At 64.3% G+C, this 56,596-nt stretch carries 55 protein-coding genes (1 of these 55 cut by a window edge); 22 read left to right on the forward strand and 33 right to left on the reverse strand.

Features of this window, described 5'->3' with window-relative positions:
- From GDA49_01200 to GDA49_01230, 7 genes are all read left to right on the forward strand, one after another.
- A partial coding sequence (locus tag GDA49_01200; GenBank protein MBC6439037.1) for a hypothetical protein occupies positions 1-692 on the forward strand: 692 nt, incomplete at its 5' end.
- Positions 693-1,358: 666 nt separating this feature from the next.
- Positions 1,359-2,528 carry an ADP-forming succinate--CoA ligase subunit beta gene (gene sucC / locus GDA49_01205; protein ID MBC6439038.1) on the forward strand — a complete coding sequence of 390 codons (1,170 nt, stop codon included), beginning with the start codon at positions 1,359-1,361 and terminating at the stop codon, positions 2,526-2,528.
- Entirely contained in the window at positions 2,528-3,403 is an 876-nt protein-coding gene (gene sucD / locus GDA49_01210; GenBank protein ID MBC6439039.1) for a succinate--CoA ligase subunit alpha, read from the forward strand. Before sucC ends, sucD begins: the two co-directional genes overlap by 1 nt.
- Before the next feature lie 45 nt (positions 3,404-3,448).
- Positions 3,449-6,361 (forward strand): 2-oxoglutarate dehydrogenase E1 component, encoded by a 2,913-nt coding sequence (locus GDA49_01215; protein MBC6439040.1) that lies wholly within the window; start codon positions 3,449-3,451, stop codon positions 6,359-6,361.
- A 32-nt stretch (positions 6,362-6,393) separates the two neighbouring features.
- Entirely contained in the window at positions 6,394-7,638 is a 1,245-nt protein-coding gene (odhB, locus tag GDA49_01220) for a 2-oxoglutarate dehydrogenase complex dihydrolipoyllysine-residue succinyltransferase (GenBank protein MBC6439041.1), read from the forward strand.
- A 348-nt stretch (positions 7,639-7,986) separates the two neighbouring features.
- On the forward strand, positions 7,987-9,381 hold the full coding sequence (locus GDA49_01225; GenBank protein ID MBC6439042.1) for a dihydrolipoyl dehydrogenase: 1,395 nt from the start codon (positions 7,987-7,989) through the stop codon (positions 9,379-9,381).
- Positions 9,382-9,550: 169 nt separating this feature from the next.
- A complete protein-coding gene (locus GDA49_01230; protein ID MBC6439043.1) occupies positions 9,551-9,868 on the forward strand; it encodes a hypothetical protein in 318 nt (105 codons plus the stop codon).
- Here GDA49_01230 and GDA49_01235 read toward each other — a convergent pair.
- Genes GDA49_01235 through fsa form a run of 3 tightly spaced genes read right to left on the reverse strand, consistent with a single transcriptional unit; the run spans position 9,841 to position 12,141 of the window.
- Entirely contained in the window at positions 9,841-10,755 is a 915-nt protein-coding gene (locus GDA49_01235) for a tyrosine recombinase XerC (protein ID MBC6439044.1), read from the reverse strand. The two genes, GDA49_01230 and GDA49_01235, sit on opposite strands and share 28 nt — an antisense overlap.
- Entirely contained in the window at positions 10,752-11,471 is a 720-nt protein-coding gene (locus tag GDA49_01240; protein MBC6439045.1) for a DUF484 family protein, read from the reverse strand. The genes GDA49_01235 and GDA49_01240 overlap by 4 nt, the downstream gene beginning before the upstream one ends.
- Positions 11,472-11,484: 13 nt before the next feature.
- Positions 11,485-12,141 (reverse strand): fructose-6-phosphate aldolase, encoded by a 657-nt coding sequence (gene fsa, locus GDA49_01245; GenBank protein ID MBC6439046.1) that lies wholly within the window; start codon positions 12,139-12,141, stop codon positions 11,485-11,487.
- Positions 12,142-12,228: 87 nt separating this feature from the next.
- On the opposite strand from fsa, the gene GDA49_01250 reads away from it, so the two are divergent.
- The 8 genes from GDA49_01250 to GDA49_01285 all read left to right on the forward strand — a co-directional run bounded on the left by GDA49_01250 (position 12,229) and on the right by GDA49_01285 (position 21,576).
- Positions 12,229-14,430, forward strand: coding sequence for a primosomal protein N' (locus tag GDA49_01250; GenBank protein MBC6439047.1), 2,202 nt, complete (start codon positions 12,229-12,231; stop codon positions 14,428-14,430).
- Positions 14,431-14,623: 193 nt separating this feature from the next.
- Positions 14,624-14,884, forward strand: a complete 261-nt coding sequence (locus GDA49_01255) for a hypothetical protein (GenBank protein MBC6439048.1) — start codon at positions 14,624-14,626, stop codon at positions 14,882-14,884.
- A gap of 787 nt (positions 14,885-15,671) precedes the next feature.
- Positions 15,672-16,232 (forward strand): F0F1 ATP synthase subunit delta, encoded by a 561-nt coding sequence (locus GDA49_01260; protein ID MBC6439049.1) that lies wholly within the window; start codon positions 15,672-15,674, stop codon positions 16,230-16,232.
- Positions 16,232-17,764 carry a F0F1 ATP synthase subunit alpha gene (locus tag GDA49_01265; protein MBC6439050.1) on the forward strand — a complete coding sequence of 511 codons (1,533 nt, stop codon included), beginning with the start codon at positions 16,232-16,234 and terminating at the stop codon, positions 17,762-17,764. Before GDA49_01260 ends, GDA49_01265 begins: the two co-directional genes overlap by 1 nt.
- 27 nt (positions 17,765-17,791) lie before the next feature.
- Entirely contained in the window at positions 17,792-18,676 is an 885-nt protein-coding gene (locus tag GDA49_01270; protein MBC6439051.1) for a F0F1 ATP synthase subunit gamma, read from the forward strand.
- A gap of 27 nt (positions 18,677-18,703) precedes the next feature.
- The gene (gene atpD / locus GDA49_01275) at positions 18,704-20,128 is read left to right on the forward strand and encodes a F0F1 ATP synthase subunit beta (protein ID MBC6439052.1); all 1,425 of its coding nucleotides are present in this window, start codon (positions 18,704-18,706) and stop codon (positions 20,126-20,128) included.
- 23 nt (positions 20,129-20,151) lie between these two features.
- A complete protein-coding gene (locus tag GDA49_01280; protein MBC6439053.1) occupies positions 20,152-20,550 on the forward strand; it encodes a F0F1 ATP synthase subunit epsilon in 399 nt (132 codons plus the stop codon).
- 201 nt (positions 20,551-20,751) lie between these two features.
- On the forward strand, positions 20,752-21,576 hold the full coding sequence (locus GDA49_01285; protein MBC6439054.1) for a ferritin-like domain-containing protein: 825 nt from the start codon (positions 20,752-20,754) through the stop codon (positions 21,574-21,576).
- A gap of 3 nt (positions 21,577-21,579) precedes the next feature.
- Here GDA49_01285 and GDA49_01290 read toward each other — a convergent pair whose 3' ends face one another.
- The 19 genes from GDA49_01290 to GDA49_01380 form a co-directional block, all read right to left on the reverse strand.
- The gene (locus GDA49_01290; GenBank protein ID MBC6439055.1) at positions 21,580-22,038 is read right to left on the reverse strand and encodes an RNA pyrophosphohydrolase; all 459 of its coding nucleotides are present in this window, start codon (positions 22,036-22,038) and stop codon (positions 21,580-21,582) included.
- 10 nt (positions 22,039-22,048) lie between these two features.
- Positions 22,049-23,320, reverse strand: coding sequence for a S41 family peptidase (locus tag GDA49_01295; GenBank protein MBC6439056.1), 1,272 nt, complete (start codon positions 23,318-23,320; stop codon positions 22,049-22,051).
- Positions 23,317-24,510, reverse strand: coding sequence for a peptidoglycan DD-metalloendopeptidase family protein (locus GDA49_01300; protein ID MBC6439057.1), 1,194 nt, complete (start codon positions 24,508-24,510; stop codon positions 23,317-23,319). Before GDA49_01300 ends, GDA49_01295 begins: the two co-directional genes overlap by 4 nt.
- The gene (locus tag GDA49_01305) at positions 24,510-26,045 is read right to left on the reverse strand and encodes a 2,3-bisphosphoglycerate-independent phosphoglycerate mutase (protein MBC6439058.1); all 1,536 of its coding nucleotides are present in this window, start codon (positions 26,043-26,045) and stop codon (positions 24,510-24,512) included. The genes GDA49_01300 and GDA49_01305 overlap by 1 nt, the downstream gene beginning before the upstream one ends.
- Before the next feature lie 65 nt (positions 26,046-26,110).
- Complete coding sequence (gene rlmH, locus GDA49_01310; protein MBC6439059.1) at positions 26,111-26,560, reverse strand: 23S rRNA (pseudouridine(1915)-N(3))-methyltransferase RlmH; 450 nt, start codon at positions 26,558-26,560, stop codon at positions 26,111-26,113.
- 28 nt (positions 26,561-26,588) lie between these two features.
- Positions 26,589-26,963: a ribosome silencing factor gene (rsfS, locus tag GDA49_01315; protein ID MBC6439060.1), complete on the reverse strand. Its 375-nt coding sequence runs from the start codon at positions 26,961-26,963 to the stop codon at positions 26,589-26,591.
- 13 nt (positions 26,964-26,976) lie between these two features.
- On the reverse strand, positions 26,977-27,618 hold the full coding sequence (locus tag GDA49_01320) for a nicotinate-nucleotide adenylyltransferase (GenBank protein ID MBC6439061.1): 642 nt from the start codon (positions 27,616-27,618) through the stop codon (positions 26,977-26,979).
- Entirely contained in the window at positions 27,615-28,907 is a 1,293-nt protein-coding gene (locus tag GDA49_01325; GenBank protein MBC6439062.1) for a glutamate-5-semialdehyde dehydrogenase, read from the reverse strand. Before GDA49_01325 ends, GDA49_01320 begins: the two co-directional genes overlap by 4 nt.
- Entirely contained in the window at positions 28,904-30,019 is a 1,116-nt protein-coding gene (locus GDA49_01330) for a glutamate 5-kinase (protein ID MBC6439063.1), read from the reverse strand. The genes GDA49_01325 and GDA49_01330 overlap by 4 nt, the downstream gene beginning before the upstream one ends.
- Positions 30,016-31,032 carry a GTPase ObgE gene (gene obgE / locus GDA49_01335; protein ID MBC6439064.1) on the reverse strand — a complete coding sequence of 339 codons (1,017 nt, stop codon included), beginning with the start codon at positions 31,030-31,032 and terminating at the stop codon, positions 30,016-30,018. Before obgE ends, GDA49_01330 begins: the two co-directional genes overlap by 4 nt.
- The gene (locus GDA49_01340; protein ID MBC6439065.1) at positions 31,029-31,397 is read right to left on the reverse strand and encodes a VOC family protein; all 369 of its coding nucleotides are present in this window, start codon (positions 31,395-31,397) and stop codon (positions 31,029-31,031) included. Before GDA49_01340 ends, obgE begins: the two co-directional genes overlap by 4 nt.
- Before the next feature lie 76 nt (positions 31,398-31,473).
- Positions 31,474-31,743, reverse strand: a complete 270-nt coding sequence (rpmA, locus tag GDA49_01345; protein ID MBC6439066.1) for a 50S ribosomal protein L27 — start codon at positions 31,741-31,743, stop codon at positions 31,474-31,476.
- Between the two features lie 3 nt (positions 31,744-31,746).
- On the reverse strand, positions 31,747-32,142 hold the full coding sequence (gene rplU, locus GDA49_01350; GenBank protein ID MBC6439067.1) for a 50S ribosomal protein L21: 396 nt from the start codon (positions 32,140-32,142) through the stop codon (positions 31,747-31,749).
- Between the two features lie 126 nt (positions 32,143-32,268).
- On the reverse strand, positions 32,269-32,550 hold the full coding sequence (locus GDA49_01355; GenBank protein MBC6439068.1) for a DUF2160 domain-containing protein: 282 nt from the start codon (positions 32,548-32,550) through the stop codon (positions 32,269-32,271).
- Between the two features lie 12 nt (positions 32,551-32,562).
- Positions 32,563-33,360, reverse strand: a complete 798-nt coding sequence (locus GDA49_01360) for a carbohydrate ABC transporter permease (protein ID MBC6439069.1) — start codon at positions 33,358-33,360, stop codon at positions 32,563-32,565.
- 13 nt (positions 33,361-33,373) lie between these two features.
- The gene (locus GDA49_01365) at positions 33,374-34,240 is read right to left on the reverse strand and encodes a sugar ABC transporter permease (protein ID MBC6439070.1); all 867 of its coding nucleotides are present in this window, start codon (positions 34,238-34,240) and stop codon (positions 33,374-33,376) included.
- Positions 34,241-34,243: 3 nt separating this feature from the next.
- Positions 34,244-35,323 (reverse strand): ABC transporter ATP-binding protein, encoded by a 1,080-nt coding sequence (locus tag GDA49_01370; protein ID MBC6439071.1) that lies wholly within the window; start codon positions 35,321-35,323, stop codon positions 34,244-34,246.
- 9 nt (positions 35,324-35,332) lie between these two features.
- Positions 35,333-36,400 carry an ABC transporter ATP-binding protein gene (locus GDA49_01375; GenBank protein ID MBC6439072.1) on the reverse strand — a complete coding sequence of 356 codons (1,068 nt, stop codon included), beginning with the start codon at positions 36,398-36,400 and terminating at the stop codon, positions 35,333-35,335.
- Between the two features lie 130 nt (positions 36,401-36,530).
- Positions 36,531-38,276 (reverse strand): carbohydrate ABC transporter substrate-binding protein, encoded by a 1,746-nt coding sequence (locus GDA49_01380; GenBank protein MBC6439073.1) that lies wholly within the window; start codon positions 38,274-38,276, stop codon positions 36,531-36,533.
- A gap of 129 nt (positions 38,277-38,405) precedes the next feature.
- Between GDA49_01380 and GDA49_01385 the strand changes: the two genes are divergently transcribed.
- Both GDA49_01385 and glpD read left to right on the forward strand, forming a co-directional pair.
- Positions 38,406-39,209 carry a DeoR/GlpR transcriptional regulator gene (locus GDA49_01385; protein MBC6439074.1) on the forward strand — a complete coding sequence of 268 codons (804 nt, stop codon included), beginning with the start codon at positions 38,406-38,408 and terminating at the stop codon, positions 39,207-39,209.
- Complete coding sequence (gene glpD, locus GDA49_01390; GenBank protein ID MBC6439075.1) at positions 39,199-40,779, forward strand: glycerol-3-phosphate dehydrogenase; 1,581 nt, start codon at positions 39,199-39,201, stop codon at positions 40,777-40,779. The genes GDA49_01385 and glpD overlap by 11 nt, the downstream gene beginning before the upstream one ends.
- Positions 40,780-40,836: 57 nt before the next feature.
- Here glpD and GDA49_01395 read toward each other — a convergent pair whose 3' ends face one another.
- A complete protein-coding gene (locus tag GDA49_01395) occupies positions 40,837-41,262 on the reverse strand; it encodes a hypothetical protein (protein ID MBC6439076.1) in 426 nt (141 codons plus the stop codon).
- 85 nt (positions 41,263-41,347) lie between these two features.
- Positions 41,348-42,106, reverse strand: a complete 759-nt coding sequence (locus GDA49_01400) for an SDR family oxidoreductase (protein MBC6439077.1) — start codon at positions 42,104-42,106, stop codon at positions 41,348-41,350.
- Positions 42,107-42,308: 202 nt separating this feature from the next.
- Between GDA49_01400 and GDA49_01405 the strand changes: the two genes are divergently transcribed.
- On the forward strand, positions 42,309-42,683 hold the full coding sequence (locus tag GDA49_01405; GenBank protein ID MBC6439078.1) for a hypothetical protein: 375 nt from the start codon (positions 42,309-42,311) through the stop codon (positions 42,681-42,683).
- A complete protein-coding gene (locus GDA49_01410; protein ID MBC6439079.1) occupies positions 42,673-44,586 on the forward strand; it encodes an SUMF1/EgtB/PvdO family nonheme iron enzyme in 1,914 nt (637 codons plus the stop codon). Before GDA49_01405 ends, GDA49_01410 begins: the two co-directional genes overlap by 11 nt.
- Before the next feature lie 181 nt (positions 44,587-44,767).
- Here GDA49_01410 and hslU read toward each other — a convergent pair whose 3' ends face one another.
- Together hslU and hslV are read right to left on the reverse strand one after the other, a co-directional pair.
- Positions 44,768-46,078 carry an ATP-dependent protease ATPase subunit HslU gene (gene hslU, locus GDA49_01415; protein ID MBC6439080.1) on the reverse strand — a complete coding sequence of 437 codons (1,311 nt, stop codon included), beginning with the start codon at positions 46,076-46,078 and terminating at the stop codon, positions 44,768-44,770.
- A gap of 81 nt (positions 46,079-46,159) precedes the next feature.
- Positions 46,160-46,732: an ATP-dependent protease subunit HslV gene (gene hslV / locus GDA49_01420; protein ID MBC6439081.1), complete on the reverse strand. Its 573-nt coding sequence runs from the start codon at positions 46,730-46,732 to the stop codon at positions 46,160-46,162.
- 129 nt (positions 46,733-46,861) lie between these two features.
- Between hslV and GDA49_01425 the strand changes: the two genes are divergently transcribed.
- The gene (locus GDA49_01425; protein ID MBC6439082.1) at positions 46,862-47,323 is read left to right on the forward strand and encodes a DUF2628 domain-containing protein; all 462 of its coding nucleotides are present in this window, start codon (positions 46,862-46,864) and stop codon (positions 47,321-47,323) included.
- A gap of 148 nt (positions 47,324-47,471) precedes the next feature.
- The gene (locus GDA49_01430; protein ID MBC6439083.1) at positions 47,472-48,005 is read left to right on the forward strand and encodes a GNAT family N-acetyltransferase; all 534 of its coding nucleotides are present in this window, start codon (positions 47,472-47,474) and stop codon (positions 48,003-48,005) included.
- Here GDA49_01430 and GDA49_01435 read toward each other — a convergent pair.
- Positions 47,987-48,787 carry a methyltransferase domain-containing protein gene (locus GDA49_01435; protein ID MBC6439084.1) on the reverse strand — a complete coding sequence of 267 codons (801 nt, stop codon included), beginning with the start codon at positions 48,785-48,787 and terminating at the stop codon, positions 47,987-47,989. The genes GDA49_01430 and GDA49_01435 overlap by 19 nt on opposite strands.
- 90 nt (positions 48,788-48,877) lie before the next feature.
- Between GDA49_01435 and GDA49_01440 the strand changes: the two genes are divergently transcribed.
- The gene (locus tag GDA49_01440; protein MBC6439085.1) at positions 48,878-49,096 is read left to right on the forward strand and encodes a hypothetical protein; all 219 of its coding nucleotides are present in this window, start codon (positions 48,878-48,880) and stop codon (positions 49,094-49,096) included.
- Positions 49,097-49,264: 168 nt separating this feature from the next.
- On the opposite strand, the gene purH is transcribed toward GDA49_01440, so the two are convergent.
- From purH to GDA49_01470, 6 genes are all read right to left on the reverse strand, one after another.
- The gene (gene purH / locus GDA49_01445) at positions 49,265-50,821 is read right to left on the reverse strand and encodes a bifunctional phosphoribosylaminoimidazolecarboxamide formyltransferase/IMP cyclohydrolase (GenBank protein MBC6439086.1); all 1,557 of its coding nucleotides are present in this window, start codon (positions 50,819-50,821) and stop codon (positions 49,265-49,267) included.
- A gap of 196 nt (positions 50,822-51,017) precedes the next feature.
- Entirely contained in the window at positions 51,018-51,326 is a 309-nt protein-coding gene (locus tag GDA49_01450) for a carboxymuconolactone decarboxylase family protein (protein MBC6439087.1), read from the reverse strand.
- A gap of 277 nt (positions 51,327-51,603) precedes the next feature.
- Positions 51,604-52,908 carry a transcription termination factor Rho gene (gene rho, locus GDA49_01455; protein MBC6439088.1) on the reverse strand — a complete coding sequence of 435 codons (1,305 nt, stop codon included), beginning with the start codon at positions 52,906-52,908 and terminating at the stop codon, positions 51,604-51,606.
- A 726-nt stretch (positions 52,909-53,634) separates the two neighbouring features.
- A complete protein-coding gene (locus GDA49_01460; GenBank protein MBC6439089.1) occupies positions 53,635-54,003 on the reverse strand; it encodes a hypothetical protein in 369 nt (122 codons plus the stop codon).
- A gap of 281 nt (positions 54,004-54,284) precedes the next feature.
- On the reverse strand, positions 54,285-55,775 hold the full coding sequence (gene glpK, locus GDA49_01465) for a glycerol kinase GlpK (GenBank protein ID MBC6439090.1): 1,491 nt from the start codon (positions 55,773-55,775) through the stop codon (positions 54,285-54,287).
- Between the two features lie 52 nt (positions 55,776-55,827).
- Positions 55,828-56,596: the 3' portion of a TRAP transporter large permease subunit gene (locus GDA49_01470; protein MBC6439091.1), read on the reverse strand. 596 nt of this gene lie beyond the right edge of the window; the window shows 769 of its 1,365 coding nt (coding positions 597-1,365); its start codon lies off the right edge, out of view — the gene reads right to left on this strand; its stop codon occupies positions 55,828-55,830.

The following is a 56,596-nucleotide window of genomic DNA, read 5'->3' on the forward strand; positions in this document are numbered from 1 at the left end:
GGGGAGGCGTTACCGGAACCCATGATGTTGGGTGGTACCTTTCCGGTAGTATAGAAGATGGTGAGTTCTTCGCTATCCAGACTGGAAACGGAAAGCCCGTTCGGGTCGTCAGGTTTGGCACTCCGCCACCTCCTACAATTGCACTTTTAGAGGGTGGTGCTTATACTCCTTGGGACCTTGACCTTTTTAGAAGGGAAAGCGGTAACTTTGCCTTGATTGGTGCAGCGATGGATGCCGGTCATCTTGCGGCTCCCGATGCTCTCCCGGATGGGAAAGGCACCTTGACAGGATATGTCAAGCTCGACAATGTTTACAGTTATAGCGGCATAACTCGTAAGGGCGTTGGCAGTCTCACAATCGACGCCGATTTCGGTGCAGGGACGGTCACGACAACGGCAAGCCAATTTGTACGGGAATCTGACGGCGGGCGTCTTAGGGGGACTCTCAGAGGTCATGGAACGATCGATCGAACGACGATCAGCAGCACCCTGGATGGTGATCTTAATGGACCTGGTGGTGTTTACGTTTATTACGATGCCGATCTGGCAGGCAAGGTGTACGATGACGATGGTACATTGTTGGTGCATGGAGCACTGACAGGAACCGTTAAGTCAAACCACTTCAGCCTTGTAAGTCTTGTCAGTGACATTGAAGGCGGAGAGTTCTACGCCGTCCAGAACGATGTACAGTGATCCGGGACGTGCAGGCGGCACTGCCGCCTGCACGTTTCCTCCTTCTTCTTGACCGCCTCCCGAAGACCGGTCAGGTCAGGATGTTGCGGAAGAACCGAACTCCACCGAACTCCCTGAACCTCCGCGCCTGAAACACCGGTCTTCGCCGTATAGCCAACGCCCCTCTCGGTCAACGACCGCCCGGCGGGAGCTGTGGTCGCTTGCCTGCGTTGCCGCTGATCCCGGCACCGACTTCCGGGACGCAGACCTCCAAGTCTTCGCCTGCACCCCCGACGACACGATTGCGGCGCACGGCGTCTATCCCGACCTGATCGGACGTGAAGTTGCAGGCCTCAAGGACGTCGACGGGCGCCATTTCGCCCAGGAGATTCTGGAACGGGCGACGCCCTAAGGCACCTGGGTCAACGACAAACGGCTCGACCCGGAGACCGGCAACATTGAGCCGAAGTCGAGCTCGGTGGTGTGCCACGCCGGATACATCTTTGGTTGCGGTATCTGCAAACCCTGGCACCGTCCGGGCTCGAAAATCGACATGATCCATGGTCAAATCCGGGGCATGGCGGTGCCTGAGACGCTGATGTCCGGTTGTTATCCTGCGGTCGGATGTTAGACTGTCAGCTTCCGTTCCCATTATCCGTTCCGGAGCGTGGCGCTCAGGGAAAATTCATGAACCTCCACGAATATCAGGCGAAGCAGGTCCTCGCGTCACACGGCGTTGCCGTACCGCGGGGCGAGGTCGCCGGCTCGGGCGACGAAGCTGTCGCAGGGGCCAGGAAACTCGGTGGCGACCTCTGGGTCGTCAAGGCGCAGGTCCACGCCGGCGGGCGCGGCAAGGCAGGCGGCATCAAGGTGTGCCGCAGTCACGATGAGATCCGCGAGGCCGCTGACGGCATGATCGGCGTTACGCTCGTGACCCATCAGACCGGCCCCGAAGGCAAACCGATCCACAAGGTGTATGTCGAGGAAGGGTCCGACATTGCGCGCGAACTCTATCTCGCGCTTCTGGTGGACCGTGCCTCAAGCCGGATTGCCGTGATCGCCTCGACCGAGGGCGGCATGGATATCGAGGAGGTCGCGTCCAGGACACCTGAGAAGATCATCACGCTGACGGTCGATCCCGCGAGTGGCTTGCAGCCGTTCCACGGGCGCCGTCTCGCGGCCGCGCTGAAGCTCGAGGGCGATCAGGTCAGGCAGGCCGGAAAGCTTCTGGGCGCGATGTACGAGACCTTCCTCGCGTCGGACGCCAGCCTGCTGGAGATCAACCCGCTGGTCGTGACAGGCGCGAGCGATCTCACCGTGCTCGACTGCAAGTTCAACATTGATTCGAACGCTCTCTTCCGCCGCCAGTCCCTGGTCGAGATGCGCGACGAGAGCCAGGAGGATCCGACCGAGCTCGAAGCCCAGGAGGTTGGCCTCAACTACGTCAAGCTCGACGGCAACATCGGCTGCATGGTGAACGGTGCCGGTCTCGCCATGGCGACGATGGATATCTGCAAGCTCGCTGGTGGCGAGCCCGCGAACTTTCTGGACGTCGGCGGTGGCGCGACCAAGGAACAGGTCGCTTCGGCCTTCCGGATCATCGTGTCGGACCCCAACGTCCAGGCGATCCTGGTCAACATCTTCGGCGGCATCATGCGCTGCGACGTGATCGCCGAAGGCATCGTCGCCGCGGCCAGGGAGCTTGATCTTCAGGTTCCCGTGGTCGTTCGGCTCGAAGGCACCAATGTCGATCAGGGCAAGGCCATTCTCGCCGGGAGCGGGTTGGCGCTGACGCCGGCCGACGATCTGTCTGATGCCGCGGCCAAGGCCGTCGCCGCCATCAAGGGAGGCGCATGATGGCCGTTCTCGTCAACCGGGACACGAAGGTTCTGGTCCAGGGTTTCACGGGCAAGACCGGCACGTTCCATTCCGAACAGGCGATTGCCTACGGCACCCGGGTGGTCGGTGGTGTCACGCCCGGCCGCGGCGGCCAGGCCCATCTGGATCGTCCGGTGTTCGACACGGTGACAGCTTGCGTCGAGGCGACCGGTGCCAACGCGTCGGTGATCTACGTTCCGCCGCCCTTCGCCGCGGACTCGATCCTTGAAGCGATCGATGCCGGCGTGCCGCTGATCGTTGCCATCACGGAAGGCATACCGGTGCTCGACATGGTGCGTGTGAAGCGTGCGCTGCAGGGTTCCGGCTCGCGCCTGATTGGGCCGAACTGCCCCGGCGTCATCACACCCGACGAGTGCAAGATCGGTATCATGCCCGGCCACATCCACCAGCGCGGCAAGATCGGCATCGTCTCCCGCTCAGGCACGCTGACCTATGAGGGCGTGCACCAGACCACGGCCGCCAGCCTTGGACAGACCACCTGTATCGGCATCGGTGGCGACCCGGTCAATGGCACCAACTTCATCGATTGCCTGGAGATGTTCCTGGGCGACGACGAGACCGAAGGCATCATCATGATCGGTGAGATCGGTGGATCGGCCGAGGAAGAGGCCGCCGATTTCATCAGGGCCGACAGCCGTAAGAAACCGATCACCGGGTTCATTGCCGGTGTCACAGCGCCTCCGGGCCGTCGCATGGGCCATGCCGGTGCGATCATCTCGGGCGGCAAGGGCAAGGCCGAGGACAAGATCGAGGCGATGAAAAGCGCCGGATTTCATATCGCGGATTCGCCGGCGAGCCTGGGCACCACCATGCTCGCGGCGATGAAGGGTTAAAGAGGGGCACAAGGTGGAGGCCGCCGGAGACGGCGGAAAGCGTGCATGGCACAGCGGATCGACGAGCTCTCGTGCCTTTACGGTACCAACGCGAACTATATTGAGGGGCTCTACGCCCGCTACAAGACCGATCCCGGGACGGTCGACGAGTCTTGGCGTGAGGTCTTCGACGACCTCGCCGCCGACGATGCCTCTATCCTCGCCGAGCTCGAGCCGGGCCGTGCCGCCCAGCGCGTGCAGAACCTCGACGACGAGCCCGAGGGCTTCGGCTTTCTGCCTGATGGCGGCCACGGCGGCGCGCCCGCCACGGTCATGCAGGCTCCGGCCTGGGCGCCCGCGCCGGGCAGCCGGGAGTCGGTCGCCGAGTTCGCCTTGGCGCGTGACAGCATCCGCATCCTCATGATGATCCGCGCCTATCGGGTGCGCGGTCATCTCGCGGCCAATCTCGATCCCCTGGGCATCGAGGGCAGCCGTCACCATCCCGAGCTCGACCCCAAGAGCTACGGCTTCACCGAGGAAGACTACGGTCGCGAGTTCTTCGTCGACGGCGTGCTCGGGTTCCAGCGCGCGACGTTGCAACAGATCCTTGATGCCGCCCGCAAGACCTATTGCGGCACGATCGGTGTTGAGTTCATGCATATCCAGTCGCCGCAAGAGAAGTCCTGGATCCAGCGCAAGTTCGAGGGCACCCGGTCCGACGCGGAACTCGGCCCCGAAGAGAAGAAGCGCGTGCTCTCCGAGATCTATCGCTCCGAGGGTTTCGAGCGGTTCCTGTCGATCAAGTATCCGGGCTCCAAGCGGTTCTCGCTCGAGGGCGGAGAGAGCACGATTGCCGCGATGGAAACGATCATCCGCACCGCCGCCCGCCAGGGTGTCGAGGAGATCGTGCTCGGCATGCCTCATCGCGGCCGGCTGAACGTCCTGACCAACGTCATGGGCAAGTCCTACGCCCAGGTCTTCTCGGAGTTCCAGGGAGAGGTGGCCCACCCCGACGCGGTCGAGGGCTCGGGCGACGTGAAGTACCACCTCGGCACCTCGTCGGATCGTCAGGTCGCCGACGGCCGGTCGATCCACCTCTCGCTCACCGCGAACCCCTCCCATCTGGAGGCGGTCAATCCGGTGGTCGAGGGCAAGGTGCGCGCCAAGCAGACCATGCGCGACGACCAGGACCGCAAGGAGGTCATGGCAATTCTGTTGCACGGCGATGCCGCCTTCGCGGGCCAGGGGCTGGTCGCCGAAACGCTCGGTATGTCGGAACTGCGCGGCTACAGGACCGGCGGCACGATCCACATCATCGTCAACAACCAGATCGGCTTCACGACAAGCCCGCGCTTCTCGCGCTCATCGCCCTATCCCAGCGATGTGGCCAAGATGGTCTCCGCGCCGATCTTCCACGTGAACGGCGACGACCCCGAGGCCGTTGTCCACGTCTCGAAGCTCGCCATGAAGTTCCGCCAGGAGTTCGGCCGCGACGTCGTGATCGACATCTTCTGCTATCGCCGCCACGGCCACAACGAAGGCGACGAGCCGGCATTCACCCAGCCGCTGATGTACCGTACGATCGCGAAACACCCCACGACGAAGCAGCTCTATACGGAGCGCCTGATCGCCGAAGGCGTGATCACGCCCAGGGAAGCCGACCAGATGATCCAGGACTTCAACGCGCATCTCGATTCCGACCTTGAGGCCAGTCAGGGCTACAAGATCAACAAGGTCGACCGGCTCGAGGGTGTCTGGTCCGGTCTTGAGGTTGCCGATCGCGGTGGCGCCCGACGCGGCAAGACAGCCGTGCCGATGGAGGAGTTCAAGGCCGTCGGTAAGGCGATCGCGAGCTATCCGGAGACGCTCAACGTCCACAGCAAGCTCAAGCGCATTCTCGACCAGCGCCGCGAGATGATCGAAAGCGGCAAGGGCATCGACTGGGCGACGGCCGAGGCCCTGGCGTTCGGCACGCTCTGCTACGAACGGGCGAATGTGCGCCTCAGCGGTCAGGACTGCGGACGTGGCACCTTCAGTCAGCGTCATTCGGTTCTGGTTGACCAGATGACCGAAGAGCGTTTTGTTCCACTCAACAACATCAGCGCCGATCAGGGCCGCTACGAGGTGATCGACAGCATGCTGTCGGAGGCCGGCATTCTCGGCTTCGAGTACGGCTACAGTCTCGCCGACCCGTCGGCGCTGGTGCTGTGGGAGGCGCAGTTCGGCGACTTCGCCAACGGCGCGCAGGTCATCGTCGATCAGTTCCTGACGGCGGGCGAAAGCAAGTGGTTCCGCATGTCCGGTCTGGTCATGCTGCTGCCGCACGGCTTCGAGGGGCAGGGACCCGAGCACAGCTCGGGACGGCCCGAGCGCTACCTGCAGCTTGCCGCCGAAGACAACCTGCAGATCGCCAACTGCACGACGCCGTCGAGCTACTTCCACATTCTGCGCCGACAGATGAAGCGGAAGTTCCGCAAGCCGCTGATCATCTTCACGCCGAAGTCGCTGCTGCGTCACAAGCGCTGCGTCTCGAGCGCCGATGAATTCATCGGGGACACCCAGTTCCACCGTTCGCTGTGGGAGCTCGACGATGCGAGCCACGGCAAGGACATGGAGCGGGTCATCCTGTGCACCGGCAAGGTCTATTACGACCTGCTCGGAAAGCGCGACGCGCTCGGCCTGAAGAACGTGACGTTCATCCGGCTAGAGCAGATCTCGCCGTTCCCGCTCGATGCCCTGCAGGAAGCGGTGAACTACTACCCCAACGCCCAGTTCATCTGGTGCCAGGAGGAACCGCGCAACATGGGCGCGTGGAACTTCGTGCGCGACAAGATCGAGCAGGCGATGGAGTGCGGCGAGCTCAAGATGCAGCTTCCGCGTTATGTCGGCCGACCCGAGGCGGCGTCGCCCGCGACCGGTTACATCCGCGTGCACGAGCGCGAGCAGGATGCGCTCGTGACTGCCGCGCTCACCGAGTAAGCCCTGGACACCTAACAGGACGGAAGGTCGCCATGCCGGTTGAAATCACGGTCCCCCAGCTTGGAGAATCGGTGTCGGAGGCGACGGTCGCGACCTGGTTCAAGAAGAAGGGCGAAGCGGTCGTTCAGGACGAGCCGCTGGTCGAACTGGAGACCGACAAGGTCACCATGGAAGTTTTCGCGCCCGCGACGGGTGTGCTCGCCGATGTGCTCTTCGATGAGGGCTCGGATGTCGAGGTCGGCGCCGTTCTCGGACGTGTCGAAGCCAGCGATGCGCCGGCTGTGGCGCCGGCCGCCGAGGAAGCGCCCGCGCCCGCAGCGTCAGAACCCGCGCCGGCTGAGGCCCTGCCGCTCTCGCCGGCCGTACGCAAGATGGTCGAGGAGCACGGTCTCGATCCCGCGAAGATCCCGGGCACGGGCAAGGATGGTCGTCTGGTGAAGGCCGATGTTCAGGTCTATCTCGATGGCACCGCCGAGACAGGGGCGCCGCCCGCCGCACCCGCTCCTGTCCCGCAGCCGACCCCGGCACCCGCGCCGCGCGAGCGCGTGGCCATCGCACCAAGCGAGCCTGATCCCGAGGGCCGTGAGGAGCGGGTAAGGATGACCCGCCTCAGGAAGCGCATTGCCGAACGGCTCAAGGCGGCCCAGGACACGGCCGCCATGCTGACGACCTTCAACGAGGTCGACATGTCGCACGTCATGGCCACCCGCAAGGAGTATCAGGAGCGTTTCGAGAAGAAGCACGGCGTGCGCCTGGGCTTCATGTCGTTCTTCGTGAAGGCGGCGATCCAGGCGCTCAAGGACATCCCGGCGGTCAATGGCGAGATCGCGGGCGATGAGATCGTCTACAAGCACTACTACCACATCGGCGTTGCGGTCAGTTCGCCCCAGGGCCTTGTGGTGCCGGTGCTGCGTGACGCCGACCAGATGTCGTTCGCCGGGATCGAAAGGACGATCGGCGACATGGGCCGCAAGGCGCGCGACGGCAAGCTGGTGCCCAATGATCTGACCGGCGGCACATTCACGATCTCCAACGGCGGCATCTTCGGCTCGCTCATGTCGACGCCGATCCTGAACCCGCCGCAGTCGGGCATCCTCGGCATGCACAAGATCCAGCCGCGCCCGGTCGCGGTCGACGGCGAGGTCGTGGTGCGTCCGATGATGTATCTCGCGCTGTCCTACGATCACCGCATCATCGACGGTCGCGAGGCCGTGACCTTCCTGGTGCGCATCAAGGACGCCATCGAAGACCCGCAGCGCCTGCTGTTGGAGATTTAGGACGGGGCCGCCAGCCACCGCGCTGGGAGTCTCCGGTGTCTTCTTCGACCGACGTCACGTTGCACCTGCCCTGCGGCAAGATCGCGTCCGGCAAGTCGACGCTTGTGCGGCACCTGGCGAAGCATCCGGGAACGTTGCCGATCAGCGAGGATCACTGGATGTCAGCGGGGCCGATTTCGAGGAGTTCACGCGCCACTTTGTGCCTCCGACACCGGAGGAAGGTTTCAACGTTTTGCGCTGTGCAGCATGAACCGGGACGCGGGCGTATGCTGATCGCCTGATGTGGCAGGATAGAAGCCGTTGCGCGCACGGTTTATGAGGAGAATGAAGGACGCAAGGGAGGTCGCCATGGCCGAGCAGGAGTTTGATGTCATTGTGATCGGGTCGGGACCCGGCGGCTACGTCTGCGCCATCCGCTGTGCGCAGCTTGGCCTTCGCACCGCCTGTGTCGAGAAGCGCGCAACGCTCGGCGGCACCTGCCTCAACATCGGCTGCATTCCCTCGAAGGCACTGTTGCAGTCGTCCGAGCTGTTTCATCAGGCCAATGGCCATCTGGGCCTGCACGGCGTGAAGGTCTCCGGCGTCGAACTCGACCTTCCGGCCATGATGAAGCGCAAGGACAAGGTGGTCGACACGCTGACCAGGGGAATCGCCGGGCTGTTCAAGAAGAACAGGATCACCCATCTTGCGGGCACCGGACGGATTGTCGATGGCCGCACGGTCGATGTCGACGGCAGGCAGCATACCACCGCGAACATCATCGTCGCGACGGGCTCCGATGTTGCGACCCTGCCCGGCATCGAGATCGACGAGGAGCGCATCGTCAGTTCGACAGGCGCTCTGGCGCTGTCCGAGGTGCCCAGGCGTATGATCGTCATCGGCGGCGGCATCATCGGACTTGAGCTGGGTTCGGTCTGGAGCCGTCTGGGATCCGAGGTCACGGTGGTCGAGTTCCTTGATCGCATCGCGCCTGGTATCGACGCCGAGATCGCCAGCGAGCTCCGGAAGCTGCTCAAGAAGCAGGGCCTTAACTTCAAGCTCGGGTCGAAGGTGACCGACGTGAAGACGCTCAAGAAGGAGCTCAAGGTCTCGGTCGAACCTGCAGCCGGTGGAGATGCGGAGAGCATTGCCTGTGATGTCGTCCTGATGTCCGTCGGCCGCCGGCCCTGCACCGACGGTCTCTGCCTCGCCGAAGCGGGCGTCGCCATGGACGACTGGGGACGGGTTGAGATCGACGGCCACTTCGCGACGACCGTGCCCGGCATCTATGCCATTGGCGACTGCGTGAAGGGTGCCATGCTGGCGCACAAGGCCGAGGACGAGGGCATGGCGGTTGCCGAGATCATCGCGGGCCAGGCCGGCCACGTGAACTATGACACCATTCCCGGTGTCGTTTACACCGAGCCCGAAGCCGCGTCGGTCGGCAAGATGGAAGACGAACTCAAGGAGGCGGGCGTCGACTACAAGATCGGCAAATTCCCCATGCTGGCAAACAGCCGCGCGCGGACCTGCGACCAGACCGGCGGCCTGGTGAAGATCCTCGCCGATGCCAGGACCGATCGTGTTCTGGGTGTGCATATCCTCGGCAGTGGCGCGGGAGAACTGATCGCCGAAGCGGCTGTCGCCATGGAGTTCGGTGCGTCGTCCGAAGACATCGCGCGCACCTGTCACGCCCACCCGACCTTTTCCGAGGCCGTGCGTGAGGCGGCGCTCGCCGTCGACAAGCGGGCGATTCACTTCTAGTCCGTTACGGTTCCTTTCGTTCGCGCCGGCAGGCGACCGCTTGCCAGCCGCCGTTGCCGTGCTGTCATGACCGCTCGCCAAACACATCGAAAGCCGTCCCGTTCTGCTGGTCGCTCTGCTGTGCCTGACGCAGTCCCTGGCGATGACCGGTTTCTCGACATACTGGTCGATGCTGACCGTCGTGCAGCCGATCTGGGGAATGTCGAACGAGCCGGTCGGCTGGGTCTCGGGCATCATCTTCGGCGGCTATGTGCTGCTGGCGCCGCCCGGCCATCGCGGCGCCACCATGGCGGTTCATGTGGTCGTGGGTTTCAGCGGCGTCCGGTTCGGGCCGATGCTGGCCGGCATCGCGCTCGACGTCTCCGGCGGTCAAACATCGGTGCAGGCGTGGGGGCTGACGTTGACGCTGATCGGCGGCTTCGGTCTTCTGGGACTGGCCAGCTTGCTGCCGCTCGGCCGTCAGGCGCGCGGGTGCGCGTTGCGGTAGACCTCAAGCAGGCCTTCGGTGTCGACATCGGTGTAACGCTGTGTCGTCGACAGGCTCGCGTGGCCCAGCAACTCCTGGATCGTCCTGAGATCCGCGCCGCCACCCAGCAGGTGGGTTGCGAAGCTGTGGCGCATGGCGTGCGGTGTGGCGCTCGACGGCAGCCCCAGCATGGTCCTGATCTCGCGGAACCGGCGCTGGGCAACACCCGGGTTGAGACGTTTGCCTTTCACACCGATGAAGAGCGGGGCATCGCGCGGCGCGCCGTCGGGCCGGTGCGCCAGATAGGCCTCAAGCGCCTGTTTCACGCGTGGCAGCAGTGGCACCACCCGTTCCTTGCCGCCCTTACCGACGATCCGCATGGTATCGCCCGCGTCCCGAACCTGGCCGATGTCGAGCGACAGTGCCTCGCCGATCCGCAGCCCGCCGCCGTAGAGCAGCATCAGCAGCGCGAGGTCGCGCCGGGCGAGCCATGGCGGCTGGTCGGGATCGTCGGCCAGCGCGAGAACGTCGGTCGATTCGTCCGAGGTGAGCGGCCGCGGCACCTGGCGCGGCAGCTTCGGCGCCCGCACCGCCTCCATGGCCGGATTGGAAACCAGGCCCTGACGATTGAGATAACGATAGAAGCTCCTGACCGCCGAGAGCGACCGCGCGGTCGAGGTCCTGGCGAGACCGCGGCGCGTCCGGTCGGCCAGCCATGCGCGGAAGTCGGCGGGCTTCAGGCTGGCAAGCGTCTTGAGATCAGCTGCTGCCCCGCGATGTTCGGCGACGAAACCGAGGAAGCGCACGAGGTCGCGTGTATAGGCTTCGATCGTGTGTCTGGAGGCGCGCCGCTCGCTGGCGAGCTGTTCCCGCCAGGTCGTGACGGTGTCGTCGAGAGAGGCGGTCAGAGCGGCAGCCCCAGTTTCTTGCGCAGGCAACGGTCGAGAACGTTGGCCAGGAACCGATAGAGCCCGACGGGATCACCCGGCTGGAAGTGTTCGGGATGGCGCGATCCCAGAGCCAGCACCCCGGGCGGAAGGCCGTTGTTGCCGCCGAACCGCGCCAGGGTTTCGGACGTCACCAAGGTCGCTGCACCCTTGAAGAGCGTCTCGTCCGCATGGGCCGGCGAGCGGATGATGACGTCCCGGTCGTCATCCATCAGCTGGTCGACGGTGCCCTGAACGACACAGCGGACGCCGCAGGTGACACGGGCCTCACCGCCCGGGCATTCGGTCTCGACGGCAAGCGTGACGACGTCGACGCCCAGCAGGATGGCGAGGTCGGAGGTGACGATCTCGATCAGGTGGTCGAGGTCGCACCCCCCGATCATGGCGAGCGCGCCGGCATGCACACGGTTTTCCAGCGAACGCTCGCGCCGCGTGCGGGCGACCAGTTCACCCTGTTCGGCACGGATGCCCACGGCTTCTTCCCGCAGACGCTGGATCATGTGCGCCTGCAGGTCCTGGACGTTGTCGCCCATTGCGCGGCTGGGCGGCACCAAGGCATCGAGCAGTCCGCGGCGCTGATTCAGGAAGTCCGGATTGTCCCGTAGATAGGCCTCGACCGTCTCCGCAGACAGGTCCTCGCTCGCGGCGGTCTGTGCGGTATCCGGTTTGCTGGCCATAACGGATCGCGACCTAGAGGATCGCCTGACCGGTCTTCTGCCAGTCGGCAAGGAAGGCCGCGAGACCCTTGTCGGTCAGGGTATGGTTGGCGAGCTTGCGCAGCACGTCGGGCGGCAGAGTCGCGACATCGGCACCGATCATCGCCGCCTGCTTGAGATGGATCGGCGTGCGGATCGAGGCCACCAGGATCTCGGTGTCGAGCGCGGCATAGTTGTCGTAGATCGTCTTGATCTCGGCGATCAGCTTCATGCCGTCATGGCCTATGTCTTCGAGTCGGCCGACGAACGGCGAGATGAAGGTCGCGCCGGCCTTGGCTGCCAGCAGGGCCTGGCTGGCGGAGAAGCAGAGCGTCACGTTGACCCGGGTGCGGGCCGCCGAGAGTGCCTTGCAGGTCTTCAGGCCATCCCAGGTGAGCGGCACCTTGATCGTGATGTTCGGCGCCACTGCCGCGAGCTTGCGGCCTTCGGCCAGCATCGTCTCATGATCGGTGGCGGTGACCTCGGCGCTCACAGGCCCGGGTACGATGTCGCAGATCTCCTTCAGCACTTCCACGAAGTCACGCCCGGTCTTGGCAACGAGCGACGGATTGGTGGTAACGCCATCCACCATGCCGGTCGCGGCGAGGTCGCGGATCTCGTCCACATCGGCGGTATCGACAAAGAACTTCATGAAGCGGCTTCCGGTTCCCGAACGTGTTGTTGATGACTTGGCGGCGAAGCCATTGCGACCGCGCCGCTGCATGGCAAAGTGTAGCGGATGCCTCAGGATAATGCCACAGAACCGGCGCATGACGAGGGCCTGAAAACGGTGAAGGTCCTGCTGCCTTTGCCGGTTCCGGGTCCCTACGACTATGCAGTGCCCCACGATCTCGATGCGACCGAGGGCGCGATCGTCCGCGTGCCGCTCGGCATGCGCGAAGTGACCGGTGTCGTCTGGGGCGAGGGCGACGGTGAGGTCGCGATCGAGAAGTTGCGGGCCATCGTGGCAGTCAAGGACGTGCCGCCGCTGAGCGATGCAATGCGTGCCTTCATCTCATGGGTTGCGCGTTACACGATGAGCAGCGAGGCGAACGTGTTGCGCATGGTGCTGCGCGTACCTGACGCGCTTGACCCGCCGAAGCCGATCCGTGCGCTCCGAGCGACGGGGCGGGAGCCCGAGCGTGTCACACCGTCACGCCGCCGTGTGCTGGAACTGATGGCCGACGGCTACGCGCGGCTTGCCCGCGACGTAACCGTTGAAGCAGGCGTCGGCGCATCGGTGCCGAAGGGGCTGGTGTCAGCCGGCGCGCTCGAGGAGGTCACCCTTCCGCACCGCATCGCTGTCACGCCGCCCGATCCCGAAGCCGGGGGGCCCGCGCTCTCCGACGATCAGGCCCGTGCCGCGACGGTGCTTGGTGAAGCGGTCGAACGAAACGCCTTCGACACGATCGTGCTGGAGGGGGTCACAGGCTCCGGCAAGACAGAGGTTTACTTCGATACCATCGCGCGGGTCCTCGAAGCCGGCAGGCAGGCACTCGTGCTCCTGCCGGAGATTGCGCTCAGTGCCCAGTTCCTGGAACGCTTCGAGGCCCACTTCGGTGCCGAACCCGCCGTCTGGCATTCCGATGTGTCCCACAGGCTCCGTCGCGATGTCTGGCGCGGGATCGCGACCGGCGAGGTCCGCGTGGTCGTCGGTGCGCGTTCGGCGCTCTACCTGCCCTTCCGGGAACTCGGCCTGATCGTTGTCGACGAGGAACACGACGGCTCCTACAAGCAGGATGACGGCGTCTGCTACCACGCCCGCGATATGGCGGTGGTGCGTGCGTCGCTGGAAGCCCTTCCCATCGTGCTCTGTTCGGCGACGCCGTCGCTCGAGACTCTGGCCAATATCGATCGCGGCCGGTACCGCCACATCAATCTGCCGAGCCGGCACGCCGGGGCCGCCATGCCGACGGTGGAGACGGTGGACATGACCAGGGCCGGCACCGAGCGGGGCCGGTGGCTCTCGCCGCCTCTGGTCGCGGCGCTGACGGTCTGTCGGGAGACCGGCGAACAGGCCTTGCTTTATCTCAACCGGCGCGGCTATGCGCCGTTGACCCTGTGCCGGACCTGCGGACACCGGATCGCGTGTCCCAACTGTTCCGCCTGGATGGTTGAACACCGCCACCGCGGGCGCCTGCAATGCCATCACTGCGGCACCTGGACGCCGCGACCCGAGACCTGTCCGGCATGCGGCAATACGGATTCCCTCGTTGCCTGCGGGCCCGGCGTCGAGCGGCTGGCCGAGGAGGTCGCCGAACGTTTCCCCGACGCCCGGGTCGAGATCATGGCGTCGGACACGCTGATGAGGCCCGCCGACGTCGCGGCCATGGTCGCCAGGATCGAGAAGGGCGAGCTCGACATTCTGATCGGCACCCAAGTCGCCGCAAAGGGGCATCATTTCCCGATGCTCACGCTGGTCGGCGTGGTCGATGCCGATCTTGGTCTCGACGGCGGCGATCCCCGTGCCATGGAGCGCACCTGGCAGCTCTTGCACCAGGTCGCCGGCCGGGCCGGGCGTGAGGAACGGCCGGGCCGGGTGCTTCTGCAGACCTTCGAGCCGCGACATCCGGTCATGCAGGCGCTGGTCTCGGGCGATCGCGATCGGTTCCTCGAGCGGGAGAAGCGCGGCCGCGAGGAGGCCGGGATGCCGCCCTATGGGCGCCTCGCCGGGATCGTCGTATCTGGTACCGACGAGGCCGAAGTGCGGCGCCTTGCTCACGATCTTGCCCGGAACGCACCGCACGGGCCGGGTATTGACACCTTCGGTCCCGCACCTGCGCCGCTCTCGCTGCTCCGGGGCCGTTTCCGCTGGCGGCTGCTGGTCAAGGCGGGCCGCGATGTCGCACTCCAGAATGCCCTGAGAACATGGCTGGAGCCGGTCCGCCTGCGGGGCAGCATGAGGCTGCAGGTCGATGTCGATCCTCTGGGCTTTCTTTGAGCCGATCTGCGATCCCGCGCCACCTCAGACTTGCAAGTGTCACGGGCAGAGCCTTGCCATGGTGGAAGGCTTTTGATTTCGTTCGAATCGCGCACCCGCGGACCGGCAAGCCCAAGTAGATCGCGACTCTTTCCTTGCGCAACTGGCTAACATTTCGTACCCTGTCTACTCGTATTGATTGAAGGAGGGTTTTATGGGAGCCAAGCGTAAGCGGTCGATTGTCAAGGACAAGTACGGTTTTGTGGAAGGCGAAGGCCCGTCCAAGATTGCGGCGGAACTTGCTAGGAGGCCGATGACCAAGAAGGAAATCGACACGTTCTACAGCAACAATTCCCGCTACGGCCCTAAGTACAAGAACATGCCGAAGTTTAAGGCTGTTCTGAACAAGAACGGTTTCAAGCTGGAGCGCTCCGGCTCGGGTAGTCAAATGACTTACAGGATTATCGAGAACTAGGCAAATCTCGAGTCAGTATGTTCTTGGATAAAGAGGCGGGTATCTAACCCGCCCCTTTTCCTTGAGCAATACACAATACAATAGTCACGTTACATAATAAACATAATAACTCGTCTATGGAGGTTGGCGTCGTAACCGATTCCTGGAGTCTGTACTGGATCTCGTTGCGCTCATACAAGATGGTTTCGCGTCGTTCGTGTATCTGGCTTTTCCGGTCTGTTGCTTGGCGCGCTCAATGGTCTTGAGCCCGGGCTACAAGACCATGATACAGCATTCGTCGTTGCCGTTCGCGGCACGTCGGACTAGGTCGCCATGCTTGGTCTCTCTGCCATCGTGTCTCACAGCATCATTGTTTGGGTACTCGCGCTCTGTGCGCTCAGCTACGGCGACGGGTTGATCGGCGAGAAGTTTGAATCCTGGTTCATGATGGTGGAGGGCGTGCTGATCGTGATCTTCGAGCCGGTGATGGTCTGGCGCATGAAACAGGTAGCGCGTTGTGCTCTGGCGGGCCACTTACATGCAGACATCCTGCTCTCAGACCCCCTAGGCTGCTGCAATCGCGCAAGACGAATGATTCCCGGTGCCGGGTGTCCGGTTCGTTCGGGAATCCGGGCGTTTGGACGAATCCCTCCGCCTTCCGCCGACTCTTGTTGCGTGGCCCATGTGGCTGTGTTACCACCCCGGCGGCTTCGAGCTAGGAGGTTGGAGCGCGCTTCCGAAGTGCTCTTCGACGAGACCAGAAACCATAGCTCTGACACACCGTTAGCAGAAGACGAGGGCACCTCTCTTGGCCACCGACGACAGCGTAGTCACAGGCCTTTCGGGTCGCTATGCCCGCGCGCTCTACGAGCTTGCCGACGAAGGCAAGCATCTGGACGCCGTGGCGGACGATCTTCGTGGTCTGGCGACTGCTCTTTCCGAATCCGGGGACCTGCGCCGGCTGGTCGAAAGCCCCGTTCTGTCGCGTGATGAACAGGGCCGCGCCATGGCCGCAATCTGCGATGCCATGCAGGCCTCGGCGCTGACGTGCAACACCGTGGGGCTTCTGGCCCAGCAGCGTCGCCTGTTCGCGCTGGCCGATGTCGTTTCCGATTACCTGCGCCTGCTGGCCGCCCACCGGGGCGAGGCCACGGCCGAGGTAACCTCGGCGCGCGCCATGAGCGATGCGGAGCTCGACAAGCTGCGCGCCACGCTCAAAGAGATTGTCGGCCGCGATGTTGCGGTCGAGACCAAGGTCGACCCCTCGCTTCTGGGCGGCCTGATTGTTCGCGTCGGATCGCGCATGCTCGACAGCTCGATCCGCACCAAACTCCAACGCCTTGAGCTTGCGATGAAAGGGGCTGGCTGATGGATATCCGCGCCGCCGAAATCTCCTCGATCATTAAGGACCAGATCGCCAACTTCGGCACCGAAGCCGAAGTCGCCGAAGTCGGTCGTGTGCTGTCTGTCGGTGACGGCATCGCCCGCGTCTATGGTCTCGACAACGTGCAGGCCGGCGAGATGGTCGAATTCCCCGGCGGAATTCAGGGCATGGCGCTGAACCTCGAGACTGACAACGTCGGTATCGTGATTTTCGGCAATGACCGTCAGATCCTTGAGGGCGACACCGTCAAGCGAACCGGCAACATCGTGGACGTGCCGACTGGCAAGGGTCTTCTGAGCCGTGTCGTCGACGCGCTCGGCAACCCGATCGACGGCAAGGGCGACATCGAGTCGACCGAGCGCCGCGTCATCGAGGTCAAGGCGCCCGGCATCATCCCGCGTCAGTCGGTGTCGGAGCCCATGCAGACCGGCCTCAAGGCGCTTGACGCGCTCGTCCCGGTCGGCCGCGGCCAGCGTGAGCTGATCATTGGTGACCGCCAGACCGGCAAGACCGCCGTGGCGATCGACACCATCATCAACCAGAAGGGCAATTGGGCATCGGGTGACGAGAGCAAGCGTCTCTACTGCATCTACGTCGCCGTCGGCCAGAAGCGCTCCACGGTCGCCCAGATCGTCAAGGCGCTTGAGGACAACGGTGCTATGGAGTACACCACCGTCGTCGCCGCGACCGCGTCAGATCCGGCCCCGATGCAGTTTCTGGCGCCCTATGCCGGCTGCGCCATTGGCGAGTACTTCCGTGACAACGGCATGCACGCCTTGGTGATTTACGACGATCTTTCCAAGCAGGCTGTCAGCTACCGCCAGGTTTCGCTGCTGCTGCGCCGCCCGCCGGGTCGTGAGGCCTATCCGGGCGACGTCTTCTATCTCCACAGCCGCCTGCTCGAGCGTGCAGCCAAGATGAACGACAGCGAAGGCGGCGGCTCGCTGACCGCTCTGCCGGTCGTCGAGACCCAAGCCTCGGACGTGTCGGCCTACATCCCGACCAACGTGATTTCGATCACCGACGGTCAGATCTTCCTGGAGAGCGAACTCTTCTACCAAGGCATCCGCCCCGCCATTAACGTCGGCATCTCGGTGTCGCGTGTGGGATCGGCGGCCCAGACCAAGGCGATGAAGAAGGTCGCCGGCTCGATCAAGCTGGAACTCGCGCAGTACCGCGAGATGGCGGCCTTCGCGCAGTTCGCCTCGGACCTCGACGCCTCGACCCAGCGGCTGCTGGCGCGTGGCGAGCGTCTCACCGAGCTGCTCAAGCAGGGCCAGTACCAGCCCATGCCCGTCGAAGAGCAGGTCGCCTCGATCTTTGCCGGCGTGAACGGCTACCTCGACGGCATCGCGCCGTCTGCGGTGGTGCATTACGAGAGCGAGATGCTTGATGCGATCCGCGACAAGGGTGCCGACATCCTGTCCGACATCCGCTCCTCGGGTGCGCTCTCGGACGAGACCGCCGGCAAGCTCACCGCTTTTCTCGACGACTTCACCAAGTCGTTTGTGGGCTGACCCAGTAACCGGCCCGGCGGATAGCTCATGGCGAACCTGAAGGTCCTTCGCACGCGGATCAACAGCGTCCGGTCGACGCGTAAGATCACGAGTGCGATGAAGATGGTGGCGGCGGCCAAGCTGCGCCGTGCCCAGGAATCGGCTGAAGCAGCGCGTCCCTATGCCGAGCGCATGGCGCGCATGATGGCCTCGCTCGCCGGCGCCTTTGCGGGTCGCGAGGATGCGCCCCAGCTGCTGGCCGGCAACGGCAAGGACCACGCCCACCTGCTCGTCGTCGTGACCTCGGACCGCGGTCTATGCGGCAGCTTCAACGTCGGCGTTGTGCGCGCCACACGCCGGCGGGTTCTTGAGCTGCGCGATCAGGGCAAGGAGGTGAAGCTCCTTTGCCTGGGCCGCAAGGGCCGCGACATGCTGCGCCGCGAGTTCGGCTCCATGATCGTTGACACCGTGCTCGGCATCGACAAGGGCTTCTCTTTCGATACCGCGTCCGACATCGCCCACAAGATTACCTGCATGTTCGAGTCCGGTGAGTTCGATGTCTGCACCGTGGTCTTCAACAAGTTCATCTCGGTTATGAACCAGGACGTCACCTGGCAGGGCTTGATCCCGGCAACGACCGGCGGCAACGATGCCGGCGAGCCCGATGATCTGGGCGGCGCGGTCTACATCTTCGAGCCCGACGAGTTCGAGATCCTCGAAGAGCTGCTGCCGCAGAACATGGGCGTTCAGATCTTCCGCAGCCTGATGGAGAGCCAAGCCTCCGAGCACGCTGCGCGTATGACCGCCATGGACAACGCCACTCGCAACGCAGGCGATATGATCGATCGCCTGAACCTGATCTACAACCGTACGCGTCAGGCCGCGATCACCACCGAAATCACAGAAATCGTGTCGGGTGCCGAGGCGCTCTAGGGCACGAGTAAGAGCAGGAGAGTCTCCATGAGCACCAACTCCGTGGGCCGTATCAGCCAGGTTCTGGGTGCCGTCGTCGACGTGCAGTTCGACGGCGATCTGCCGAACATCATGAATGCGCTCGAGACGACCAACCAGGACAAGCGCCTGGTTCTGGAGGTCGCGCAGCATCTGGGCGAGAATCAGGTTCGCACGATCGCCATGGATGCGACCGAAGGTCTGGTCCGCGGCCAGGAGGTCAAGGACACCGGCGAGGCCATCGCCGTTCCGGTGGGTCCCGAGACTCTCGGCCGCATCCTGAACGTTGTCGGTGAGCCGATCGACGAGCGCGGTCCGGTCAACTCGGCCCAGACCCTGCCGATCCACCGCGAGGCGCCCGAACTTGTCGACCAGTCGACTGAAGCCGAGGTTCTCGTCACCGGCATCAAGGTCATCGACCTGCTGGAGCCCTACGTGAAGGGCGGCAAGATCGGCCTTTTCGGCGGTGCCGGCGTGGGCAAGACCGTCATCATCATGGAGCTGATCAACAACATCGCGAAGGCGCACGGCGGTTACTCCGTGTTCGCGGGCGTGGGTGAGCGGACCCGTGAGGGCAACGACCTCTACCACGAGATGATCGAATCGGGCGTTATCGACCTTGAGGGTGGCAACTCGAAGGCCGCGCTGGTCTACGGCCAGATGAACGAGCCTCCGGGGGCTCGTGCCCGTGTCGGCCTGACCGGCCTCACGCTCGCCGAGTACTTTCGCGACGCCGAGGGCCAGGACGTGCTGCTCTTCGTCGACAACATCTTCCGCTTCACCCAGGCGGGCTCCGAGGTGTCGGCCCTGCTCGGCCGTATTCCTTCTGCAGTGGGCTATCAGCCGACGCTGGCCACCGAAATGGGCAACCTGCAGGAGCGCATCACCTCGACCACCAAGGGCTCGATCACCTCGGTGCAGGCGATTTACGTGCCGGCCGACGACCTGACCGACCCGGCGCCGGCGACCTCGTTCGCGCATCTTGACGCCACGACCGTGTTGTCGCGTCAGATCGCCGAGCTCGGCATTTACCCGGCGGTGGATCCGCTCGACTCGACCTCGCGCATTCTCGATCCGCGCGTCATCGGCGATGAGCACTACCAGGTGGCGCGTTCGGTGCAGGAAGTTCTGCAGCGCTACAAGTCGCTCCAGGACATCATCGCCATTCTGGGCATGGACGAGCTCTCCGAAGAGGACAAGCTGGTCGTGGCCCGTGCGCGCAAGATCCAGCGCTTCCTAAGCCAGCCGTTCCATGTCGCCGAGGTGTTCACCGGCGTGCCCGGCGTCTTCGTCGAGCTTGAGGACACCATCAAGGGCTTCAAGGCGATCGTCGCCGGTGAGTACGACGACCTGCCCGAGCAAGCCTTCTACATGGTCTCCGGCATTGACGCGGCGATCGAAAAGGCCAAGCGGCTCGCTGCTGAGGCTGCGTAAGCCGGGACGAAGGAACCTGAACGATGGTGAACAAGGTCAGCTTCGAACTCGTCAGTCCCGAGCGCCTTCTGGTGTCGGACCAGTTCGACATGGTGGTGATCCCCGGTGGTGACGGCGATTTCGGCGTCCTGCCCGATCACGCGCCGCTGATCTCGACCATCCGCGCCGGCGTGATCGACATTCACGACGGCGGGTCGGTCGCCCATCGGGTGTTCGTCGGCGGCGGCTTCGCCGAGGTTCTGCCGGATCGTTGCACGGTGCTTGCCGAAGAGGCGGTCATGGTTGCCGACATCGATCGCAGCGACGTCGAGGCCCGCATCCGCGATGCCGAACTCGACGTCCGCGACGCGGAGACCGATCAGGCCCGCGCCAAGGCGCAGTCGCGGCTGGACTCGCTCACCACCATGCTCGAGGCCGCCTAGTAAGTCGTGCGCACGGCGGTTTTTCCGCCTGCCCCGTGATGCCGAATCTGTCGATTGATGCCGCCTTGTCGGCGAACTCCTGCGCGAGCGTGCCGCCGAACAATGGCTGTACTCCATGGCGCAATCTTGAGGTTGGCACAGCGGTACACTACATATTCTTGTCTAACGCGGACTTTCAGGCAGATCGCGGAGCGCGGGATCATGGGACACTGGACGTTAGACGACATCAACTGGACGGCCTTCGATGCCAGAAAGGCCGACCCGGATACGGTTCGCATCATCAAGGCTGCTTCGCTGGTGGAGCACAATGGTGATGTGTATGGCCGCTATCTCGCCAACGTCTTCGAGGGTGACGAGGATTTCGTTGCCGCCGCCCACCAGTGGGCGCGAGAAGAGGTGCAGCATGGCGTTGCCTTGGCCCGCTGGGCAAACCTCGCGGATCCTGACTGGGACTTCGAGGCCGCCAGGCGGCGCTTCAACTCCGGCTACGAGCAGGTCGACCTGGAGCGCGAAAGCTCCGTGCGCGGCTCTCGCTGTGCAGAACTGATCGCGCGCTGCATCGTCGAGGTCGGAACCTCATCCTACTATTCCGCGCTGGCCGATTCGACCGACGAGCCGGTTCTGAAGGAAATCTGCAAGCAGATCGCGGCCGACGAATTCCGTCACTACAAGCTCTTCTATGAGCATATGAAGCGCTACAAGGCCGACGAGGCGATTAACCTGGTGCGGCGCATCAAGGTGGCAATCGGACGCATGGCGGAAGGCGAGGACGACGAACTCGCCTATGCCTATTACGCGGCGAACAACATCGAAGGGCCTTACGACCGGAAGGCTTGCGCTGCTGCGCACGGCAGCCGTGCCCTGACGCGGTACCAGCCGGGTCACATCAAGCTCGCGACCAACATGACGATGAAGGCCATTGGCCTGAAGCCACAAAGCAAGATGGGTTCGTGGTTCGCGCGCGTCGTCTGGCGTCTGTTCGATTGGCGCCGCGATCGTATGGTCAGGCACGCGCCGGCCTTCTGAGCTCTAGGCCGTTAGGCCATCAAACCGTTTGAAGACCTCAGCGTAGACCTCTCGTTTGAAGTCGACGATGGCGTCAATGATCGCCGTCGGTGTCATCCAGCGCCATGAGACGAACTCCGGGTCATCGACGCCCTCGACATTGATCTCGGAATCCCGACCATCGAACTGCATGGCGAACCAAATCTGTCGCTGGCCTCGATACCAGCGTTTCCGCAGCGGTTCCGGCAGGTCGTAGTAGAGCCATTCCCGGGTCTGCTGAAGAACCGTCACATCGACGATACCCGTTTCTTCGGCAAGCTCTCGCAGGGCGGCCTCTTCAGGCGATTCCCCCTTGTCGATTCCGCCCTGCGGCATCTGCCAGGCACCAGGCATGCCCATACGCTCGGCCGCAAATACCAGACCGCTGCCGTTGATCAGGACGATTCCGACGCAGTCCCGATAGGACCTTTCCTTCGTGGCCAAACGCTGTTGCTCAGTTGACGGACATGCCGTTCAGCGCGTTGACCAGAGCGAGGCCTTCGAGCAGATCGAGGGCGCGGCCGAGCTGGTAGTCGTCGAGCGCTTCCTCGCTGCGGCCCGACATGTCTTCCTCATGGCCGTCGCCGTCCAGGCTGTTGCGCAGATCTGCTTCACCGGCGAAGTCGTCCTCTTCCTCTTCGGACGCGATCGTCGCCTCCTTGACCAGGATATCAGGGGCGATGCCCGTCGCTTGGATCGAGATGCCCGACGGCGTGTAGTAGCGCGCCGTGGTGAGACGCATCGCACCATGGCTCGGCAGCGGAATGATGGTCTGGACCGATCCCTTGCCGAAGGACTGCTCGCCCATGATGATCGCCCGCTGGTGATCCTGCAGGGCACCGGCCACGATCTCGGACGCTGAGGCGGAGCCGGCATTGATCAGCACCACGACCGGCAGGCCCTGGGCCAGATCGCCGGGCCGCGCGTTGAAGCGCTGCGTGCTGTCGTCGCGACGGCCACGGGTCGAGACGATCTCGCCCTGATCGAGGAAAACGTCGGAGACCGCGATCGCCTGATCGAGCAGGCCGCCCGGGTTGTTGCGAAGGTCGACGACCACACCCTGGAGCTCCTCACCGGCCTCGGCTTCCATGCTCTCGAGCGCATCAATCAGGCCTTCCTCGGTCTGCTCGGTGAACGAGGTGATGCGGACGTAGCCAACCTTGTCCTCCATGCGCCAGCGCACGGACTTGATGGTTATGATGTCGCGGGTGACCGTGATTTCGAGCGGCTCGTCCGCGCCCTCGCGCACGATTGTCAGCGTGATGTCGGTCTTGACCGGGCCACGCATCTTGTCGACCGCTTCGCCCAGGGTCAGGCCGAGCACGGGTTCATCGTCGAGATGGGTCACGTAGTCGCCCGCCTTGATGCCGGCACGGTCAGCCGGCGTGTCGTCGATCGGCGAGACGACCTTGACGAAGCCATCTTCCATCGTGACCTCAATGCCCAGCCCGCCGAACTCACCACGGGTCTGAACCTGCATTTCGTCGAAGTTTTTCGGGCTCAGGTAACTCGAATGGGGATCGAGCGAGACCAGCATGCCCCGGATGGCCGCCTCGATGAGCTCCTCATCGGTGACCTCTTCGACATACTCCGCCCGCACGCGCTCAAAGACGTCGCCAAACAGGTTGAGCTGGCGGTAAGTCTCGCTGCTCGCTGCGTCGACATGGTCGACGCCAGGGGTCATCAGCGCCAGAATCAGGGCCACCACAACAACCGATCGTTTCATCCGCCGCTCACTTCGCTGTAGCCAGCCACCATCCAAGGCTGGGGGTTGATTGGATCGCCATTGTGCCGCAACTCGACATACAGCACCGGCGGTTCGGCTCCATCGGAAGCCATGGCACCGATCGGTTCGCCGGCCAAAAGCCACTGGCCCAGAACCACGTCGATGCGTGAAAAACCTGCTAACACGGTATGGTATCCTTCACCGTTATCAATGATCAACAAATGCCCGTAATCACCGAACGCACCGGTGTAGACCACCTCACCGTCAAAGGGCGTTACGATTCGGGACCCCGGTTCGGATGAAATCGCGAAGCCCTCGCTCGTCCGTCCGTCGGGCAGCGTGTCGCCGAACGCGGCCACGATGGTGCCCGCCACGGGCAGCGGCAGACGGCCCCGCTGGTCGCTGAAACTGCTGCGTGAAAGAGCCTCAAGGGCGGCTGTCATCGCCTCCGTGGCTTCCGCCGACCGCTGTTCCTCTTCGATACGCAGGCTAACCAGGAGGTCCTTGAGCGATTCGGCTTCCGCGGCCATCTTCTCCTGGCGCTGGGCGAGCTCTGCCTCGTCACGGCGAAGCGCGATCAGCAGTTCGGCCTTGCGGTCGACAGTTGCCGCGGCTGTGGCCTGCTCCTCGCGGATTCGTTCCAGCGTGGCCGCAAGCGCGGCCTCCTTGACGGCTGTCTCGTCGCGCAGGGCGGCCACGGATTCGACCGTCTGCCGGATCTCGTCGACACGCGTCTGCAGGACCGGAGAGACCGAGGCCAGGAGCATGGCCATGCGGTGAGTGTCGGTCGGTGAGGTCGGCATCGCAAGCAGCATGTCGGCGGGCTGGCGCGCGATGCGCTGCAACGCGGCCAGGACAAGCCCGAACTCCGCCCATCTCGCCGCGAACTCGACCTCGCTATGGGCCAGAAGAACCTTGAGATCCTGCAGTTCCAACTCGATCGCAACGCGCTCGGTTTCCAGCGTCCGGATCTCCTGATCGGTTGCCAGCAGGCGAATGCGCAGCAGATCGAGTTCGTCGGCGATGGCGGTCGCCTCCGCACTCAGAACCGTGCGTTGCTGTTCCGTGTCTTCGATATCGGCCCCGAGCTCGTCGAGCCGTTCGGTCACTTCCTCTGCATTCTGCGCCTGCGCAAGGACAGTTGCGGCGAGAGTGATCGCGAGAATGACCGAAGCGACAGCTCGGCGCATCAGCCCTCCTTGGCCAACAGGGTCCGTCCCGTCATGTCGCCGGGTTGCGGAAGCTCAAGCAGGTCGAGCAGCGTCGGGGCGAGATCGGCGAGACCGCCCCGACGAAGGATGCGGCCTTGCGGCGGATTGACGATCACCAGCGGTACCGGATTGGTCGTGTGCGCGGTGTGGGCTTCTCCGGTTATGGGGTCACGCATCATCTCGATGTTGCCGTGGTCGGCGGTGACGACCATGTGGCCGCCGGCGTCGGTCACAGCGTGAGCAATGCGACCGAGACTGTGGTCGACGGTCTCGACGGCCTTCAGAGCAGCAGCGAAGTCGCCGGTGTGTCCCACCATGTCCGGATTGGCGAAGTTGCAGATCACGACATCGAAGCTGCGGTCGCGAATCGCCGCGACCAGCCGATCGGTGACCTCTTCGGCCGACATCTCGGGCTTTAGGTCGTAGGTTGCGACCTTCGGCGAGGGTATCAGGATGCGGTCCTCGCCCTGGAACACATTCTCCCTGCCGCCGTTGAAGAAGTAGGTCACGTGCGCGTATTTCTCCGTCTCGGCGATGCGGAGCTGGCGCAAACCAGCGTCCGCAACAAGGCTCCCCAAGGTCTTGGTCATGTTCTGCGGGGCGAACAGGGCGGGAAGAAGGCGGTCGAGTGCGACCGAATAGGACACCATGCCTGCCGCAGCCGCGAAACGCGGCCGGCTGGCCATGGAAAAATCTGCGAAGTCGGGGTCGAGCAGGGCGGTCAGAATCTGGCGTGCCCGATCGGCGCGGAAGTTCGCCATGAGCAGTCCGTCGCCGTCCTGCATGCCGTCGTAGTCGTCAATGATGCGCGGGGTGACAAACTCGTCGGTTTCGCCAGCGTCATGGGCTGACGTCACGGCCTCGTCGGCGGTCGACGAAGGAGACCCGGTGCCGTTGACAAGAGCCTCGCAGGCAAGCTCAAGCCGCTCCCACCGCTTGTCGCGATCCATCGCGTAGTAACGCCCTGTCACAGTGCCGATGACGGCGTGCGGGGCATCCGCCTGAAACCGCGCCAGGTACGCGCGCGCGCTCGACGGCGGCGTGTCGCGGCCGTCAAGGAAGGCATGGGTCACGACAAGCACACCTTCCGAGTGGAGAATGTTGGCGAGTGCAGCCATATGATTCTGATGGCTGTGTACGCCGCCCGGTGAGAGCAGGCCCATCAGGTGACAACGCCCGCCGCTCCCCTTCAGCGCCGTGATCAGGCCGGTGAGCTCGTTTTTGTGTGCCAGCGAGCCGTCGGCTATGGTCTTGTCGATCCGCGGCAGGTCCTGCATCACGATGCGGCCTGCACCCATGGTGAGATGACCGACTTCCGAGTTGCCCATCTGGCCGCAGGGAAGGCCGACCGCTTCACCCGATGTTTCCAAGCTGGTGGCGAGCCCGGTTTCCAGCATGCGTCGCCACACAGGGGTTTTTGCCGTCAGGATGGCGTTGTCCGGTCCCGCCGGTGCGAGACCCCAGCCGTCGAGAATGCAGAGAACGAGGGGACCGGGGCGCTGGGACGGGCTCATGCTTGTCTCAAGAGTGGGGAGGGGCTGATGTAAGGCCAGACCCGGCAGCTGGCAACATGAGCCGTTCAATCCCGGTGATAGGGGTGGCCGGCGAGAATGGTGTGAGCCCGGTAAAGCTGCTCAATCAGCATGATGCGTGCCATCTTGTGGGGCCAGGTCATCGTGCCGAGCGATAACGTGAGGAATGCCCTGGACCGGACCGCATCGCTCAGTCCGTCCGCACCCCCAATCACGAACCCGATGTCACGGTCTCCCTCGTCACGCTGGTGCCCGAGCCATTCCGCCAGCTGGCGGCTGGTCCGAGTCTTGCCGCGCTCATCGAGCGCCACCAGCGTGCTGCCATCCGGCAGCGCCGCAAGCAGCTTCTCGCCTTCGCGCTCCCTGCGCCGAGGCCCATAGGCATCCGCGATTTCGCGCAGAGTGAGCGCCCACGGGAGCCGTCCGGCGTAGTCGTCCCACAGCGTGCGGAACGGACCATCCCGCACGCGCCCGACTGTCGCCACGGTCAGTCGCATGGCGGTGGGACGGTCAGGTCAGGTCTGCTCAGGCCGTGGCTTCGACCGGCACAGGCATGGGCATCGACCACATCTTTTCCAGATTGTAGAGACCGCGGATTTCGCTGCGGAAGATGTGGATCACCACATCTCCCAGATCGACAAGGACCCATTCGCCAGCATCGTAGCCTTCGATGCCGTTGACGGCGAAACCGGTTTCCTTGACGGCCTCCACCAGACGATCGGCCAGTGCCGTGACCTGTCGTTGCGACTGGCCGCTGCAGATGATCATGTAATCGGCGAAGGTGGTTTTCCCGGCGAGATCGATGGTCACCACATCTTCGGCCTTGCCGTCTTCAAGTGCGCTCGTGGTGAGCGAGACGATATCCAGGATCTGTTTCCTGGCGTTGGTCTGACGAGGAATGGGTTCTTCTCCCTTAGAGCGTTGGTCCGTCGTCCTGTCCCGCGAAGCCGAACCTTCGGTCGCCCGCCCGAATGGCTGTCGCCGAGGCGGGGTGCCGCGGGCCGAGAACAAACGCCCAGACCGGCGGCTCACAATCGGCGATTACCTGGGCCCTCAGGGCTGGAAGGCGATAACGCCGAAACCGGACCGCAGCCCGGCTTGCCAGACTCGACAAAGAATACGGAGAACGGTCGAAAATCGCAACCGGAACGCTTTTGAAGATGGTCTGCCATCGGTGCCATCGGTGCACCGTGGCAAGGTTGTCGGCGCCCATCAGCCAGACGAACCGGGCGTGCGGTGCGCGGATTTGAAGCCTCTGGATCGTGTCCGCAGTAAAGCGGGTGCGCAGTTCCCGTTCGATCCCGGTGACCACGATGTCGAGGCCGCGCGTGTACTGTTTCGCTGCGGCAAGCCGGCCCTCGAGAGACGCCATGCCCTCGAGCGGCTTCATCGGGTTCTGCGGTGCCACGAGCCACCAGACCTCATCGAGATCAAGTCTTTCCAGGGCGAGATGGCTGACGAAGAGATGGCCCTCGTGGGCGGGGTTGAATGACCCGCCCAGGAGGCCGACCCGCCGCCTGGCGGCGTGGTTCAGAAGCGCAAGATGGGTGCTCAGGGCCGGGTCTGTCCGTTGCCGCGCACGACGTATTTCATGGTCGTGAGCTGGTCGATGCCCACGGGGCCGCGCGCATGCAGCCTGTTGGTCGAGATACCGATCTCCGCACCCATGCCGAACTCGCCACCGTCGGCGAACTGGGTGGAGGCGTTCCACATGGCAATGGCGCTCGGTGCCCGCGCCAGGAAGTGTTCGGCGGTGGCGCTGTCATCCGTCACGATGGTGTCGGTGTGGTCTGAGCCGTGCCGTGCGATGTGATCGAGCGCATCGTCGACGCCGTCGACCAGACGGGCGGAGATCACGGCATCGAGGTACTCGGTGTCCCAGTCGCTGGTGGCTGCCGGCAGCACGCGCGCGTCGAGCGCGCGCACGGCATCGTCGCCACGGACCTCGCATCCCGCATCCAGCAACGAGGCCACGACGCGACGCTGGGCGTCGGCGTCCAGTCCGCCATCGATGAGAAGTGTCTCTGCCGCGCCGCAGATGCTGGTCCGCCGCAGCTTGGCGTTGACCGCGATGTCGCTCGCCATGGCGGGGTCTGCCGCGCGGTCGACATAGACATGGCAGAGGCCGATCAGGTGGGCGATCACCGGAACCCGGCTCTCGGTCTGCACGCGTTCGACCAGGGACTGGCCGCCGCGGGGCACGATGATGTCGATCCAGCGGGTCATCGTCAGCATCTCGCCCACGGCCGCACGGTCGGTCGTCGGCACGAGCTGGATGGAATCGCGGGAAAGCGCGGCCGCATCGAGACCTTCATGCAGACAGGCGACGATGGCGTGTGAGGAGTGGAAGCTCTCTGATCCGCCGCGCAGGATCGCAGCGTTGCCGGACTTCAGGCTCAGCGCGCCCGCATCGGCGGTCACATTGGGCCGGGACTCGTAGATGATGCCGATCACGCCCAGGGGGACCGAGACACGGGCGATGTCGAGCCCGCTCGGCACGGTCCAGCGCTCGCGCTCCTTGCTGACCGGATCGTCGAGCACGGCAATCGCGTCGAGCCCCGCAGCCATGCCTTCGATCCGTGTGTCATCAAGCGCAAGGCGGTTGAGCATCGGACCGCTCAGACCCTTCTCGCGGGCCTGCTCCATGTCGAGTGCGTTGGCCGTCATGAGGGCCTTGCGGTTGGAGCGGATGGCGTTTGCGGCGGCTGCGAGTGCAGCGTTCTTCGTCGCGGTCGTGGCATGCGCCATGGTTGCGGAGGCGGCGCGGGCATGGCGGCCCATGGCGTCCATTACGGCTGCAACGTCATCCTCACGCTGCGCCGTAGCGGGAGTTGCGGCGTTCATGACATCACCAGATCGTCGCGGTGGATGAGCTCTTCGCGCCGACGGTAGCCCAGCAGTCTTTCGATGTCGCCGCTTTTGTGGCCGGCGATGGTCCGGGCATCCGTGCACGAATAGGCGACCAGGCCGCGGCCGATTTCGCTGCCGTCCGGTCCCTTCACGACGACCGCATCGCCGCGTTCGAAGCAGCCGTCAATTCCTGTTACGCCTGCGGGCAGCAGACTGCGTCCTTGCCCCAGGGCGGCCAGCGCCCCGGCATCGACCGTGATCGCACCGGCAGGTTTGATAGAGCCCGCAATCCAGCGCTTGCGCGCGGTCGTCGGATTGTCCTGGGCAACGAACCAGGTGCAGGCGTTGCCGTCGAGAATGGCGCGCAGGGGGTGGTCGATCCGGCCGTCGGCGATCGCCATGTGGCAGCCGGCCTGGGTCGCGATCTTCGCGGCCATCAGCTTGGTCTTCATACCGCCCGAGGAGTCGCCGGGGCGAAGCTTGCCGGCCATGGCCTCGACCGCTGGTGTGATCTCACGCACCTCCGGGATCATCACGGCAGCGTCGTCGTTGCGTGGGTCGCGATCGTAGAGTCCGTCGATGTCGGACAGCAGAACCAGCACGTCGGCGCTCGACATCATGGCGACGCGGGCGGCCAGGCGGTCGTTGTCGCCGAAGCGGATCTCGCCGGTCGCAACCGTGTCGTTCTCGTTCACGACCGGAACGGCACCCAGCCTGATCAGTGTGTTGAGCGTGTTGAGCGCGTTGAGGTAGCGCCGACGATCCTCGGTGTCCGACAGGGTCAGCAGAAGCTGGGCGACGCCGATCTCGTGGTGTGCCAGCGCATCCTGATAGGCGTGTGCCAGTCGGATCTGACCGCTCGCGGCGGCGGCCTGACTCTCCTCAAGGCGCAGCGTGCCATCCTTGAGGCCCAGCAGGCGGCGGCCGATGGCAATGGCGCCCGAGGTGACGATGACGACCTCGCAGCCACGCTTCCTGAGGTGGGCGACATCATCGGCCAGTGCGTTGAGCCAGCTGCGACGGATCCGGCCGTCCTGATCCTCGACCAGGAGCGCGGAGCCGATCTTGACGACGACGCGTCGGGCGGCGGCAAGCCGCGCGCTCATGCCGCGTTCTCTGTACGCCGCTGCCGCTCGCGCGTGACATGGACCATCAGCGCATGAGCGACAGCCTCGACGCTTTCGCCCGAAGCGCCCGACATGGCTATCACGGGCATGCCTGCGGCGTCTTCGAGCGCCGCCATGGCGTCGGCGCGCAGCTCATCGGTGAGCGCGTCGACCTTGTTGCAGACCAGCACGGCGGGCTTGTCCATGAGCCCGCCGCCATAGGCGTCGAGCTCGCGGCGAATCGTCATGTAGTCCTCGGGGATGGTTTCGGACGTGCTGTCGACGAGGTGGAGCAGGGCAGCGCAGCGCTCGGCATGGCCAAGGAAGCGGTCGCCCAAGCCGACACCCTCGTGCGCACCCTCGATCAGACCGGGCAGGTCGGCCATGACGAACTCGTCGTCGTCGACGCCGACCACACCGAGGTTGGGATGGAGCGTGGTAAAGGGATAGTCGTCGATCTTAGGCCGCGCGCGTGAGACGACCGAAAGCAGCGTCGACTTGCCGGCATTGGGCAGGCCGACGAGGGCGACGTCGGCGATCAGCTTGAGACGCAGCCAGACCCAGCGTTCCTCGCCCGGCCAGCCTGGGTCGGAACGGCGCGGGGCCTGATTGGTCGATGACTTGAAGCGGATATTGCCGCGCCCGCCGTCGCCGCCCCTGAGCAGGACGATGCGCTGACCGGGCTCGGTGAGGTCGGCGAGCAGGGTCTCGCGGTCCTCGGCGAAGACCTGGGTGCCAGGCGGCAACGGAACCGTGACATGAGCAGCGCTGGCACCCGTGCGTTGCTGGCCCTCGCCGGGGCGACCGTTCTTCGCCTTGATGTGCTGCTGGAAGCGGTAGTCGATCAGCGTGTTCAGGTTGGCGACACACTCCAGGATGATGTCGCCGCCGCGTCCGCCGTCACCGCCGTCGGGTCCCCCGAACTCGATGGACTTCACGCGCCGGAAGCTAACGCAGCCCGCACCGCCGTCGCCGCTCCTCAGATAGATCTTGGCTTCGTCGAGGAACTTCATGCCGCCTCTCCGATCGGCCGTTTGCCGATCTCCTGGCAGAAACCCGGGAGGTAACCGTCGGGGTCCTGGACCAGGAGCTCGCGCTGGCCGTAGACCACATTCTCGCCGGCATACCAGGTCCCTTCCGGTTCGCGAAAGAGCTTGTGATCGGTCTTGGTGAGCGCGCCTGTGAACCGGACGTCGGCATGCCACGCCTCCAGCATCACCTCGGCATGCTCGCGCTCCAGGTAGACGAACGGCGGATCGTCGCGGCTGTGGAGCACGCGAAAGCCCGGCACGTCGCAGTGGAACGCGAGGCTCCGTTCCAGGTCGGAGCAGACAAGCTCTGGCACGAGAGGGGCGCGGGGTTCGGTGTCGAGAGTCATCAGAGGTTTCGATTCAGGCAAAAAAAGGGGAATGGCGCGCCATTCCCCTCTCGTCTCGTTGTCTGGGGCGGGACGCCTATTCGGCAGGCACCGCACCCGGGACAACGTCCACGTAGGTCCGCTTGCCGGTTGCCTGGCGGAACCGGACAGTGCCATCGCTCGTCGCAAACAGGGTGTGATCCTTGCCCATGCCGACGTTGTGGCCGGGATGGAACCTGGTGCCGCGCTGCTTGACGAGAATGTTGCCGGCGATGACGTCCTCACTGCCGAACTTCTTCACGCCCAGGCGCTGACCCGGAGAGTCGCGGCCGTTACGTGAGCTGCCGCCCGCCTTCTTGTGGGCCATGGCTCAGTCCTCCTTGGCTTCGGCCTCGGCCGCAGCGGCCTCGACTTTGGGAGAAGCCGCCTTCTTCGCGGCTTTCTTGGCTGCGGGCTTGGCACCCTTGGCCAGAATCTCGGTGATCTTCACGACCGTCTGCTGCTGGCGGTGACCGCCGCGGCGACGATAGTGCTTACGGCGCTTCTTCTTGAAGATCAGGATCTTGTCGGCACGGTTGTGTTCTAGGATCTCCGCTTTCACCGTGGCGCCATCGGCATTGAGGTCGATGGTCTCGCCATTGGCGACCATCAGGACCTTGTCGAAATCGACCAAATCGCCTGGTTCGCCTGCCAGGCGCTCCACGGAGAGAATGTCGTTCCGGGCCACGCGGTGCTGTTTGCCGCCTGTTTGAATAACTGCGAACATCGTGATCAGACCTTGTGTTTGGTCCAGGTGTTTGGTCCAAGGAGACGTGTGGCCCTGGGCGCTTTCCGCGCCGGCGGGCGGACTATAGTGATCGCGCCTGCCGTGTCAACATCGCGCGGTGCTTCTTCATATCTTCCAGAAGACGAATCCGGCCCAGGCAATCGCGATAGCGAGTGGACCCCAGAGCGGGGTTCCCATCAGGGCGAGCCAGCCCAGGAAGATGAAGGCCGAGCCCAGGAGCGAGATGAACAGGCGGTCGCCGCGGGTGGTAATGATTCCGAGGATGCCGTCGCGCGGGCCACCGCCTGGCATGCGCCATTCCCAGAACCCGATCGCCGCAATTGAGGCGAAGACAAAGGTGAAGAAGCCGGCTGTCTCCCAGGTCCATGCCATCCATTCGAGGCCCATGGTTCTGCCTCCTCAGACCCGCCCGAGGGCAAAGCCCTTGGCGATGTAGTTGCGGACAAAGTAGATCACGATCGCGCCTGGTACGATGGTCAGAACGCCAGCCGCCGCCAGGAGCCCCAGTTCGTAACCCGCGCTGGAGGCGGTCTTGGTCATCATTGCGGCGATCGGCTTGGCTTCCACGGCGGTCAGCGTCTTGGCGAGCAGCATCTCGACCCACGAGAACATGAAGCAGAAGAACGCCGCGACGCCGATGCCCGAACTGATGTTCGGAATGAAGATGCGTATGAAGAAGCGCGGGAACGAATAGCCGTCGACATGGGCGGTCTCGTCGAGTTCCTTCGGGATCGAGGACATGAAGCCCTCCAGGATCCAGACTGCGAGTGGGATGTTGAACAGGCAGTGCGCCAGCGCAACGGCGATGTGGGTATCGAACAGCCCGACCGAGGAATAGAGCTGGAAGAACGGCAGGGCGAAGACGGCCGGGGGCGCCATGCGGTTGGTCAGCAGCCAGAAGAACAGGTGTTTGTCGCCCAGGAAGGTGAAGCGCGAGAAGGCATAAGCGGCCGGAAGCGCCACGGTGACCGAGAGCACCATGTTGATCGTCACGTAGATCAACGAGGTGATGTAACCCCAGTACCAGGTCGGATCGGTCAGGATGACCGTGTAGTTCTCGAGCGTGAACTCCTGGGGCAGCAGCGTGAAGCCGCCGAGGATCTCGTTGGTCGTCTTGAACGACATGCTGAGCAGCCAGCAGATCGGCAGCATCAGCATGACGATGTAGGCAATGACGATGACGGGTTTCAGACGCATGCGCTTGCCCCCGTCACTTCGAATCGTGCCGTGTCATCACGGTGTAGAAGATCCACGAGAACAGCAGCGTGATGAGGAAGTAGATCAGCGACATGGCGGCAGCGGGCCCCAGGTCGAACTGGCCGAGCGCCATCTTGACGAGATCGATTGACAGCAACGTGGTCGCGTTGCCGGGACCGCCACCCGTTAGCACGAAGGGCTCGGTGTATATCATGAAGCTGTCCATGAAGCGCAGCAGGACGGCGATGGTCAGAACCCGGCGCAGCTTTGGAAGCTGGATGTGGCGGAACACGGCCCAGGGCTTGGCGCCGTCGATCGACGCGGCCTGGTAGTAGGCGTCCGGGATCGAGAGCAGACCGGCATAGGTCAGCAGCACGACCAGCGAGGTCCAGTGCCAGACATCCATCACGATAATGGTGATCCAGGCCGAGACCGGCTGCCGGGTCATGTTGTAGTCGATGCCGATCCAGTTCAGCGTGTAGCCGAGCATGCCGATGTCGGGCAGCGTGAAGATGTTCCACATGGAACCGACGACGTTCCAGGGGATCAGCAGAGGCAGCGCCATCAGAACCAGGCAGACCGGAACCCAGATTCCCTTCTTCGGCATCGCAAGCGCGATAATGATGCCGAGTGGCACCTCGATCAGAAGGATCGTGAAGGTGAACAGCAGCTGTCGTCCGAGCGCGTCGTGAAAGCGCGACGATGTCAGCAGGTCCTCGAACCAGCCAATGCCGTGCCAGAAGAACTGATTGTTGCCGAAGGTTTCCTGGACCGAATAGTTCACGACGGTCATCAGCGGTACGAGCGCGTTGAACGCCACCAGCAGCACGACGGGAACGACAAGGAACCAGGCGGAGTGGCGCAGGGTCTTGGTTGGCATGACTCAGGCGCTCCCCGGGTCTTCGACGAGCCAGCCGTCCCGGTAGACCCGGGCATGATCGGCGTCGAACGCAAGATGGGCCGGTCCCGCCGAAGGGCGTTCGTCCTTGCGGCTCAGCAGATGAATGCGGTCGTTGCCTGCCATTGCCGTCACCACGCAGTGGCGACCGACGTCCGCCACGTTGACGATCTCGACGGGCAGTCCGGCATCGGACAGATGGACATGCTCGGGCCGTACGCCGAGCTCCAGTGTGCCCCTCCCGCCGCCATGGGGTGTCGTGGCGGTCGGAACCTTGACGCCGCCTACACTGACGCTGCCGTTGTCGACTTCGCAGGGGATGATGTTCATGCCCGGAGAGCCGATAAAGTAGCCGACGAAGGTATGCGCCGGCCGCTCGAACAACTCGATCGGTGTGCCGACCTGAACGACCTCGCCCTCGCGCATCACCACGACCTGGTCAGCAAAGGTCAGCGCCTCGGTCTGGTCATGGGTGACGTAGATCATGGTGGTGCCGACCGTCTGGTGCAGCTCCTTCAGCTTTGAGCGCAGACGCCACTTGAGATGTGGATCGATCACGGTCAGCGGCTCGTCGAACATGATGACGTTCACGTCCTTGCGCACCAGTCCGCGGCCCATCGAGAGCTTCTGCTTCACGTCGGGTGTGAGGCCCGAGGCGCGTTTGCGAAGCATGTCGTCAAGTTCCAGCAAGCCGGAGAGCTCGCGAACCCGCTCCTCGATCTCGCTCCGCGGCACGCCGCGGTTGCGCAGCGGAAAGGCCAGATTCTCGTAGACGGTCATGGTGTCGTAGATCACCGGGAACTGGAAAACCTGGGCAATGTTGCGCTGCGACGGTGGCAGATCGGTCACGTCGTTGTCGTCGAACAGGACGCGTCCGTGTGACGGTGAGACCAGGCCCGAGATGATGTTGAGCAGTGTCGTCTTGCCGCAGCCCGAAGGGCCGAGCAGGGCATAGGCGCCACCGTCGTTCCATGCGAGATGGAGCCCCTTGAGAGCGTACGCGTCGGGTGACTGGTTGGCTGGATCGTAGCTGTGCTTGAGATCCTGAAGTCGGATGCGTGCCATCTGCTGTCCTCAGGCCGCCAGCCGTGTGCCGTCGGGCATGAAATAGAGACAGCCCGCCGTGGCCATGTGGAAGGTGTGGCTTTCGCCGATGCTGTAGCTGTGGACGCCATGGCTGAGCGAGACCCAGACGTTCTCGCCGAACGCGAAATGCGCCGTGCTCTCCGAGCCTGAAAGCTCGGTAATCAGGACACGGCCAGTGATCTCGGTGACGACGCCATCGGATGCGATCGGTGAGATGTAATGCGGGCGGATGGCGACGATATAGTCGCCATCGGCAGCCGTTTCGATCGGGCCGTGTGCCGTCCAGGCGATGTCGGCACTCAGCTTGATCCGGTCGCCGCGCTTGGTGACACGTGCGGTGTTGATCGGCGGGTCAGAGAAGGCCCGGCTCGTCACGAGGTTCGTCGGCTGGCGGTAGACCTTGGCGGTATCGCCGACCTGGGTGACGCGGCCCTCGTGCAGCGCGACCGTGCGCCCGACCAGCATCAGCGCCTCGCTCGGCTCCGACGTGGCGTAGACCACCAGTGCGTTGCGCCCTCTCAGAAGGCGCGGCAACTCCTCGCGCAGCTCCTCGCGGAGTTTGTAGTCGAGATTGACCAACGGTTCGTCGAGCAGAACCAGGTCGCTGTCCTTGACCAGTGCGCGTGCGAGCGCCGTGCGCTGTTGCTGACCGCCCGACAGCTCGGCGGGGCGCCGCGAAAGAAACGGCTCGAGCTTCAGGAGCGCTGCGGTCTCCTGGACGCGGCGCTTGATCTCGGCCTTTGGAACGCCCGCCACACGCAGGGGCGAGGCGATGTTTTCGAAGACACTCATGTGCGGATAGTTCACGAAGAACTGGTGCACCAGGCTCACGTTGCGCTTCTGGGTGCGCACGTGTGTAACGTTCTCGCCGTTGAACCAGATTTCCCCGGAGCTCGGGCGGTCGAGATGCGCCATCATCTTGATGAGCGTCGTCTTGCCCGCGTTTGTTGCGCCCAGCAGCACATTGAAACCGTCGGGCGCCAGCGAGAAGGAACACTCGTGAATGTGGGTCTCGGCGCCGACGTGCTTGGCGACGTTGCGGAATTCCAGGGTCATTCCGTTGGTCTCTGCATGTCGCCGGCCTCGCGCTTCGGGGCGAATGACCTTACAGGATGTGGCGATATGGAAGAAGAACGGCGGCTGCCCACGGAGGTCCCGAAAGGCAGCCGCCGGTTCATCGCCTGGCTTACTCGGCCGCGTCGGCCCAGCGACCGATGAGCTCCTCATAGGCGATCGTCACGCCCCGGGGCTTCTCATTTTCCAGCATGGGCTTCGGTGAACCGGGCTGCGACAGCCAGTACTCCGGATCGCTCTCCTCGTTGAGGCGCGGTCCGCAACCACCGTAGACATCGGCACCTTCGTCGGCGGCCTGCATACGCGCCATGACCTGGTCCATCTCGCTGGCGAGACGATCCATGGCTTCCTGCGCGGTGAAGGCACCCGAGTTCACGTCACCGATCTGCTGCCACCAGATCTGGGCCAGCTTGGGATAGTCGGGAACGTTGACGCCCGTCGGGGTCCACAGCACGCGGTCGGGCGAGCGGTAGAACTCCACGAGGCCGCCCAGCGCAGGTGCGCGCTCGGTGAAGCTCTTGTGGTTGACGGTGCTGTCACGGATGAAGGTCAGGCCGACATGGCTCTTCTTCACGTCGACGGTCTTGGACACCACGAACTGGGCATAGAGCCAGGCAGCCATGGCGCGATCGGTCGGCGTCGAGTTCAGGATCGTCCACGAACCGGCGTCCTGATAGCCGAGCTTCTGGCCTTCCTCCCAGTAGGGACCCTTCGGGCTGGGCGCCATCCGCCACAGCGGCATGCCGTCTTCATCGACCGTGTTGTTGCCGTCTTCCCGGGACTCCACCATCGACGCGGTGAAGGCCGTGTACCAGAAGACCTGCTGGGCGACGTTGCCCTGGGCGAGGGCCGGCAGTGACTGGTAGAAGTCGTAGCTGGCAGCCGCCGGCGGGGCGTAGGCGCGGAGCCACTCGTCCCACTTGCGGATCGCGTAGACCGCTGCAGGGCCGTTGGCAGCGCCGCCGCGGCTGACGCTGGCGCCAACCGGATTGCAGCTGCCTTCTTCCATGCGGATACCCCACTCGTCGACGGGCACGCCGTTCGGCAGGCCGATGTCGCCAGCGCCGGCCATGGAGAGCCACGCATCGGTCATGCGCCAGCCGAGGTCGGGAGCGCGCTTGCCGTAGTCCATGTGCCCGTAGACTTCGACGCCATCGATCTCGCCGACATGCACCGAGAAGAACTCGGCGATGTCCTCATAAGCCGACCAGTTGACCGGCACACCGAGATCGTAGCCGTAGATCTCCTTGAACTGCGCCTGGAAGTCCTCGCGGTCGAACCAGTCCTTGCGGAACCAGTAGAGGTTGGCGAACTGCTGGTCGGGAAGCTGATACAGGTCGCCATCGGGGCCCGTCGTGAACGCGATGCCGATGAAGTCGTCCAGGTCCAGATTGGGGTTCGTCACCGCCGCAGCTTCGCCGGCCATCCAGTCGGTCAGGTTGACCGCGAGCTGCAGGCGCGCGTGGGTGCCGATCAGGTCACTGTCGTTGATGTAGGCGTCGTAAAGGTTCCGACCCGTCTGCATCTGGGTCTGCACCGCCTGCACCACTTCGCCTTCGCCAAGCAACTGGTGGTTGACCTTTATGCCGGTGATGTCCTCGAACGCCTGCGTCAGGACTTCAGATTCGTAAGTGTGCGTCGGAATCGTCTCCGACAGCACGTTGATTTCCATGCCGGCGTACGGCTTGGCGGCTTCGATGAACCACTCCATCTCGGCCATCTGTTCCTCGACTGTCAGAGTCGAGGGTTGGAACTCTTCGTTCACCCACGTCTCCGCAGCCGCCATCTCGGCCCATGCCGACGATGCCGAACTGGCCATCGCCAAACCGGCGGCGGCTGCAACAATGCGATTGCGCATGCTGTCCTCCCATGTGCTTCCCGAATTCGGCGATGCCGACTCGGATCAATCATGCTCATTTGTGAGAATGCTGGCCGTCAAGTGAAAAGGTCGACTTTCATCCGAAAACAATCACGATATTATACGAACATGACTCGCGGATCGTCACCCATGGTTCTGAGCGACCGTCAATCGCTCATCATGGCCCGTCTGCGCACCGAAGGGCGTGTTCTGGTCGACGATCTCGCGGTTGACTTCCAGGTCACAACGCAGACGATCCGGCGAGATCTCAACATCCTCAGTGCCGACGGATTGATCACGCGGATCCACGGCGGCGCCGTTCAGGCGGCCAGCACGACCATTCTTGCCTATACCGAACGGCGTTCGCTGGCTCTCGACGAGAAACGGGCGATTGCGCGTCATGCGGCGGCCATGATTCCGGACGGCTGTTCGCTCACCATCAACATTGCCACCACGACGGAACAGGTCGCTCATGCCCTGCGCGACAAGCGCGACCTCTTTGTCGTCACGAACAACATCAACGTGGTCAACATCCTGTCGGGCACACCGGCCAAGGAGATCATTCTGGCGGGCGGTGCAGTGCGCCAGACCGATGGTGCGATCGTCGGTGACGAAGCGGTCGACTTCATCCGCAAGTTCCGGACAGACTATGCCGTGATCGGCGCCTCCGCACTCGATGCCGACGGCTCCATCATGGACTTCGATGTGCGTGAGGTTGCCGTTGCACGGGCCATCGCGGCCAACGCACGCCGCACCATCCTCGTCAGCGACCACACCAAGTTCAGCCGCAGCGCGCCGGTCCGGATCTGTCCCCTGGGCCAGATCGACTTCTTCGTCACCGACCGGGCGCCGCCGCCCTCGTTCGTCGAAGCCTGCGACGCCGAAGATGTCGCGATCGAGATCACCGTGCCCGGAGTATCCGATGACGCGTGAACCGGGCAGCATCGTCGACCTCGCCATCATCGGTGGCGGAATCAACGGCTGCGGGATCGCCCGCGATGCCGCCGGGCGGGGTCTCAGTGTCTACCTCTGTGAACAGGGCGATCTCGGCCAAGGCACGTCATCGGCCTCGACCAAGCTCTTTCACGGCGGCCTGCGTTATCTGGAACACTACGAGTTCCGCCTGGTGCGCGAGGCGCTCGAAGAGCGCGAGGTGCTCTTGCGCACCATGCCGCATATCTCATGGCCGCTGCGCTTTGTGCTGCCGCACCATCCGGGCCTCAGGCCCGCCTGGCTGATCCGGCTTGGCCTGTTCATCTACGATCATCTCGGCGGTCGGAAGCGGCTGCCGCCCACCCGAAGCATCGATTTTCGGAAGGACCCGACCGGCAATCCGCTTCAGGATCGCTTCCGCCGCGGCTTCGAGTACTCCGACTGCTGGATCGATGATGCGCGACTGGTGGTTCTCAACGCCCGGGCGGCAACCGATCTGGGAGCGGAGGTCGCGGTCCGAACACGCTGTCTCGAAGCGCGGCGCGACAACGGGCTCTGGCTCCTGACATTGGAGGACACCGAGACCGGCGCACGGTCGGAGATCATGGCGCGCGGACTGGTCAACGCATCGGGACCGTGGGTCGAGGACGTGATTCAGAACCGTCTGCGGCACAACAGCGCCGCCCGCATCCGTCTCGTCAAGGGCAGCCACATTGTGGTTCGCAGACTGTTCGAACACGATCGCGCCTACATCTTCCAGAACGCCGACGGCCGTATTGTCTTCGCGATTCCCTACGAGACCGACTACACGCTGGTCGGCACCACCGATGAAGATCATGACGGATCGCCAGAAGCGGCGTGCTGCAGCGATGCCGAGCGGACCTATCTCTGTTCCGCCGTCTCCGAGTATCTCGATCGCCCGGTCGTGGACGATGACATCGTCTGGACCTACTCGGGCGTTCGCCCTCTCTACGACAATGGTGCCATCTCGAACACGGCCGCGACACGGGATTACAAGCTGGAACTCGAGGAGGCCGGCGGTGCGGCGCCGCTGCTTAACGTCTTCGGCGGCAAGATCACGACCTACAGGCGTCTGTCGGAGGCCGCTCTCGCGAAGCTCTGGCCCTATTATACGCACATGACAGGCCCCTGGACCGCCGACGTCAGTCTTCCGGGCGGTGACTTTGACGTCGATGGTGTGGAACGGCTGACGCGCGACCTGGCATCGCGCTACCCCTTCCTGGGTGACGATTGGGCCGGACGGCTGATCCGGCTCTATGGCACGCTCGCGTTCGACCTTCTCGGCACCGCGGCCAGCCTTACCGATATGGGCACACGTTTCGGCGCCGATCTTACGGAACGCGAGGTTGTGTGGCTGATCGACCGGGAGTGGGCGCGGACCGCCGAGGATGCACTCTGGCGCCGCACCAAGCTGGGGCTTGTCCTGTCACGCGAGGAGGCGCGCGAGCTGGAGAGCTGGCTGGCGGAGCGATTCGGCAAGGTGGCTCCGGCGCACGTCACCGGAGCCCGTCAGGCGTCCCCGAGCCAGAGAATATCCCGTTCAGATTGAATCAATCTGAACGGGTGAAGATGCTCCGGGTCTTTCAAAGATGCAGAGCGGACCGCATCAGGCGCGGTAGAGCTCGTCCCAGAGGAAGATGGTGCAGACCTCGAACGCCAGAACGGCGTAGAGCAAGGTCGTAACGACCTCTTGCGGGCTGCATGCAAAGAGCGACAGGCGGCCCTGATCATCGCGTCCGAACAGCGGCGGCGCGTGCTCGGGCGTGCCGCGGATCACCATGACGATGGTCAGCGGGACCAATCCCAGCAGGAACGCGAACGGCGCGAGAACGCTGAGGTCCATCCACGGGAAGTAGCGGCTGGCACCGAACATGGCGACCGGCACGATCGACCAAAGGAATCCCATATTCGCCAGGAACTCGGGGTTCATCTCAGTGGACTTTCCCATGCCACGACACAGCAGGGCAATCACCGCCGCCAGCATAAAGCCGCAGAAAACCCAGACCGCCAGTCCGATTTCGACCAATTCCATGGCACGTTGCCCTCCAATGGTTCTTGTTGACCCGCCCTGACAGCCGCGCGCGATTTTGGGATGGGCGCGCGAGAGGCGCAACCGTTCAGCCGCGGCCGATGTAGGGCATGGTGTTCGCCATGACGGTGATGAACGGCACATTGGCGTCGAGCGGCATGTTGGCCATCAGCAACAGAGTATCCACCACGTTCTGCACGTCCATGGTCGGTTCCGGCATGATCCGGCCGTCAGGCTGCTCAAGTCCATGGCCGGAACCGGCGGTCATGTCGGTCAGCGCGTTGCCGATATCGATCTGCCCGCAGCAGATGTCGAACCTGCGACCGTCGAGCGAGGTCGATCGCGTCAGGCCTGTGATCGCGTGTTTGGTGGCCGTGTAGGGGGCGGAGCGCGGTCGCGGGACATGGGCCGAGATCGAGCCGTTGTTCACGATCCGCCCGCCGCGGGGCGTCTGGGCCTTCATGATCCGCATGGCGTGCCGGGTGCACAGAAACGGCCCGGTCAGGTTGGTGTTCACCACGGCCTGCCACTGCTCGAACGTGAGCTCCTCCATCGGCACATCCGGTGCGCCAATACCCGCGTTGTTGAACAGCAGATCGAGCCGGCCAAAGGCCGTTTCGACGGCGGCGAACAGGGCCGCCACCGAATCCGGATCGCCGACATCGCAGGTGACGGGCAACAGCCGCCCACCCGCGCCCGGCCGTTCGGCGACCGCCGCTTCCAGCCGGCCCAGACGCCGTCCGGCCAAGGCCACGGCAAAACCGGCGTCATGGAGGCCGAGCGCGCAGGCCCGGCCGATTCCGCTGCCCGCCCCGGTGACGACGGCGACACGTTGCACAGCTGCCATGGAGTACCCCTCGCCTCTTCTCGTGTTGTTTACACGGAAGATCGCTATCAGGGTCAAGCACGATGCGCATGGGCGCATGAGTCCGCTATAGTCGCCCGATGGCGCACGCAAAGAGAATAACCATGAAAATCACGCGCATCGCTGCATACGGCCTTGAACTTCCCTGCAAGGACGACATGAGTCCTGCGACAGCCTGCAAGCGATGTTGCGGATCGTCAGCGATGGTGCCGCCGATGGCGTCACCATCAGGATCTCGCGTTTCGGCGGCATCACGCGGGCGCGCCAGGTGTGCGACCTCGCGGTCGAGGCTGGCTTGATGGTGATCGTTGCGTGCATCGGTGGTGCGGAGATCATTCCGGCGGCTATGGCCCATATGTCGCTGTCCACGCCTGCCTGCCTGCGTGCCCACACGGTCGACTTTCACAACCGGTTCAGCGTCTCGAATGCTGTTGACTTTCGGGAAGTCCGGGGCGGACGGATGCAGACCCCCTATGCCGCAGGCCTTGGCGTTGCGTCGCTGAGGGAGCAGTTCGGCGCGCCGATCCCGGCCTTCGATCTCGGCGGTCATGGTGCCTGACGGAGACGATGTCGACGTTCTGATCGCAGCGCCCGACGATCCCGGCGCCTGGTCGGACTGGCGCGAGGGCCTGACCGACTGGCGCGATGAAAGCCGGCGTTCCCTCGGACATGACGGAGCGGCCTTCACGAACCCTGCCTTTGCCTGGGTCTCCGATTGCATCTCGACCCACAAGATCCTGCTCTGGGACCAACGTTTCTACGATCGCGACCATCATGAATGGCGGGTCGACGCCTATGTCGACGACTTCGAACAGCGCTTCGGCGTGCTTGATGGCGTGATTCTCTGGCACGCCTATCCCAACCTCGGTTTCGACAGGCGCAACCAGTTCGACTTCTACCGCCGCATGCCGGGCGGCCTCGATGGCCTGCGCGATGCGATCGATCGTCTTCATGCCCGCGGGGTCCGTGTGTTGCTCGATTACAACCCGTGGGATCGGGCAACGCGGCGGGAAGCCCGGCCCGACCATGTTGTCCTTGCCGAGCTGGTCGCGGCACTCGATGCCGATGGCCTTTACCTCGACACCATGGCGGAGGCGGCTGCGGACTTGCGCGGCGCCCTTGATGCGGTCAGGCCGGGCGTCGTGTTGGAATCGCAGTCCTTCACGCCGCTCGACCGGATCGCCGATCACCACATGAGCTGGGCCGAGGTGTACCGTGATCGCCCAGTGCCCGGTGTGCTGCGCAATGCTTGGTTCGAACGCCGACAGATGCTGCACCTGGTCCATCGCTGGATCGGCGATCACCGCAGCGAGATGCAACTCGCCCTGATGAACGGCGCCGGCATGGTCGTGTGGGAGAACGTGTTCGGGTCCTGGAACGGCTGGTCCGAGCGCGACGCCGTCTGGCTCAAGCTCTGGAGCGCGGCCCGTCATCGCCATGCGCGGCACTTCACCGACGGTGTCTGGAGCCCGCTTGCGGTTCGGCCGGCCGAAGGCGTCTTCGCTTCCGCCTGGGACCTCGGCGGGGTTCGCCTGTGGACCATCGTCAACCGTCGCGAAAGCTGGGCGCGCAACGTGCCGCTTGATGTCACCGCCGATCAAGCCGCCGATCTGATGGCGGGACAGGACCTCGAGGCAACCGACAGCAGGGTGTTGCTGGACCTTCCACCCCACGGCATGACAGCGGTCTGCGAGGGTGTCTCCGACGCGCAGTTTCTGACCGGCCAGCGGACACGCTGGTTATCTCTTCCTGACGCTTCATCGGTCGGTGGGCCGCGCGCCGTGGTGCCCCTGAGTCACGGTGCGATCATGCGCCGGCAGCAGGTTCCGGATGGTATGGTGCGCTGTGGTGGCGGGACGTGGGAGCGCCGTGTCGTGATGCGGTGTCGGGAGTGCGGTGACGAAGCCAGCGCGTCGGCACCGGATTGCGAAAGCCATACGCTTCCGGGCCTGCACGATCTGGTCGAGCGCACGGTGCGCGACGAGCTCGAGCCGTTTGCCATCACGCCCGTGTCGATCACCTGCGCCGAGTTCCGGACCTTTGTCGAAACGACCGGCTACCGGCCGCGCCACGATGACCAATTTCTGGAAGAGCAAGGGCAGGACGACGATCCCGTGGTCTTCATCGGTCCTGACGACGCGCGTGCCTATGCATCCTGGCGCGGCGGTCGTCTGCCGACCGAAGCCGAATGGCAGTGTGCCGCCGAAGGGGGATTGCTGGCCGATGACAGTGTCCGGGTCTGGAACTGGACCGGCCCTGAACGAAGCGACGGCCGCACGCGGTTTTGCATGCTCAAGGGCGGTGCAGACTTCGAAGCGCGGGGATCACGCTGGTATCCCGATGGAGGACCGAAAGAGCCGATCTTCGCATCAAAGTACCTGCTCCTGTGGCCAGGCCTCGACCGCTGCGCCACGGTCGGCTTTCGCGTTGTGGCCGATCTCAATCGCGACGGTAACGCCTGAGCCCGGATCGTTCCGGCTCATAAGGTCGCGGGTGTCCGCCGAGTGCTCCATGTGATGGATCGGAACGAGGTCATCAGGAAGGATAATGACTTTGAACTCTGGAAATTTCTATTTTGAGTCTGATACAGATCGCGAGCCTGCGCGAAAAATTCATGAAGATGTAGCTTGAAGATATCTTTAACTACAGGATGAACCGGCTCAAATCCGCGTTGCTGGCGAGTTCGCCGACGCGGTCGTGGACGAAGGCGGCATTGATGGCGATCGTTTCACCGCTGCGGTCCGGTGCCGTGAAGCTGATCTCCTCGAGCAGCTTCTCCATTACCGTGTGAAGCCTTCGGGCGCCGATGTTCTCGACGGTCTCGTTGATCTTTGTCGCGAGGTCGGCCAGCGCATCAATCGCGTCGCCGCCGAACTCGAGCGTCACCTCCTCGGTGCCCATCAGCGCGGTGTACTGGATGATCAGGCTGTTCTCGGGCTCGGTCAGGATGCGGCGGAAGTCGTCGCGCGTGAGCGCCCGAAGCTCGACCCGGTTGGGCAGGCGGCCCTGCAGCTCAGGCAGCAGGTCCGACGGCTTGGCGAGGTGGAATGCGCCCGAGCAGATGAAGAGGATGTGGTCGGTCTTGATCGAGCCGTGCTTGGTGGCGACCGTCGTGCCCTCGATCAGCGGAAGCAGGTCGCGCTGCACGCCCTCGCGGCTGACATCCGCACCCTGGCGTTCGCTGCGCGCAGCGATCTTGTCGATCTCGTCGATGAAGACGATGCCGTTCTGCTCGACCGATTCGATGGCTGATTTCACCACCGTCTCCTCATCGAGCAGCTTGTCGGCCTCCTCGGCCATCAGCACCTCGTAGCTCTCGCCCACCTTTATCTTCCTGGGCTTGGTCTGACCGCCCAGGCCTTTGCCGAAGATGTCGTTGAGATTGAGCATACCCATCTGGGCGCCCGGCATGCCGGGAATGTCGAAGGTGGGCAGTGCGCCGGAGCCCTGCTCGGTGACCTGGAGTTCGACCTCCCTGTCATCGAGCTGGCCCTCGCGCAGCATCGCGCGAAACTTCTGGCGGGTGTCGGCACTCGCGTTGTCGCCGACCAGCGCATCGAGCACACGCTCCTCGGCATTGAGCTCGGCCTTGGCCTCGACCTCCTTGCGCAGGATGGCGCGGATCTGGGTGATGGCGATCTCGACAAGGTCGCGAATGATCTGCTCGACATCGCGGCCAACATAACCGACCTCGGTGAACTTGGTCGCCTCGACCTTGAGGAAGGGTGCATTGGCCAGCCGCGCCAGACGGCGGGCGATCTCGGTCTTGCCCACGCCTGTCGGGCCGATCATCAGGATGTTCTTGGGCAGGACCTCTTCGCGCAGCGCGGGTTCAAGCTGCCGCCGCCGCCAGCGGTTGCGCAACGCGATGGCAACCGAACGTTTGGCGTCATGCTGGCCGACGATGAAGCGGTCGAGTTCGGAGACGATCTCGCGGGGAGAAAAGGAGGTCATCGGCAATCCGGAAAAAGGGTTTCATCCCGGCCAGGCGGCGCAGCCGCGCCGAGCGGGGACCTCGACAGAAAAGCGACAGCGCTAGGCCGCATCGATCGTCTCAAGCGTGACGTTGCGGTTGGTGTAGACGCAGATGTCGGCGGCGATCCCGAGGCTGCGGCGGGCGATCTCCTCGGCCGAGAGGTCGTCGACAGTCGATAGCGCACGCGCTGCCGACAGGGCATAGTTGCCGCCCGAACCGATGCCGATAAGCCCGTCCTCGGGCTCCAGAACGTCGCCCGTGCCCGAGAGGATCAGCGAGACCTGGGCGTCGGCCACGGCCATCAGTGCCTCGAGCCGACGGAGGTAGCGATCGGTGCGCCAGTCCTTGGCGAGCTCGACGCAGGCACGCGCCAACTGGCCCGGATGGCGCTCCAACTTCTCCTCCAACCGCTCGAACAATGTGAAGGCATCGGCGGTGGCGCCGGCGAAGCCGCCCAGGATGTTGCCATCGCCCAGACGGCGCACCTTGACCGCGTTGCCCTTCACCACCGTCGGCCCCATGGAGACCTGGCCATCGCCCGCAACCACCACCCTGCCGCCGCGCCGGACGGAAAGAATCGTGGTGCCGTGCCATAGGTCGGTCTGGGTCATGGAGGTCTCGTCGGAAGTCATGGAGAAGAGCCGCGCCGATGCGTCGACCCGGCACCCATGCTATGTGGCCTCCCGCCCTCTTCGGTCAAGAGGAGCGGGCCGGTGCGAGCGAGCTGAAGGGCGAGCCTCGACAAGGAGCGGAGCAACCTGATGTGTGACTGGACGGTCATGATCAAGGAGAAGCCCGGCAGAGACCCGGCGGTGCAGGCCGTGCCGCTCGGGTTCTCGTGGGGCGCGCTGATCTTCCGCGAGCTCTGGGCGCTCTATCGCGGTGCCTGGTTCACCGCACTCCTGTTCGTGCTCGTCGTACCCGTGCTCACGCTGGTTGCCGAGGGAATCGGACTCGATGTCACCGGCGTTTTGATTGTACAGCTCGCCGCGATCGTGATGCTCGCCATGGCTGCGGCCGAGATCCGTCTGATGGAGCTTGGCCTGCGCCGCTACCGGCCGATTGCCACGCTCAAGGCGCGCGATCTCGACGAGGCCGAGGCGCTTGGCCTGATCCTGTGGACCCAGGAGTCGCGCCCACCGGCGCCGGTGCCCGATCCGGTTTCCGCGCAGGTGTCGGGTCCGTCCGAAAAATCGTCGCCCGGGCCGCCCTGGAAGCCATGATCTCGCCCCCGTTGATCGCCCGGAATCGTCTCTGAACGGCGTTTCCGGCTGTGGATCGGCCGGTGTATCGTCACGCGGGGGGCGCGTCCTTTTCACCCTTTCCGGGCTTGCGGGCCGACGCGCGCGGGTCCATCTAGCGCCGATGGAAATGACCAGCAATGCGCGCAAGGCCTCGGTCGAGGTCGAGCACATCACGGAACTGAACCGTCTGGATCTCGACGACCTGTGCGGCGCGACCGACGCGGCCATCGTCGACGGCAACGGCTTCGGCTGGCTGCATCCGCAGCCGCGCGATCACATGGAGCGGTACTGGAAGGGCGTGCTGCTGGTGCCCGAGCGTCAGCTCTGGGTCGGCAGACTCGACGGCACGATCGCGGCTTCGGCCCAGCTTCAGTTGCCGCCGCGGTTCAACGAGGCGCAAGCGCATTCGCCGCACCTGACGACCCATTTCGTCGCACCCTGGGCGCGCGGCCATGGCCTGGCCGCCATGCTGCTCGAATCGGTCGAGGCATGGTGCCTCAACCAAAGCTACAGCCATCTCAGGCTCGACGTCCGCGAGACCCAGACTCGTGCCATCGAGGTCTATGAAGCCGCCGGCTTCACCCGCTGGGGCGAACTGCCGAGTTACGCCAGGACCGAAGGCAAGCTCGTCACCGGCTATTTCTACGTCAAGGCGCTCTGAGTGCTGCGCCGCACCACGAGGTGCGGGTACGACGTTTCCATCACGATCCGGTTGCCGTCGCACCAGGGTTCGAAGACCGCGAACGCAGTCGCGGGGTCGAGCCGAACGAGGTTATCGCCGAACAGGAAACGCAATACGTTCACCCGGTTCGCTTCGGTGTCCTCGAAGGCGATGCGATAGGCGATGCGCTCTTCGGTGACCTCGGCGTCATGGCAGCGACAGAGCACGGCGATGTCCTCGGCCAGCGGAAACGGGAACGGCGATTTCATCGCGGCGAACCCGGCCTGCCATAACTGTGCCAGTGCGTTCTGGCGGTCGAGCAGGGCGGCAACCAAGGTGCCGCCGGGCGCCAGCCGATCGAGCAGTCGGGAAACGGCCGCAGCCGAATCGGGTACGTAGTAGAGACAGTGATTCGCGATGATCAGGCCGATTCGCGGTCCGTCGGGTGTGGGTTCGGTGCCCTCATCGACGACCTTGTCCACAAGGCAGATAAGTCGTCCGGCGGCCTGTCGGCGCTGCTCGTCGACCGGTTCGACGAGATGCAGGACGGCCGGGCGCTGTCCCGTTTCGGACACCTTGAGCAGGCTTGCGGCAAAGCTGCCGTCGCCGCAGCCGAAGTCCAGCATTCGCCACGATTCGGCCGCCGCTGCCGCCGCATCCAGGTGAAGGCGGAGCGCAGCGATCTGGGCTGCGGTTTCATTCGTGAACGACATGAACGCGGCGTAATCGTCGGCTATTGTCAGAAAGTCGACCTCCGCGGTCATGGACGCCCGTTCCTTCATGACGCTGATTCCTTGCTGGCTGTGACGCCTTCGGCGTTCTATACCCAACCGATACAAACCCGGGTTACAAGGGGGATCATCAGGAACACCATGTTGAACGCGCAGCAAGCAGCCATGAAAGCCATGTCCTGGTCAGGAATCGAGCCCCGTCTCGACGACATGCTCACCGACCCGATCGTGGTCGCAGTGATGCGCCGTGACGGGCTGACGGAACGCAACGTCCGCGATGCGCTGCAGCGTTTTGTGTCCCCGGCCCCTGCCTTCGATCCCACCAGCCTCCCGGCCACGGTCCCGACCTCGTCGTTCTGAGATGGCAGACCGTTATCGGCGGCGGCGGGAGGTCGCAGGCCGACGCGACCGCGTACCCGCCGCGCATGTGGCGAAAGCCAGGTGAGCGGAGCGAGCGCCGGCGACCGGGGAACACGTCGAAGCCGACTTGCAGGGTACCGAAATTGCGACATGATTATTGCGGCATGATCAATGCCGGAAGTGGCGCACACCGGTCAGCACCATGGCCATGCCCTTCTCGTTGGCCGCGGCGATGACCTCTTCGTCGCGTATGCTGCCACCCGGTTGAATAGCGGCGGTGGCACCACCCTCGGCGGCTTCGAGCAGGCCGTCGGCGAAAGGGAAGAAGGCGTCTGACGCGACCACGCTGCCCTCGATCGGGAGCCCGGCGCGCCGGGCCTTCTGGCGGGCGACGATGACGCTGTCGAGTCGACTCATCTGGCCCGCGCCGACGCCCACCGTGGCGTTGTCACGGGCATAGACGATGGCGTTCGACGTCACGTGTTTGACGACGCGGAAGGCAAAGAGCATGTCGGCCATTTCGGCATCGGTCGGCTGTCGTTCGGTGACGATCTCCAGGTCTTCGGTGCGCACCCGTCCGGCGTCACGACCCTGGACGAGCAGGCCCGAGGCCAGCGTGCGGGCCGTGAGCGTGGGCTGGCCGGGATCGGGCATGCCGCCCGTCAGCAGGAGGCGCAGGTTCCTCTTGCCCTCGAAGACGGCGAGTGCGGCGTCGTTCGCGCCGGGCGCGATGACGACCTCGGTGAAGACTTCGGTGATGGCCCGCGCGGTCTCCTCGTCAAGCGGGCGATTGGCGGCGACGATACCACCGAAGGCGCTGACGGGATCGCAGGCCAGCGCCCGGGTATACGCCTCCGGAAGGTTCTCGCCCACGGCGACACCGCAGGGGTTGGCATGTTTGATGATGGCGATTGCCGGATGGTCGAACTCGGCGACCAGTTCGAAGGCGGCGTCGGTGTCGTTGAGGTTGTTGAAGCTGAGGTCCCTGCCGCCCACCTGGCGCGCCGTTGCCACACCCTCGCGCCTTGTGCCATCGCTGTAGAAAGCCGCAGCCTGGTGCGGGTTCTCGCCGTAGCGCAGGAGCTGCTTGCGCACGCCGGCAAAGGCGATGCGGCGCGGGAAGGTCACGCCCGTCTCCTGGCTGAAGCGCTGTGCGATGGCGGCATCGTAAGCCGCCGTGTGTCCGAAGGCCGTGGCCGACAGCAGCCGGCGCAGCTCAAGCGAGGTCGCACCAGCCTTCTGCGCCATCTCCGAGGTCACCCGCGGGTAGTCCACCGGGTCGACCGCCACGGCGACGAAGGCATGATTCTTCGCAGCCGAACGGATCATGGCGGGCCCACCGATGTCGACGTTCTCGACAATCTCCTCCCATGGCGCGCCGCGCCCCGCCGTCGCCTCGAAGGGATAGAGGTTCACCACCACGAGGTCGATGGGCCTGATGCCGTGCTCGGCCATCGCCGCTGCGTGATCCTCCAGATCGCGCCTCGCCAGGATGCCGCCGTGCACCACCGAATGCAGCGTCTTCAACCGCCCGTTCATCATCTCCGGGAAACCGGTGAGATCGGCGACCTCCTTCACCGGAAGCCCGGCTTCGGCAATCGCCTTCGCCGTCCCCCCGGTCGAGATCAGCTCGACCCCGTGGCCGTGCAGCGCAGCGGCAAACCCGGGCAGCCCCGTCTTGTCGGAGACCGACAGCAGGGCACGGGTGATTTTCACATCGGACATGGAGGCACCGGGGTCAGGACAGGGAACGCCCCTGTTAGCCGACCGGCCGCGCCCTTCCTACGGGGAAGACTGTGGGATGTGGGGAGGGAGTGGTCAGAACACCCGATCAAGGACGAAACGGCAACCGCGTGCTGCATGGGTACAATGTGTCAAACCGGCCCGGAGGGCGATGAGGCGTGTCACGGTGCCGCCTGGCCTACACCTTCTTCGCGGCTTTCCTGGCCGCCGCGCGTTCGGCGACCGCTTCGTCGAGCGCCTTGAGTGCGATCAGGCCGGTCGACCAGCCGGCGTAGTGGGCGACGTGGATGAAGAGCTCCCTGAGCTCGGCGGGTCGGATGCCAAGGTTGAGCGCGCCGCCGATGTGGCCCTTGAGCTGGACCTCGCGACCGAAGGCGGCGAGCACGGTGCAGGTCGCGCGGCTGCGTTCCTTCATGGTCATGCCGGGCCGGGTCCAGAGTTCGCCGAACAGGTAGTCGTTGGTCAGCTCCATGAAGTCCGATGTCATCGGACCGCCCTGGGGCAGCGGGCCGCCGAAGAGTTGCTTCGTCATCTCCGCACCCTTGGCCTTGCGTGTCTTCGCCATGGTCGTTTCCTCCTCGCTATCGGGTGCGAAAACGATAGAGCATGGCGGGGCGGGGTCGAGTCCCGGATCGTTGCCGATGACGTCGGGTTCGTCGCAACAGGCCGGGAGCGCGATGACGACGTGCGTGAATCCGCTCTGCATCCAAAGACCCGGAGCATCCTCGCCCGTTCAGACCGATCCAATCCGGACGGGATATGCTCTAGGTGTTCATGGAGTCGAAGAAGTCGTCGTTGTTCTTCGTGTGCTTGAGCTTCTCCATGAGGAACTCCATCGCGTCGACGGGCCCCATGGGCATGAGGATGCGGCGCAGGACCCACATCTTGGCGAGCTGGGCCTTGCCGACCAGAAGCTCCTCCTTGCGGGTGCCGGACTTGCCGACGTCGATCGCCGGGAAGATGCGCTTGTCAGCAATCTTGCGGTCCATGACGATCTCGGAGTTACCGGTGCCCTTGAACTCCTCGAAGATGACCTCGTCCATTCGGGAACCAGTGTCGATCAGCGCGGTTGCGATGATGGTGAGCGAGCCGCCGCCCTCGATGTTGCGCGCGGCACCGAAGAACCGCTTCGGGCGCTGCAGGGCGTTGGCATCGACACCGCCGGTCAGCACCTTGCCCGACGACGGCACCGTCGTGTTGAAGGCACGCGCCAGACGCGTGACCGAATCAAGCAGGATGACGACATCGCGCTTCTGCTCGACCAGGCGCTTGGCCTTTTCGATCACCATCTCGGAGACCGCGACGTGGCGCGTGGCCGGCTCGTCGAAGGTCGATGCGATGACCTCCCCCTTCACCTGGCGCTGCATGTCGGTGACCTCTTCGGGCCGCTCATCGATCAGCAGGACCAGCAGATAGACCTCGGGATGGTTGGTCTCGATCGCGTGCGCGATGTTCTGCATCAGAACCGTCTTGCCGGCGCGTGGCGGCGAGGTGAGAAGTGCGCGCTGGCCCTTGCCGAGCGGGGAGACCAGTTCGATCACCCGGGTCGAGAGATCCTTTTTCACAGGATCCTGAATTTCCAGGTTCAGCTTCTCTTCCGGATAAAGCGGGGTGAGGTTGTCGAAGGGCACCCGGTGGCGTGTCGTCTCCGGTTCCTCGAAGTTGATGTGGTTGACCTTCAGGAGCGCAAAGTAGCGCTCGTTTTCCTTCGGGCTCCTGATCTCGCCATCGACCGTGTCGCCGGTCTTGAGCGCGAAGCGGCGTATCTGGTTCGGGCTGACGTAGATATCGTCAGGGCCGGGCAGGTAGTTCGCCTCGGGGCTGCGGAGGAAACCGAACCCGTCGGGCAGCACCTCGAGCGTGCCCTGGCCGAATATCGGAACATCCTGTTCGGCCATCTCCTTCAGGATGGCGAACATCAGATCCTGCTTGCGCAGAACGCTGGCGTTCTCGACACCGATCTCTTCGCCGAAGGTGAGCAGCTCTTCGGGCTTCCTGTTTTTCAGTTCCTGGAGGTTGAGCGGCTTGTGCTCGCTCGTCGTGACTTGCGTTTCTTCTGCTTCGCTCATGGCCATGGCGGACCTTCTGAAGGCGGACACACAGGAGGGGAACGGGTGTCCGCTGGATATGGGGATGTTGGCTTTGACGCTTCCTGAACCGCTGCTCCGCAAGGAATGGAGCTGGTTCTCGTAACCGGACCGTGTTGTCGGATACCTGCGTTTTCGCTGAGACCCCTGAATAATAGGATCGGCAGAGGTCGGAGTCAAACAACAAGCGCATCGGGACCGCATTCAAGGATCGCGCCGGTCGACGCCCCGGGCACCGGGGGTGACCATGCGCCGCGTTGTATCGGAAACCCGACCGGGAAGCTGCGCTCCTCGAACCCGAACAGGTGTACGTACCGGAACGCCATGAGTACGCTGAACGGCAGGGCCGGGATTGTCGCGGGCGGGGCAGAGACTGGTGTCAGCCAGATGACATGCCACCAGATGATGGGGGGCCAACGTCACTGTCGGTAATGTCACCGTCGGTGCTGTGCGGGTGTCGCCCGGGAGCGTCCTCGGCCCGATGGGAGAAGACCGCGCCGCCAAGGTGGGCCCGTCCAGGTCTTCGGGGAGGCAGTCGGCAAAAACAGAAGGCTTCAGGCAGCACTGCCGCCTGAAGCCCTATCCTGTTCCCGCTTGTTCGTCTCCGTCTTCATTCGCTTGCGGGCACAGTCGTGGCATAGAAAGCGCTTTCGCTCTCATCGATTAGCAGGCCGGAAATGCCTCTAACGATTCCTCTAACCTTTCCGTCTACCAGCAACGTTGAGTCTCCGTTCTCGTACAGGTTACCTTGCAGAGAGGTGAAGAGGCGGGATTCGGGTCATTATCCGAACCGCCCTCGAAACGCTTGATATCACCGTTTAGATTGCTTAGAATCCTTGGACTGCCACCGACGGACAACACGAGGTTTCCGCGACCCTTGAGTTCCCCCGTATAGTCGTTATTCAACAACGCAGGGGCGTTCGGGTCGCTAATGTCAAACCCGCTGAAATCGGTTGCACGTGTCGTGACCGTGCCGTCATCGAAATTGGCCTTGATTGTGAGATTGCTGCGTTCGAGATCACTTCCGTCCATGCCCTCGCCGGCGGCCGTTATGTCCATTGTGACATATCCCTCCATGGTGGCCTTCCCGGCCCGGGCCTCCCTGGAGAGGTGGAACCGGAACTTCAGGATCGGGGCACCTACGGCATCGCCTCGCGGAGTTTCGGTCGCTCCGCATCGCAGGCCTGCCTAGCGATGCGGTGTCCCGGTTCTGCAGCCGCGAACACGCGCTTGCCCCATGCGTGTCCCCAGCGCCTTCATCGTGAAGGCTCGATGACAGTCGTGCATGGATCGGCCATTCGTCGAATGGCCCTGTCGCCGGGCCCGCCCGAGCGGCTGCGGGACCGGGTCGGCGAGGCTCAGTCGCCGCTCAGGGTCCGTCGCACGGCGGCGCGCCACCCTGCGTAGTGCATGTCGGCATCCTTGCGGTCCCGTTCGGGGGTGAAGCGGCGCTCGCGCGCCCAATCGGTGCTGAAACCGTCCATGTCGGGCCAGACACCGGCCCGGTGACCGGCCAGCCAGGCCGCTCCGAGGGCAGTGGTCTCGGTGATCCCGGGCCGGTCCACGGTCGCCCCCGAGATGTCGGCCAGCGCCTGCATGGTCCAGTCGCTGGCGGTCATGCCGCCATCGACCCGCAGAACGGTCCCGGCGTCCGCGTCACGCCAGTCGGTCCGCATGGCTTCAAGCAGATCCCGGGTCTGGAAGGCCACGCTCTCCAGTGCGGCGCGGGCCAGCTCCCTGGGCCCGGTGCTGCGGGTCAGGCCGAACATGGCGCCACGTGCGTCGGCATCCCACCACGGCGCTCCGAGCCCGGTGAAGGCAGGCACGAGATAGACCCGCTGGCCGGGATCGGCAGCTTCGGCGAGCCGCTGGGTCTCGGAAGCGTCGCCGATCAGCCCGAGCCCATCGCGCAGCCACTGCACCACCGCACCGGCGATGAAGATCGAACCCTCAAGCGCGTATGTCGTCTGACCGTTGAGTCGATAGGCAATGGTGGTGAGCAGGCGATTGCTGGACGGCACGGGATCGGTACCGGTGTTGAGCAGGGCGAAGCAGCCGGTGCCGTAGGTCGATTTCATCATGCCGGGCGCAAAGCAGGCCTGCCCGATGGTCGCGGCCTGCTGGTCGCCCGCGACGCCGAGGATCGGGATCGCCGCGCCGAGAATGTCAGGGTCGGTCGTGCCGAAGTCGGCCGCGCTGTCGCGTACTTCCGGCAGCACCGACATCGGCACCCCGATCAGCGCGCAGAGCTCGGGATCCCAGAGGTTCGAGCGGATGTCGTAGAGCATGGACCGGCTGGCATTGGTTGCATCGGTCGCGTGGACCGCACCGCCGGTCAGATGCCAGATGAGATAGCTGTCGACGGTGCCGAAGCAGAGTTCATCCGCCTCGGCCCGGGCCCGTGCGCCCTCGATGTTGTCGAGCTGCCAGGCGATCTTGGTGCCCGAGAAGTAGGGGTCGAGCAGCAGGCCGGTGCGTTCCGTGACGAGCGCCTCGTGCCCGGCGTCCTTCAGCGCCCGGCAGGTCTCGGCCGTGCGGCGGTCCTGCCAGACGATGGCGTTGTCGATCGGGCGTCCGGTCGCGCGGTCCCAGACCAGCGTCGTCTCGCGCTGGTTCGCGATGCCGATGGCGGCGATGTCCGAGGCCTGGATGCCGGCATTGGCGATCGCCTCGCGGCAGGTCTCGACCGTCGTGCGCCAGATGTCGCCGGGATCGTGTTCGACCCAGCCCGATTGCGGCAGGTGCTGGTCGAACTCCTGCTGCGCCATGGCGACGATACGGCACCCGGCATCGAAGATCAGCGCCCGGCTTGATGTGGTGCCCTGGTCGATGGCGAGAACATGACCCATCGTCGCTTCCCTCACGTGCGTCTGCCGCCCGTTCCGCGTCTCCGTCTCCCGTTCAGCCGTAGACCAGTCTGGGCAGCCAGATCGTGATCTGCGGGAACAGCACGCAGATGAAGAGGCCCAGCGCCTGCAGCGCCAGGAACGGCAGCGATGCGGCGTAGATCTGGCCCATCGTCACCTGCGGTGGCGCGACGCTCTTGAGGTAGAAGAGCGCATAGCCGAACGGTGGTGACAGGAACGACATCTGCATGTTGACCATATAGACGACGGCGAACCACAGGGCGACGTTTTCGGGATCGACACCGGGCATGCCGAGAATGCCGTCGAAGGTCAGCGACTTCACGATGGGCAGGAAGATCGGCACGGCCAGCAGCAGGATGCCGACCCAGTCGAGGAACATGCCGAGCAGGACGAGGATCACCATCATGACCAGCAGGATGCCGTAGGGGCCCAGGCCCGTGCCGATGATCATGTCGTTGACGAACTGCTGGCCGCCGTTCACGACGTAGAAGCCGACGAACATCGTCGCGCCGAAGACGATCCAGAGCACCATGGCCGAGACCTTCGCCGTCGTCACCGCGGCCGAATGGAGCGCCTCCCACGAGAGCTTGCGATGCGTGCCGGCGACGATCAGTGCGCCGAAGGTGCCGATGCCTGCGGCCTCGACCGGTGTTGCGATTCCGGCAAAGATGACGCCCAGGACCAGGATGACCAGCACGATCGGTGCGGCCATGCCCTTGAGAAGCTGGAGCTTCGCGGCCGTCGTGATGCGCTCGGAGGGATCGAGCGCCGGGCCGAGCGACGGGTTGATGTAACAGCGGATC

This window comes from Rhodospirillales bacterium (assembly GCA_014323865.1).
Classification (GTDB): Bacteria; Pseudomonadota; Alphaproteobacteria; order SP197; family SP197; genus SP197.

What these genes read in the sequence shown, in the direction of transcription:
- GDA49_01330 (MBC6439063.1), bottom strand. Translation starts at nt 30,019, where the DNA reads ATGAGCGCGCGGCTTGCCGCCGCCCGACGCGTCGTCGTCAAGATCGGC.
- GDA49_01225 (MBC6439042.1), top strand. Translation starts at nt 7,987, where the DNA reads ATGGCCGAGCAGGAGTTTGATGTCATTGTGATCGGGTCGGGACCCGGC.
- GDA49_01405 (MBC6439078.1), top strand. Translation starts at nt 42,309, where the DNA reads ATGTTGCGGATCGTCAGCGATGGTGCCGCCGATGGCGTCACCATCAGG.
- GDA49_01380 (MBC6439073.1), bottom strand. Translation starts at nt 38,276, where the DNA reads ATGCGCAATCGCATTGTTGCAGCCGCCGCCGGTTTGGCGATGGCCAGT.
- rplU (MBC6439067.1), bottom strand. Translation starts at nt 32,142, where the DNA reads ATGTTCGCAGTTATTCAAACAGGCGGCAAACAGCACCGCGTGGCCCGG.
- GDA49_01305 (MBC6439058.1), bottom strand. Translation starts at nt 26,045, where the DNA reads ATGAGCCCGTCCCAGCGCCCCGGTCCCCTCGTTCTCTGCATTCTCGAC.
- GDA49_01300 (MBC6439057.1), bottom strand. Translation starts at nt 24,510, where the DNA reads ATGCGCCGAGCTGTCGCTTCGGTCATTCTCGCGATCACTCTCGCCGCA.
- fsa (MBC6439046.1), bottom strand. Translation starts at nt 12,141, where the DNA reads ATGAAGTTCTTTGTCGATACCGCCGATGTGGACGAGATCCGCGACCTC.
- GDA49_01395 (MBC6439076.1), bottom strand. Translation starts at nt 41,262, where the DNA reads ATGGAATTGGTCGAAATCGGACTGGCGGTCTGGGTTTTCTGCGGCTTT.
- GDA49_01410 (MBC6439079.1), top strand. Translation starts at nt 42,673, where the DNA reads ATGGTGCCTGACGGAGACGATGTCGACGTTCTGATCGCAGCGCCCGAC.
- GDA49_01460 (MBC6439089.1), bottom strand. Translation starts at nt 54,003, where the DNA reads ATGGAGGGATATGTCACAATGGACATAACGGCCGCCGGCGAGGGCATG.
- GDA49_01230 (MBC6439043.1), top strand. Translation starts at nt 9,551, where the DNA reads ATGCTGACCGTCGTGCAGCCGATCTGGGGAATGTCGAACGAGCCGGTC.
- GDA49_01370 (MBC6439071.1), bottom strand. Translation starts at nt 35,323, where the DNA reads ATGGCACGCATCCGACTTCAGGATCTCAAGCACAGCTACGATCCAGCC.
- rho (MBC6439088.1), bottom strand. Translation starts at nt 52,908, where the DNA reads ATGAGCGAAGCAGAAGAAACGCAAGTCACGACGAGCGAGCACAAGCCG.
- GDA49_01255 (MBC6439048.1), top strand. Translation starts at nt 14,624, where the DNA reads ATGGGAGCCAAGCGTAAGCGGTCGATTGTCAAGGACAAGTACGGTTTT.
- GDA49_01450 (MBC6439087.1), bottom strand. Translation starts at nt 51,326, where the DNA reads ATGACATCGGACTTCATGGAGCTGACCAACGACTACCTGTTCGGCGAA.
- glpK (MBC6439090.1), bottom strand. Translation starts at nt 55,775, where the DNA reads ATGGGTCATGTTCTCGCCATCGACCAGGGCACCACATCAAGCCGGGCG.
- GDA49_01360 (MBC6439069.1), bottom strand. Translation starts at nt 33,360, where the DNA reads ATGCGTCTGAAACCCGTCATCGTCATTGCCTACATCGTCATGCTGATG.
- GDA49_01340 (MBC6439065.1), bottom strand. Translation starts at nt 31,397, where the DNA reads ATGACTCTCGACACCGAACCCCGCGCCCCTCTCGTGCCAGAGCTTGTC.
- sucD (MBC6439039.1), top strand. Translation starts at nt 2,528, where the DNA reads ATGGCCGTTCTCGTCAACCGGGACACGAAGGTTCTGGTCCAGGGTTTC.
- rlmH (MBC6439059.1), bottom strand. Translation starts at nt 26,560, where the DNA reads ATGCGACTGACCGTGGCGACAGTCGGGCGCGTGCGGGATGGTCCGTTC.
- atpD (MBC6439052.1), top strand. Translation starts at nt 18,704, where the DNA reads ATGAGCACCAACTCCGTGGGCCGTATCAGCCAGGTTCTGGGTGCCGTC.
- odhB (MBC6439041.1), top strand. Translation starts at nt 6,394, where the DNA reads ATGCCGGTTGAAATCACGGTCCCCCAGCTTGGAGAATCGGTGTCGGAG.
- GDA49_01435 (MBC6439084.1), bottom strand. Translation starts at nt 48,787, where the DNA reads ATGAAGGAACGGGCGTCCATGACCGCGGAGGTCGACTTTCTGACAATA.
- sucC (MBC6439038.1), top strand. Translation starts at nt 1,359, where the DNA reads ATGAACCTCCACGAATATCAGGCGAAGCAGGTCCTCGCGTCACACGGC.
- GDA49_01385 (MBC6439074.1), top strand. Translation starts at nt 38,406, where the DNA reads ATGACTCGCGGATCGTCACCCATGGTTCTGAGCGACCGTCAATCGCTC.
- GDA49_01280 (MBC6439053.1), top strand. Translation starts at nt 20,152, where the DNA reads ATGGTGAACAAGGTCAGCTTCGAACTCGTCAGTCCCGAGCGCCTTCTG.
- GDA49_01375 (MBC6439072.1), bottom strand. Translation starts at nt 36,400, where the DNA reads ATGACCCTGGAATTCCGCAACGTCGCCAAGCACGTCGGCGCCGAGACC.
- GDA49_01250 (MBC6439047.1), top strand. Translation starts at nt 12,229, where the DNA reads ATGCCTCAGGATAATGCCACAGAACCGGCGCATGACGAGGGCCTGAAA.
- GDA49_01295 (MBC6439056.1), bottom strand. Translation starts at nt 23,320, where the DNA reads ATGAAACGATCGGTTGTTGTGGTGGCCCTGATTCTGGCGCTGATGACC.
- GDA49_01365 (MBC6439070.1), bottom strand. Translation starts at nt 34,240, where the DNA reads ATGCCAACCAAGACCCTGCGCCACTCCGCCTGGTTCCTTGTCGTTCCC.
- GDA49_01440 (MBC6439085.1), top strand. Translation starts at nt 48,878, where the DNA reads ATGTTGAACGCGCAGCAAGCAGCCATGAAAGCCATGTCCTGGTCAGGA.
- GDA49_01400 (MBC6439077.1), bottom strand. Translation starts at nt 42,106, where the DNA reads ATGGCAGCTGTGCAACGTGTCGCCGTCGTCACCGGGGCGGGCAGCGGA.
- GDA49_01325 (MBC6439062.1), bottom strand. Translation starts at nt 28,907, where the DNA reads ATGAACGCCGCAACTCCCGCTACGGCGCAGCGTGAGGATGACGTTGCA.
- GDA49_01270 (MBC6439051.1), top strand. Translation starts at nt 17,792, where the DNA reads ATGGCGAACCTGAAGGTCCTTCGCACGCGGATCAACAGCGTCCGGTCG.
- GDA49_01430 (MBC6439083.1), top strand. Translation starts at nt 47,472, where the DNA reads ATGACCAGCAATGCGCGCAAGGCCTCGGTCGAGGTCGAGCACATCACG.
- glpD (MBC6439075.1), top strand. Translation starts at nt 39,199, where the DNA reads ATGACGCGTGAACCGGGCAGCATCGTCGACCTCGCCATCATCGGTGGC.
- GDA49_01215 (MBC6439040.1), top strand. Translation starts at nt 3,449, where the DNA reads ATGGCACAGCGGATCGACGAGCTCTCGTGCCTTTACGGTACCAACGCG.
- GDA49_01265 (MBC6439050.1), top strand. Translation starts at nt 16,232, where the DNA reads ATGGATATCCGCGCCGCCGAAATCTCCTCGATCATTAAGGACCAGATC.
- GDA49_01285 (MBC6439054.1), top strand. Translation starts at nt 20,752, where the DNA reads ATGGGACACTGGACGTTAGACGACATCAACTGGACGGCCTTCGATGCC.
- hslV (MBC6439081.1), bottom strand. Translation starts at nt 46,732, where the DNA reads ATGACTTCCGACGAGACCTCCATGACCCAGACCGACCTATGGCACGGC.
- GDA49_01240 (MBC6439045.1), bottom strand. Translation starts at nt 11,471, where the DNA reads ATGGCCAGCAAACCGGATACCGCACAGACCGCCGCGAGCGAGGACCTG.
- purH (MBC6439086.1), bottom strand. Translation starts at nt 50,821, where the DNA reads ATGTCCGATGTGAAAATCACCCGTGCCCTGCTGTCGGTCTCCGACAAG.
- obgE (MBC6439064.1), bottom strand. Translation starts at nt 31,032, where the DNA reads ATGAAGTTCCTCGACGAAGCCAAGATCTATCTGAGGAGCGGCGACGGC.
- rpmA (MBC6439066.1), bottom strand. Translation starts at nt 31,743, where the DNA reads ATGGCCCACAAGAAGGCGGGCGGCAGCTCACGTAACGGCCGCGACTCT.
- GDA49_01355 (MBC6439068.1), bottom strand. Translation starts at nt 32,550, where the DNA reads ATGGGCCTCGAATGGATGGCATGGACCTGGGAGACAGCCGGCTTCTTC.
- GDA49_01425 (MBC6439082.1), top strand. Translation starts at nt 46,862, where the DNA reads ATGTGTGACTGGACGGTCATGATCAAGGAGAAGCCCGGCAGAGACCCG.
- hslU (MBC6439080.1), bottom strand. Translation starts at nt 46,078, where the DNA reads ATGACCTCCTTTTCTCCCCGCGAGATCGTCTCCGAACTCGACCGCTTC.